The 56108-nt window shown below is 63.1% G+C and carries 53 protein-coding genes, 2 tRNA genes and 2 pseudogenes (1 of these 57 running past the window's edge); 19 read left to right on the forward strand and 38 right to left on the reverse strand.

The features are described from left to right. The 4 genes from ACIQ67_RS05180 to ACIQ67_RS05195 form a co-directional block, all read right to left on the reverse strand. Nucleotides 1-333 (reverse strand): ABC transporter substrate-binding protein (locus tag ACIQ67_RS05180; RefSeq protein ID WP_397533293.1); only part of this gene is annotated, 333 nt, incomplete at its 3' end. Nucleotides 334-513: 180 nt separating this feature from the next. Then, nucleotides 514-951 (reverse strand): hypothetical protein, encoded by a 438-nt coding sequence (locus ACIQ67_RS05185; RefSeq protein WP_397533294.1) that lies wholly within the window; start codon nt 949-951, stop codon nt 514-516. Further along, nucleotides 948-1376: a DNA polymerase III subunit chi gene (locus ACIQ67_RS05190; protein WP_397533295.1), complete on the reverse strand. Its 429-nt coding sequence runs from the start codon at nt 1374-1376 to the stop codon at nt 948-950. The genes ACIQ67_RS05185 and ACIQ67_RS05190 overlap by 4 nt, the downstream gene beginning before the upstream one ends. A gap of 46 nt (nt 1377-1422) precedes the next feature. Then, the gene (locus ACIQ67_RS05195; RefSeq protein WP_397533296.1) at nt 1423-2883 is read right to left on the reverse strand and encodes a leucyl aminopeptidase; all 1461 of its coding nucleotides are present in this window, start codon (nt 2881-2883) and stop codon (nt 1423-1425) included. 27 nt (nt 2884-2910) lie between these two features. On the opposite strand from ACIQ67_RS05195, the gene lptF reads away from it, so the two are divergent. Genes lptF through ACIQ67_RS05220 form a run of 5 tightly spaced genes read left to right on the forward strand, consistent with a single transcriptional unit; the run spans nt 2911 to nt 7629 of the window. Further along, nucleotides 2911-4020 (forward strand): LPS export ABC transporter permease LptF, encoded by a 1110-nt coding sequence (gene lptF, locus ACIQ67_RS05200; RefSeq protein ID WP_397533297.1) that lies wholly within the window; start codon nt 2911-2913, stop codon nt 4018-4020. Next, on the forward strand, nt 4017-5108 hold the full coding sequence (gene lptG / locus ACIQ67_RS05205; RefSeq protein ID WP_397533298.1) for an LPS export ABC transporter permease LptG: 1092 nt from the start codon (nt 4017-4019) through the stop codon (nt 5106-5108). The genes lptF and lptG overlap by 4 nt, the downstream gene beginning before the upstream one ends. A gap of 16 nt (nt 5109-5124) precedes the next feature. After that, nucleotides 5125-5514 carry a sirohydrochlorin chelatase gene (locus ACIQ67_RS05210; RefSeq protein WP_397533299.1) on the forward strand — a complete coding sequence of 130 codons (390 nt, stop codon included), beginning with the start codon at nt 5125-5127 and terminating at the stop codon, nt 5512-5514. Beyond that, nucleotides 5511-6455, forward strand: coding sequence for a CysB family HTH-type transcriptional regulator (locus tag ACIQ67_RS05215; RefSeq protein WP_397533300.1), 945 nt, complete (start codon nt 5511-5513; stop codon nt 6453-6455). Before ACIQ67_RS05210 ends, ACIQ67_RS05215 begins: the two co-directional genes overlap by 4 nt. A 7-nt stretch (nt 6456-6462) precedes the next feature. Then, a complete protein-coding gene (locus tag ACIQ67_RS05220) occupies nt 6463-7629 on the forward strand; it encodes a pyridoxal phosphate-dependent aminotransferase (RefSeq protein ID WP_397533301.1) in 1167 nt (388 codons plus the stop codon). Between the two features lie 142 nt (nt 7630-7771). On the opposite strand, the gene ACIQ67_RS05225 is transcribed toward ACIQ67_RS05220, so the two are convergent. After that, nucleotides 7772-8884, reverse strand: a complete 1113-nt coding sequence (locus ACIQ67_RS05225; protein ID WP_397533302.1) for a hypothetical protein — start codon at nt 8882-8884, stop codon at nt 7772-7774. A gap of 1245 nt (nt 8885-10129) precedes the next feature. On the opposite strand from ACIQ67_RS05225, the gene ACIQ67_RS05230 reads away from it, so the two are divergent. Together ACIQ67_RS05230 and ACIQ67_RS05235 are read left to right on the forward strand one after the other, a co-directional pair. Beyond that, nucleotides 10130-10834 carry a Crp/Fnr family transcriptional regulator gene (locus ACIQ67_RS05230; protein WP_397533303.1) on the forward strand — a complete coding sequence of 235 codons (705 nt, stop codon included), beginning with the start codon at nt 10130-10132 and terminating at the stop codon, nt 10832-10834. A 57-nt stretch (nt 10835-10891) separates the two neighbouring features. After that, nucleotides 10892-11968 (forward strand): phosphotransferase, encoded by a 1077-nt coding sequence (locus tag ACIQ67_RS05235; protein ID WP_397533304.1) that lies wholly within the window; start codon nt 10892-10894, stop codon nt 11966-11968. Between the two features lie 12 nt (nt 11969-11980). On the opposite strand, the gene ACIQ67_RS05240 is transcribed toward ACIQ67_RS05235, so the two are convergent. Beyond that, nucleotides 11981-12724, reverse strand: a complete 744-nt coding sequence (locus ACIQ67_RS05240; protein WP_397533305.1) for a hypothetical protein — start codon at nt 12722-12724, stop codon at nt 11981-11983. A gap of 73 nt (nt 12725-12797) precedes the next feature. On the opposite strand from ACIQ67_RS05240, the gene ACIQ67_RS05245 reads away from it, so the two are divergent. Beyond that, nucleotides 12798-13490, forward strand: a complete 693-nt coding sequence (locus tag ACIQ67_RS05245) for a glutathione S-transferase N-terminal domain-containing protein (protein WP_397533353.1) — start codon at nt 12798-12800, stop codon at nt 13488-13490. Between the two features lie 30 nt (nt 13491-13520). Here the strand turns inward: ACIQ67_RS05245 and ACIQ67_RS05250 are convergent. The 4 genes from ACIQ67_RS05250 to ACIQ67_RS05265 all read right to left on the reverse strand — a co-directional run bounded on the left by ACIQ67_RS05250 (nt 13521) and on the right by ACIQ67_RS05265 (nt 19830). Next, a tRNA-Arg gene (locus tag ACIQ67_RS05250) sits at nt 13521-13597 on the reverse strand. A 112-nt stretch (nt 13598-13709) separates the two neighbouring features. Continuing rightward, a tRNA-Pro gene (locus tag ACIQ67_RS05255) sits at nt 13710-13786 on the reverse strand. Between the two features lie 48 nt (nt 13787-13834). Beyond that, on the reverse strand, nt 13835-17170 hold the full coding sequence (locus tag ACIQ67_RS05260; protein ID WP_397533306.1) for a UvrD-helicase domain-containing protein: 3336 nt from the start codon (nt 17168-17170) through the stop codon (nt 13835-13837). A gap of 2 nt (nt 17171-17172) precedes the next feature. Continuing rightward, on the reverse strand, nt 17173-19830 hold the full coding sequence (locus tag ACIQ67_RS05265) for a PD-(D/E)XK nuclease family protein (RefSeq protein WP_397533307.1): 2658 nt from the start codon (nt 19828-19830) through the stop codon (nt 17173-17175). Between the two features lie 128 nt (nt 19831-19958). On the opposite strand from ACIQ67_RS05265, the gene trxA reads away from it, so the two are divergent. The 4 genes from trxA to ACIQ67_RS05285 all read left to right on the forward strand — a co-directional run bounded on the left by trxA (nt 19959) and on the right by ACIQ67_RS05285 (nt 23985). Further along, entirely contained in the window at nt 19959-20288 is a 330-nt protein-coding gene (gene trxA / locus ACIQ67_RS05270; RefSeq protein WP_397533308.1) for a thioredoxin TrxA, read from the forward strand. Between the two features lie 254 nt (nt 20289-20542). Beyond that, nucleotides 20543-21808 carry a transcription termination factor Rho gene (rho, locus tag ACIQ67_RS05275; protein WP_397533309.1) on the forward strand — a complete coding sequence of 422 codons (1266 nt, stop codon included), beginning with the start codon at nt 20543-20545 and terminating at the stop codon, nt 21806-21808. Between the two features lie 166 nt (nt 21809-21974). Further along, nucleotides 21975-22232, forward strand: a complete 258-nt coding sequence (locus ACIQ67_RS05280) for a type B 50S ribosomal protein L31 (protein WP_397533310.1) — start codon at nt 21975-21977, stop codon at nt 22230-22232. 97 nt (nt 22233-22329) lie between these two features. Then, nucleotides 22330-23985, forward strand: a complete 1656-nt coding sequence (locus ACIQ67_RS05285; RefSeq protein ID WP_397533311.1) for a hypothetical protein — start codon at nt 22330-22332, stop codon at nt 23983-23985. Between the two features lie 14 nt (nt 23986-23999). Here ACIQ67_RS05285 and phoR read toward each other — a convergent pair whose 3' ends face one another. The 11 genes from phoR to ACIQ67_RS05340 form a co-directional block, all read right to left on the reverse strand. After that, nucleotides 24000-25349, reverse strand: a complete 1350-nt coding sequence (gene phoR / locus ACIQ67_RS05290; RefSeq protein WP_397533312.1) for a phosphate regulon sensor histidine kinase PhoR — start codon at nt 25347-25349, stop codon at nt 24000-24002. Nucleotides 25350-25368: 19 nt separating this feature from the next. Further along, entirely contained in the window at nt 25369-26070 is a 702-nt protein-coding gene (gene phoB / locus ACIQ67_RS05295) for a phosphate regulon transcriptional regulator PhoB (RefSeq protein WP_397533313.1), read from the reverse strand. Between the two features lie 17 nt (nt 26071-26087). Then, nucleotides 26088-26795, reverse strand: coding sequence for a phosphate signaling complex protein PhoU (phoU, locus tag ACIQ67_RS05300; RefSeq protein ID WP_397533314.1), 708 nt, complete (start codon nt 26793-26795; stop codon nt 26088-26090). Nucleotides 26796-26880: 85 nt separating this feature from the next. Continuing rightward, the gene (pstB, locus tag ACIQ67_RS05305; RefSeq protein ID WP_397533315.1) at nt 26881-27666 is read right to left on the reverse strand and encodes a phosphate ABC transporter ATP-binding protein PstB; all 786 of its coding nucleotides are present in this window, start codon (nt 27664-27666) and stop codon (nt 26881-26883) included. Between the two features lie 20 nt (nt 27667-27686). Next, nucleotides 27687-28565, reverse strand: a complete 879-nt coding sequence (gene pstA, locus ACIQ67_RS05310) for a phosphate ABC transporter permease PstA (protein WP_397533316.1) — start codon at nt 28563-28565, stop codon at nt 27687-27689. Beyond that, nucleotides 28562-29491, reverse strand: coding sequence for a phosphate ABC transporter permease subunit PstC (gene pstC / locus ACIQ67_RS05315; protein WP_397533317.1), 930 nt, complete (start codon nt 29489-29491; stop codon nt 28562-28564). Before pstC ends, pstA begins: the two co-directional genes overlap by 4 nt. Nucleotides 29492-29688: 197 nt before the next feature. Continuing rightward, entirely contained in the window at nt 29689-30729 is a 1041-nt protein-coding gene (pstS, locus tag ACIQ67_RS05320; protein ID WP_397533318.1) for a phosphate ABC transporter substrate-binding protein PstS, read from the reverse strand. Between the two features lie 202 nt (nt 30730-30931). Beyond that, nucleotides 30932-32263 carry a phosphoglucosamine mutase gene (glmM, locus tag ACIQ67_RS05325; protein WP_397533319.1) on the reverse strand — a complete coding sequence of 444 codons (1332 nt, stop codon included), beginning with the start codon at nt 32261-32263 and terminating at the stop codon, nt 30932-30934. Next, entirely contained in the window at nt 32260-33141 is an 882-nt protein-coding gene (folP, locus tag ACIQ67_RS05330) for a dihydropteroate synthase (protein ID WP_397533320.1), read from the reverse strand. The genes glmM and folP overlap by 4 nt, the downstream gene beginning before the upstream one ends. A gap of 82 nt (nt 33142-33223) precedes the next feature. After that, complete coding sequence (gene ftsH / locus ACIQ67_RS05335; RefSeq protein ID WP_397533321.1) at nt 33224-35128, reverse strand: ATP-dependent zinc metalloprotease FtsH; 1905 nt, start codon at nt 35126-35128, stop codon at nt 33224-33226. 139 nt (nt 35129-35267) lie between these two features. Then, the gene (locus ACIQ67_RS05340) at nt 35268-35936 is read right to left on the reverse strand and encodes an RlmE family RNA methyltransferase (RefSeq protein ID WP_397533322.1); all 669 of its coding nucleotides are present in this window, start codon (nt 35934-35936) and stop codon (nt 35268-35270) included. 20 nt (nt 35937-35956) lie between these two features. On the opposite strand from ACIQ67_RS05340, the gene ACIQ67_RS05345 reads away from it, so the two are divergent. Then, nucleotides 35957-36430 carry a YhbY family RNA-binding protein gene (locus ACIQ67_RS05345; protein ID WP_397533323.1) on the forward strand — a complete coding sequence of 158 codons (474 nt, stop codon included), beginning with the start codon at nt 35957-35959 and terminating at the stop codon, nt 36428-36430. Nucleotides 36431-36439: 9 nt separating this feature from the next. On the opposite strand, the gene ACIQ67_RS05350 is transcribed toward ACIQ67_RS05345, so the two are convergent. The 5 genes from ACIQ67_RS05350 to ACIQ67_RS05370 all read right to left on the reverse strand — a co-directional run bounded on the left by ACIQ67_RS05350 (nt 36440) and on the right by ACIQ67_RS05370 (nt 42687). Then, nucleotides 36440-36886 (reverse strand): DUF4149 domain-containing protein, encoded by a 447-nt coding sequence (locus ACIQ67_RS05350; RefSeq protein WP_397533324.1) that lies wholly within the window; start codon nt 36884-36886, stop codon nt 36440-36442. Between the two features lie 6 nt (nt 36887-36892). Continuing rightward, nucleotides 36893-37369: a transcription elongation factor GreA gene (gene greA, locus ACIQ67_RS05355; protein WP_397533325.1), complete on the reverse strand. Its 477-nt coding sequence runs from the start codon at nt 37367-37369 to the stop codon at nt 36893-36895. A gap of 177 nt (nt 37370-37546) precedes the next feature. Further along, nucleotides 37547-40813, reverse strand: a complete 3267-nt coding sequence (carB, locus tag ACIQ67_RS05360) for a carbamoyl-phosphate synthase large subunit (protein WP_397533326.1) — start codon at nt 40811-40813, stop codon at nt 37547-37549. A 12-nt stretch (nt 40814-40825) separates the two neighbouring features. Beyond that, the gene (gene carA / locus ACIQ67_RS05365) at nt 40826-41986 is read right to left on the reverse strand and encodes a glutamine-hydrolyzing carbamoyl-phosphate synthase small subunit (protein ID WP_397533327.1); all 1161 of its coding nucleotides are present in this window, start codon (nt 41984-41986) and stop codon (nt 40826-40828) included. A 296-nt stretch (nt 41987-42282) separates the two neighbouring features. Beyond that, complete coding sequence (locus ACIQ67_RS05370) at nt 42283-42687, reverse strand: heme-binding protein (RefSeq protein WP_397533328.1); 405 nt, start codon at nt 42685-42687, stop codon at nt 42283-42285. 198 nt (nt 42688-42885) lie between these two features. Between ACIQ67_RS05370 and ACIQ67_RS05375 the strand changes: the two genes are divergently transcribed. Beyond that, nucleotides 42886-43581 (forward strand): Bax inhibitor-1/YccA family protein, encoded by a 696-nt coding sequence (locus ACIQ67_RS05375; RefSeq protein ID WP_397533329.1) that lies wholly within the window; start codon nt 42886-42888, stop codon nt 43579-43581. Between the two features lie 69 nt (nt 43582-43650). Here the strand turns inward: ACIQ67_RS05375 and rlmD are convergent, their stop codons facing one another. The 5 genes from rlmD to surE all read right to left on the reverse strand — a co-directional run bounded on the left by rlmD (nt 43651) and on the right by surE (nt 48656). Next, nucleotides 43651-45006, reverse strand: coding sequence for a 23S rRNA (uracil(1939)-C(5))-methyltransferase RlmD (gene rlmD / locus ACIQ67_RS05380; RefSeq protein ID WP_397533330.1), 1356 nt, complete (start codon nt 45004-45006; stop codon nt 43651-43653). A 75-nt stretch (nt 45007-45081) separates the two neighbouring features. Beyond that, nucleotides 45082-46104 (reverse strand): RNA polymerase sigma factor RpoS, encoded by a 1023-nt coding sequence (gene rpoS, locus ACIQ67_RS05385; protein ID WP_397533331.1) that lies wholly within the window; start codon nt 46102-46104, stop codon nt 45082-45084. Nucleotides 46105-46131: 27 nt separating this feature from the next. Continuing rightward, nucleotides 46132-47034: a peptidoglycan DD-metalloendopeptidase family protein gene (locus tag ACIQ67_RS05390; protein WP_397533332.1), complete on the reverse strand. Its 903-nt coding sequence runs from the start codon at nt 47032-47034 to the stop codon at nt 46132-46134. Between the two features lie 48 nt (nt 47035-47082). Next, nucleotides 47083-47910, reverse strand: coding sequence for a protein-L-isoaspartate(D-aspartate) O-methyltransferase (locus ACIQ67_RS05395; protein WP_397533333.1), 828 nt, complete (start codon nt 47908-47910; stop codon nt 47083-47085). After that, the gene (gene surE / locus ACIQ67_RS05400) at nt 47907-48656 is read right to left on the reverse strand and encodes a 5'/3'-nucleotidase SurE (protein ID WP_397533334.1); all 750 of its coding nucleotides are present in this window, start codon (nt 48654-48656) and stop codon (nt 47907-47909) included. The genes ACIQ67_RS05395 and surE overlap by 4 nt, the downstream gene beginning before the upstream one ends. Nucleotides 48657-48753: 97 nt before the next feature. Between surE and ACIQ67_RS05405 the strand changes: the two genes are divergently transcribed. Both ACIQ67_RS05405 and ACIQ67_RS05410 read left to right on the forward strand, forming a co-directional pair. Beyond that, nucleotides 48754-49728, forward strand: a complete 975-nt coding sequence (locus ACIQ67_RS05405) for an NADPH:quinone oxidoreductase family protein (RefSeq protein WP_397533335.1) — start codon at nt 48754-48756, stop codon at nt 49726-49728. 101 nt (nt 49729-49829) lie between these two features. Beyond that, nucleotides 49830-50585 carry a LuxR C-terminal-related transcriptional regulator gene (locus ACIQ67_RS05410; RefSeq protein ID WP_397533336.1) on the forward strand — a complete coding sequence of 252 codons (756 nt, stop codon included), beginning with the start codon at nt 49830-49832 and terminating at the stop codon, nt 50583-50585. A gap of 42 nt (nt 50586-50627) precedes the next feature. Here the strand turns inward: ACIQ67_RS05410 and ACIQ67_RS05415 are convergent, their stop codons facing one another. The 3 genes from ACIQ67_RS05415 to ACIQ67_RS05425 form a co-directional block, all read right to left on the reverse strand. Then, nucleotides 50628-50984, reverse strand: coding sequence for an ArsR/SmtB family transcription factor (locus ACIQ67_RS05415; RefSeq protein WP_397533337.1), 357 nt, complete (start codon nt 50982-50984; stop codon nt 50628-50630). A 69-nt stretch (nt 50985-51053) separates the two neighbouring features. After that, nucleotides 51054-51374, reverse strand: a complete 321-nt coding sequence (locus tag ACIQ67_RS05420; RefSeq protein WP_397533338.1) for a hypothetical protein — start codon at nt 51372-51374, stop codon at nt 51054-51056. 77 nt (nt 51375-51451) lie between these two features. Beyond that, nucleotides 51452-51751 carry a c-type cytochrome gene (locus tag ACIQ67_RS05425; RefSeq protein ID WP_397533354.1) on the reverse strand — a complete coding sequence of 100 codons (300 nt, stop codon included), beginning with the start codon at nt 51749-51751 and terminating at the stop codon, nt 51452-51454. A gap of 193 nt (nt 51752-51944) precedes the next feature. Here ACIQ67_RS05425 and ACIQ67_RS05430 point away from each other — a divergent pair. From ACIQ67_RS05430 to ACIQ67_RS05440, 3 genes and pseudogenes are all read left to right on the forward strand, one after another. Then, nucleotides 51945-52199: pseudogene (locus ACIQ67_RS05430) on the forward strand (LysR substrate-binding domain-containing protein); the annotation flags it as partial. 40 nt (nt 52200-52239) lie between these two features. Further along, entirely contained in the window at nt 52240-52500 is a 261-nt protein-coding gene (locus ACIQ67_RS05435) for a LysR substrate-binding domain-containing protein (protein ID WP_397533339.1), read from the forward strand. Nucleotides 52501-52677: 177 nt separating this feature from the next. Further along, nucleotides 52678-53493 carry an MBL fold metallo-hydrolase gene (locus tag ACIQ67_RS05440; RefSeq protein WP_397533340.1) on the forward strand — a complete coding sequence of 272 codons (816 nt, stop codon included), beginning with the start codon at nt 52678-52680 and terminating at the stop codon, nt 53491-53493. Nucleotides 53494-53542: 49 nt separating this feature from the next. Here ACIQ67_RS05440 and ACIQ67_RS05445 read toward each other — a convergent pair. The 4 genes and pseudogenes from ACIQ67_RS05445 to ACIQ67_RS05460 form a co-directional block, all read right to left on the reverse strand. Further along, a pseudogene (locus ACIQ67_RS05445) lies at nt 53543-54586 on the reverse strand (methyl-accepting chemotaxis protein); the annotation flags it as partial. 3 nt (nt 54587-54589) lie between these two features. Next, the gene (locus ACIQ67_RS05450; protein WP_397533341.1) at nt 54590-55105 is read right to left on the reverse strand and encodes a Tar ligand binding domain-containing protein; all 516 of its coding nucleotides are present in this window, start codon (nt 55103-55105) and stop codon (nt 54590-54592) included. Between the two features lie 106 nt (nt 55106-55211). Next, entirely contained in the window at nt 55212-55712 is a 501-nt protein-coding gene (locus ACIQ67_RS05455; RefSeq protein ID WP_397533342.1) for a TlpA disulfide reductase family protein, read from the reverse strand. After that, nucleotides 55709-56108 carry the end of an MBL fold metallo-hydrolase gene (locus ACIQ67_RS05460; protein WP_397533343.1) on the reverse strand. The gene runs 572 nt beyond the window's last position, so 400 of the gene's 972 nt are visible here — the last part of the coding sequence; its start codon lies beyond the right edge, outside the window — the gene reads right to left on this strand; its stop codon occupies nt 55709-55711. The genes ACIQ67_RS05455 and ACIQ67_RS05460 overlap by 4 nt, the downstream gene beginning before the upstream one ends.

Here is a 56108-nt window from a genome sequence, read left to right on the forward strand (position 1 = left end):
CGGGATCGAGGTGCCCGAGTTCAGGTGACCCACCACGCCGTTGACCTTGGAGTCCACCAGCTTCTGCGCCGCTGCCGTGCCTTGCTTCGGGTCACCCGCATCGTCTTCAGCCAGCAGCTCGAACCTGGCCTTCCTGCCGCCGATCGTCACGCCCTTGGCGTTCAGATCTTCAATCGCCAGGCGCGCGCCCAGCTCGTTGTCCTTGCCCAAGTGCGCAATCGCACCGCTCGTCGGCCCAACGTGGCCAATCTTCACCACCAGTTCCTGCGACATCGCCGCGCCACTCAAAACTGCGGCAGCAGCAGCAACGATCACGTTCAGTTTCACTTGCATGTAAGACCTCCAAAGGGGAAGAAGGAAAAGCGTTTGCTGTTGACTCATCAAACGCGAAGACAATACCCCAAAACACCCGGCTTCTCCATGGGGTAAGCATGGAACACAAAGCGTCAGCAGCGCAAAATCTGGAGGCGACAAACGCTCAAGACCAAGGGCTCAAGCAAGCAACAACGCCCTTCAGCGCGGTGACCCGCCTGGCGTCTCGTACGCATCGCTCCGATGCCCCAAATCTGAAGCCAGCTGCCGCCGCATGATCGGAACCAGAAGGTCGACCAGATCCGGAATCGCCTCGCTCAATGCTTTGGAAAGCGCCAGTCTCAAGACAGGCTCCAGCGTCGGGTCAAATGACTGGTGAACAGGCACATCAGGAGGCGACGCCTCGGGCCTCTCGAAGTCGGCAGCCAACAGCGTTTCGTCCTGCGAATCAGGCCCGAGAACGGCGAGATCACTGAGATCAATGACCGGCTCAACCAAGGAATGCAGATCGTTATCCGCAGCAGCAAGGAGCGGCTCAAGAGGCTCGGCAGCCAATGGAGCATTACCCGCTTGCCAGCGATGCTCGTCGAGCACCTCAGTCAACGTGGGCACGACGCGCTCTGAAGGTGGACGGTTCATGCTGTCACCTCGTGATGGATCACGGGATGCCCCAACGATTTGTATTGACGGAAACGCTCACGTCCCGCCTGCACTTGCTGGGCATCCTGCGAAACGACTTCGAGCACCCGCGCAAATCGCTCGAAACCCGGTACCAGTTCGGCACCCAGGTTCAACAGCACGCCATCGCTAGCCGACTGGCCCAGCGACTCGGTCAGAAGAATCGGGCTGCGGTCGACGGTCGAACCGTCGACCTCGCCACGCAGGCGCAGATGGGGCACGAACTCGGTGGCGTCAAACGTCCAAAGTGCTGCATCGAGTCGTTCCAGCGCCGCAGCTGGACCGACGACGGTGACGCGCGCGCCAGACTGTTGCGCCTTTCGCAGCAGCCGGCACACATAACCCAGACGTTCAGCAACCCCGGTGTAGAAGCTCACCTCAGACATACCGCACCCTCAGAAGGGCACGCGGCTGGCGCACCCCGCAGTCGCATCAACGCGCCTGCGACAACACAAAGTGCGTCAGCAGCCCCACGGGGCGTCCGGTCCCACCCTTGGCAGCGCCACCCTTCCAGGCCGTGCCGGCGATATCCAGGTGACCCCAGCGGTACTTGCCAGCAAAGCGCTGCAGGAACTTCGCTGCAGTGATCGATCCACCCGCACGCGATCCGACGTTCGCCACGTCGGCAAAGTTGCTCTTCAGCCCCTCGTCGTACTCTTCATCCAGCGGCATGCGCCAGCAGAGATCCAAGGCAGCCTCGCCAGCGCTGCTGAGCGCTGCGGCAAGTTCATCGTCGCTGGCGTACATGCCGCTGCGAACGCCACCCAGCGCGATCACACAGGCACCCGTCAGCGTGGCCACATCGACCACCGCTGCCGGCTTGAAGCGCTCGGCGTAGGTCAGCGCATCGCACAGGATCAGGCGACCCTCAGCGTCGGTGTTCAAGATTTCAATGGTTTGACCCGACATCGAGGTCACCACGTCTCCCGGCTTCAGAGCCCGGCCGCTGGGCATGTTCTCGCAGGCAGCGATGATGCAGACCAGATTCAGCTTGGGCTTCAGCTCCGCCACGGCACGCAGTGTGCCCAGGACGCTGGCCGCACCGCCCATGTCGAACTTCATTTCGTCCATCTCGGCACCGGGCTTCAACGAGATGCCGCCCGAGTCGAAGGTGATGCCCTTGCCCACCAACACCACCGGCGCCTGCGTCTTGGCTGCGCCCTCATAGCGCGCCACGATGAAGCGCAGCGGCTCGTCCGAACCCTGGGCCACGGCGAGGAAGGAGCCCATTCCGAGTTTCTCGACGGCCTTCTTGTCCAGCACCTCCACCTTGAGACCGTAGTCCCGGCCAAGCTGTTTGACCTGTTCGGCCAGGTACGTCGGCGTCGCGTAATTGCCAGGGCGATTGGCAGCCTCGCGCGCCAGTTCAATGCCTGCAGCGATCGCCTGGCCACGCACCAAACCGGCCTTGACGGCCTTGCCCTCGTCTTTGCCGGCCAGCAGGGTCAGCTTAGCGAGCTGAGGCGCAGGCGCCGCGCTAGGCTTGGTGTGGCGGTAGACGTAGATCGAATCCACAGCAGCGAGAACCGTGTGCTCGACCAACTGCTCGCCCAAGGCCTCGAAGCCTACAAAGACCAGGGCCGCATGCGCCGCGCCACGCGACTTCAACTGCGTCAGCGCGGTCTGCACTGCATTGCGGCCTGACTTCACCGTGGCAGCGCCAGCAGCGGCCAGCACCACACGCGGGGCCTTGACGCCGGCCACGCGCTGCAATGTCAGTGTCTTGCCAGCCTTGAGCTCGAAGTCGCCGAGCTTGATCGCGTCCTTGACGGCAGCAGCCAGCACGGGATCCAAACCTGGGGGGACACTGTCACCGGCCAGTACCAGCACCAGGGCATCGGCATTCACACCCGCCAAGGCATCCAGGGAAGCAGTCTGAGTACGGAAGTCCATAATGTGAGAAATAGATAAAGTGGCCGAATGTTATTCGATTCCTCTGTACGGGCTGAGCTGGCGCGCAGCTTCGGCGTGACCCTGGTGGTCATCCTCACCATCGTCGTGACGATGATGCTGATCCGCACCCTCGGCCAGGCTGCGGGAGGCAATATCGCGCCCCAGGATGTGGTTCTGCTGATGGGCTATCTGACCCTGGCGCAACTGCCGACCATGCTCGCGCTGTCGCTGTTCGTGGCCGTTGTGGCCAGCCTCAGCCGCATGTACCGCGAGTCCGAGATGCAGATCTGGTTTGCCAGCGGTATCGGTCTGTCTCGCTTCGTCCAACCAGTACTGCGCTTCGCGTGGCCGGTGCTGACCGTCATCGTTGCGTTGGTCCTGCTCGTCCAGCCCTGGGGCAATCGGAGCAGTGCGCAGCTCAAGGAACGCTATGAGAAGCGCTCCGACCTGTCGCGCGTCGCTCCAGGACAGTTCCAGAGTTCTCGCGACGGAAGCCGGGTTTTCTTCATCGATCGAGACAGCGAGGACAGTCGTACAGGCCGGAATGTCTTCATCCTCAGCCAGAACGGCAAGAGCGAGTCCGTCACCACCGCTAGCCAGGGCCAGATCGAGTGGATCGATGGCGACCGCTACCTGGTGCTTGAAGACGGACAACGCAACGAGGCCAGTGCGGGCAACGGCACGAAAACCATGGCACGCTTCGAGCGATATCAACTGCAGGTTGACGAGCAGTCGGTCCGTTCGGTCGACGCCCTGCCGCCGCGCGCGATGGACACACTCGAGCTGCTCACCAGCAAGCAGCCGCAACACCAGGGTCAGCTGGCTTGGCGTTTCGGGCTCGCGGTGGCTGCCATCAACATGGTGCTGTTGGGCATCGGCATGTCGGCCACCAATCCGCGTCGGGCCAACAACTGGAATCTGCTGTTCGCGCTGCTTGGCTTTGTCGTCTACTTCAACCTGATCAACCTCACGCAGGCCTGGGTCAGCAATGGCCGCACCAGCCTTCTCCAAGCCATGCTCTCGGTGCATGGCGGTGCGTTTCTGATGGCGCTGGGCCTGATTTGGATGCGCGATCAAGGCAATCGCTTGAGCTTGTCGAGCCTGCGCGCTGCCAGTCGCAAGGAGCAGCGCGCATGAAGACCGTGCGGCGACTGCTGTATCGCGACCTGACGGGTGCAGTCAGCTTCGTGGCCCTCGCATTCCTGTCCCTGTTCTATTTCATCGACTTCGTCGACGAGCTTGACAGCCTGGGCCGTCGCGGCGGCGGTGCAGCTGCAGCAGCCTGGCTGGCGCTGCTGGAACTGCCCGGTCATTTTTATGAGCTGTTTCCGATCGCCGTCCTGATCGGCAGCATCTTCTCGCTGGCCAGGCTGGCACAGTCCAGCGAGTTCACGATCCTGCGCACGGGTGGTTTGGGCCCAGGACGCGCTTTAGCCTTGCTCAGCTCACTGGCACTCGGCTTCGCCGCGCTCACCTTCGTCGTCGGCGATTATGTGGCGCCCTACTTCGAACGCAGTGCCGAAGCACAGCGGGCGGCCTACTCCGGCGGCTTGACCGCCGGGCAGGGAGCCTGGCTCAAGGACAAACAGCTGAGTCCTTCCGGCGAGCGCAATTTCTCGGTTCACATCGCTCGCGTAAAGGCCAGTGGCGAGTTGGAAGGTGTGCGCATCTTCGAGTTCGACCAACAGGGCGCCTTGCACTCACGCACCCAAGCCGCCGGCGCAAGCGTTGATGCGGATGGTCTGTGGAAGTTGCGCGATGTGCAGCGCACCGAGTGGCTCGCGGCGCGGATCAACGAGCAACATCTGCCCTTGCTGGATTGGAGCAGCGGACTGACTGCGGGTGTGATCAGCGCCGCACTGAGGCCGGCAAAGACCATGTCCACCGTCGAGCTCTATCGCTACACCGCGCATCTTTCGGCCCATGAGCAGTCCGCCCAACAGCACGACATCCAGTTCTGGCGCAAGGCCCTCTACCCCTTTGCATGCTTCGTCATGGTCGCGCTGGCCCTGCCCTTTGCCTACCTCCACGGCCGAGCCGGCGGCATCAGCCTGAAGGTGTTTGGCGGCATCATGCTGGGCATCAGCTTTGTGCTGATGAACAACTTGGCCGGCCACCTAGGGCTGCTCAAGGGCTGGACACCGTGGGCCGTCGCCGCCACCCCCAGCTTGATCTATCTCGCTCTGTCACTGGCTGCCTTTGGCTGGCTTGTGCGTTACCGCTGAAACAGGACCCACTCCGATGGACGGAATGCTCTTATTCGCCCATGGCGCCCGTGACCCCGCCTGGGCCAGCCCCTTCAAGGAGCTTGCAGCGCGCTTGGCGCTCAGCAGACCCGCGATGCCGATGGCGCTGGCCTTTCTCGAACTGATGGAGCCCGGCATCGAAACCGCAGCCGACAGCCTCGTTGCGCAGGGCTGCCGCCGCATCCATATCGTGCCGCTGTTTCTCGGCGCCAGCGGTCATGTACGACGCGACATTCCACCCTTGATCGAACGCCTGCGCGAGCGGCACGGCGATGGCATCGAGTGGCTGCTGCACCCCGCCATCGGAGAGCAGGATGGCGTCATCAACGCCATGGCAGCCGCCAGCCTGGCCATGGCGGAGGCCGCGGGAGCCAAGGCCCCATGAACCTGCATCAGTTTCGCTTCGTCCAGGAAGCTGCCCGGCGCAACCTGAACCTGACGGAAACCGCCAAGGCCCTGCACACCTCTCAGCCAGGCGTTTCCAAGGCCATTCTGGAGTTTGAGGAAGAGCTGGGCGTCGACATCTTCTCGCGGCATGGCAAGCGCCTTCGCCACATCACCGAGCCTGGCCACCAGGTACTCAAGGCGATCGAGATCATCATGCGCGAGGTCGGCAACCTGAAGCGCATCGGCGCAGAGTTCTCGCGCCAGGACAGCGGCACCTTGTCCATCGCCACCACACACACGCAGGCCCGCTATGTGCTGCCCAGCCCGGTGGCCAAGCTGCGTCGGCAATTCCCCCAGGTGAACGTGAGCCTGCATCAAGGCAACCCCGAGCAGGTCGCCAGCATGCTGCTGGACGAGAGCGCCGATGTCGGCCTGGCCACAGAGTCCCTGGCCGATCACGAAGGGCTGATCAGTCTCCCCTGCTATGAGTGGCAGCACGTCATGGTGGTGCCCGCAGAACACCCCTTGGCCCAGGTTGAGCGAGTCAGTCTGGAGCAGTTGGCGGCGTTTCCGCTGATCTCCTACCACCCCAGCTTCACCGGCCGCACCCGTATCGACCGCGCCTTCGCAATGCGCCGACTGACGCCTGACGTGGTGCTTGAAGCCATCGACTCCGACGTCATCAAGACCTATGTGAAGCTGGGCATGGGTGTGGGCATCGTGGCCGAGATGGCGGTGCAGGAAGAGACGCCAGGAGCCGACCTGGTCTGGCGACCGCTGGGCCACCTCTTCGGCCAGAACGTCGCCCGAATCGCGTTCAAGCGCGGCACCTATCTGCGCAACTATGTCTACACCTTTGCCGAGTTGCTTTCCAGCCGCCTGAATCGCCCTCTGTTGGAGCGGGCGCTCAGTGGCGAAGCCAGCGATTACGAACTCTGAACCCGTCATGCAAGAGACCCCCAGGCTGCAGAGCCGGCTGCCCCAAGTAGGCACCACCATCTTCTCCACCATGTCGGCGCTGGCTCAGCAGCACGGCGCTGTCAATCTGGGTCAGGGGTTTCCGGACTTCGACGCTGCCCCGCGTCTGGTCGACGCCGTGCATCTAGCGATGCGCGGCGCTCACAATCAGTACCCACCGATGCCCGGTGTGCCAGCGCTGCGTGAGGCCGTGGCCGCCAAGCTGTTCAAGCTGTATGGCGCCCGCTACGACGCCGGCAGCGAGATCACCATCACTGCCGGCGCCACACAGGCGATCTTCACTGCCCTGCTGTCCATCGTTCATCCAGGCGACGAGGTGATCGTGCTGGAGCCCTGCTACGACAGCTACGCGCCCAATATCGAACTGGCCGGAGGCTGCGTCGTTCGCGTGCCTCTGACGCCTGGTACCTACAGGCCGGACTTTGAGCTGATCGCCGCCGCGATCAGCCCTCGCACCCGAGCGCTGATCATCAACAGCCCTCACAACCCGAGCGCCACGGTCTGGTCGGAGCAAGAGATGCTGCGCCTGGTTGATCTGCTCAAGGGCACCGAGGTTCTGCTGATCAGCGACGAGGTCTATGAGCACATGGTGTTCGATGGCCAGCTTCATCAGAGCGTCGCGCGCTTCCCTGATCTGGCGTCGCGCAGCTTCATCATCTCCAGCTTCGGTAAAACCTATCACGTGACAGGCTGGAAGGTAGGCTATGTGGCGGCCCCGGCTCCATTGAGTGCCGAGTTTCGCAAAGTGCATCAGTTCAATGTGTTCACTGTGAACACACCGATGCAACATGGCCTGGCGGCTTACATGGCCGATCCCGCACCGTACCTAGAACTGCCGGCCTTCTACCAGCGCAAGCGCGATCTTTTCCAGGCCGGCCTGCAGAGTTCTCGCTTCACGCTACTGCCCTCGCAAGGCAGCTACTTTCAATGCGTGGACTACTCAGGGCTGGCTCCAGAACTCACCGAGATGAACGACGCGACGTTCTGTCAGTGGCTTACAAGCGAAGTCGGTGTAGCAGCCATTCCTCTGTCCGCCTTCTATGCGGCCGGCAGCCAGGCGCGGGTGATCCGATTCTGCTTCGCCAAGCAAGACAGCACACTCACCGCAGCGCTAGGGAAACTCGCCAGCCTCTAGGAGGCGGTGGCGCAGAGGAAGCGTCCGCTGCAAACTGACCGCAGCGGTCCATCCTCACCGGCTTCTTGCCCAAGAACGTCGTGCGAAAACTCTCCTCGCCTGAGACAGTTTTCGCCTTCAACGCCTTCTGCCGCGCAGACTCCTAGGCCCGAGTGTCAAAGGAGCTCGGCCTGGTCGGTACTTCGTCGGGCTCGTCGAGGGAAATATCGACTTCCAGCGCATTGGGTGCCGTCAAGGCACCTGCCGGTGCCTGCCAGATCATCGTTGCCATCAGTTCGGTCGAACCCAGCTTGCCCGGCACCTCAAGTGGGAGGAACAGGTCGATGCCCTCGCCTCGCACCTCATGCTCTGACTTGTCCCGCGCAACGCCATAAAGCATCAGCAGATCGGCCTGCGTCAGCAGATCCAGAGACTCCTGAGGCAAGGGTCCCGGCAGGGAACCATCCTCGGCGTGACCCACAAGCAGTGACTGAAGCAAAGCCATGCTTGCCGCACTGTCTGGCCAGCGTCGCTGCAACATCAGCAAGACCGCGGCATGGTCCTCCAGCCCCTCGCCCGCCATCATGTCCGCAGACCACTCCGGCGCTGGCAGATCGAACCGGTCCCGGTAGCGCTGCGACAAGGCCATGAAATCGTCTTCCCGGCGCGCACGCTGGAAGAGATGCAGCAACTTCAGATAGGGCAGCGCCACCTCGGCAGCCGCACCATCAAGCCGCGCTCTCAACAACTCGATCGCGGCATCGTCCTGACCGAGCACCAGGAAAAAATCTACCTGCTGTTCAAGGTCAATCAAGTCCTCGACGTTGACACGCACCGGTTCGGTGTCAGCTTTAAGTGTCGACGTCGCCGCTGAAGCTATGGGGGCTACTGGCTCGACCAGCTGAAAGGTAACCGGCTCATCCTCAGGTTCTGGCGGCGTCGGGGGCAACATGGCCAGCACAGCCCCAGACGGCGTCGCCGGTGCTGCGTCAACGCTGCTGTCTGCACTGATGCTGGTTGGGGCTACAGCCAAGTCTGCAGCCGTAGCCTGCGTAGCCCGCGTCGCAACTGCCCGCGGCGGCGCGACCTGATCTTCAGAAACAGTCTCAGATTTCACATCAGCCCACCAGGCCGATTCGCGCAGCTGCCGCTCCTGCTTGCGGCTGCGCCACAGTTGAAAGCTCACAGCGCTGAGGCCCAGAGTGAGGGCTGCCAACAGCACGGTCAGCGGATTGAGATAGCGCTCAGACTGCGCGCGCTCAAGCTCTGCGCGCAAGGCCTGCAGCTGCTGTTGCGACAGGCGCTGTTCCGCCTGCATGGCCAGCATGCCCTGCTCAAGCTTCGCCATGCGCTCGGCGGCGGCATCAGGCCCCGCCTGCACCCCGGCCGCCGATGAGGCAGTCTCACTCGCTGCCGGCATAGCCGCAGGCGCCGCAGACTGCATCGCTTCCGCGGGTTCAAGCTGCAAGCGCGCCGCGGGTCGGGTGGAAGGGACCTTCTTCGCCGGCTGCTCACCTTGCTGGGCAGCCGCAAGGCGCTGCGCCGGCTTGCCCTTGGGCGCTGGTTTGGCCTCAGCGGAAGCGCTGTCTGTGCGGCTTGTGGAACTGGGCGTCCCAGCGTCAACCGCGGCAGACGCCGGCTTGAGCTCAGCGCCCTTCCTTGTGACGACAGGCGCTACCGAGGAGGCCGCGGGTTCGGCAGGAACCAGGTTCGGCACCTCACCAGGCGACAAGGGCGCAGGCGCGAGCAGAGCAGACGGGCGCGCTTCGGCCGTATTCAACGCAGCCTGCATCTGCGGCGAATAGCTGCGAACCACGACCGCAGGCTGCGCCTGCGTCGTGAGGCTCGGGGTCGCCCCAGGCGGGTCGATGAAGGCGGTGTATTGACGCACCAGCCGTGCCGGGCACCCCAGCGACAAACTCACCGTCACCAAAGGCTCGTCGATCTGCGGCACCGAGCGAAGGCGCACTGCGCGCACCTTGAGCTCGCTCTCCCCCTCGAGCTGCACCACCACGCCTGTGGCTGGCACTCGCACATCGCCCGCCAGAACCTCAGCCGTGACGCAATCCGGGCTCAGACTTTCACCAACACCCAAGCTGACCGGAAAAACCAGATGCAGGGGCTGGCCGAGCGCAGACAAGGTCTGCGGGCGCCCAACGCCAATCGCAGTGGCTGCCGGATGCATGCCGATCACGGCCACGCCCAGCGCCAGGGCTCGAAGCGCAGCGCCAGGGACGGCGCGTGTGTTCAGGAACTTTCGGGGCGCGAAGGACGCTCTGGACATGCCGGGGGCCACTGTTGTTTGCCGGCGACTCTAGCATGAGGTAACAGCTGGATACAGCCGGCGGTGACCCGCATCCAAGCGCTTGCGCAACGTTGGGTCCATCGTGCAAGGCAGCGCTGTGCAGCTCGGCTGGCATCGAGGTGGAAGGACATGATCAGTGCACGCGATTGCCCGCACCGCGTCTCGTGGACAATGCATTCTCGCGGCAATCCTTTGCTGTCACATCAGCGACTCAGCATGAATAGCTCGGTTCTTACACTCCCCGAACGTAGCAACATCGACTCGGGCTCGTGGTTCTCCAAACTGTCTGCGCCGCTGCGCAGCGACATTCTTTCCCGTGCAACCGTGCGCCGCATTGGCGATGGCGCACTGCTGTCCTGCCGCGGCGAGCCTGCCGAGGATTGGATTGGCGTCGCCAAGGGTGCGGTGCGCGTGAGCACGGTGTCACTGGCCGGAAAGCAGGTGACCCTCACCTATGTGGAGCCCGGCACCTGGTTTGGCGACATCGCCCTGTTCGATGGCATGCCGCGGACGCACGACGCGTCAGCGCATGGCGAAACTACCCTGCTGTCAGTACGCAAGCCCGATTTCAAGGCCTTGCTGCAACAGCACTCCGAACTCTACGAAGCCTTGTTGCGCCTGAACTGCCGGCGTCTGCGCCTGATGTTCGACGCCGTCGAAGACCTGAACACGCGACCGCTGGCGGCGCGCCTGGCCAAGCAGATCCTGCTGTTGGCACGCGCCTATGGCATTCCGCAAGGCGAGGAAGTGCGCATCGGCCTGCAGCTCGCTCAGGAAGACCTGGCGCAATTGCTGGGCGCCTCCCGCCAGCGCGTAAATCAGGAGCTCAAGGGCTTCGAGCGCGAGGGTGCCGTGCGGGTCGAACCCACGCGCCTGGTCGTGCTCAGCAAGGACAAACTGCTGGCCATCGCCAGCCGATAGCCCGGACCGCCGGTGGCGGCGCCCGGGCCCTCTGAAGAACTCAAATCAAGGAGACCCATGGACGACGCTTTCACCGGCACCCGCGCGCCCAGCCAGGCGCTGGACAGCACTTCGCTTAGCCAATGGCTCGAACAGGCCATACCCGGTTTCGCCGGGCCGCTGAGCATCGAGCAGTTCAAGGGCGGCCAGTCCAACCCCACGTACAAGCTGGTGACGCCGCAGCGCAGTTATGTGATGCGGAGCAAGCCTGGTCCGGTGGCGAAGCTGCTGCCGTCGGCCCATGCCATTGAGCGAGAGTTCACAGTCATGCAAGCACTGGAAGGCTCCGCAGTTCCGGTGCCCAGAATGCTGGCCTTGTGCGAGGACGAGTCGGTCATCGGCCGTGCCTTCTACATCATGGAGTACATCGACGGTCGCGTGCTGTGGGACCAGTCCTTGCCCGGCATGAGCCAGGGCGAGCGCAGCGCGATCTACCAAGAGATGAACCGCGTCATCGCGGCATTGCACAGCGTCGACTTCAATTCGCTGGGCTTGGCCAACTATGGCAAGCCGGGCAACTACTTCGAGCGGCAGATTGGTCGCTGGAGCAAGCAATACCTAGCCTCCGTCACCCAGCCCATCGACGCGATGGAGCGCCTGATTGAGTGGCTGCCGCAGAACATCCCCGAGTCCGCCCGCGATGAGAGGGAAGCATCCATCGTGCACGGCGACTACCGGCTCGACAACCTGGTCTTCCATCCCAGCGAGCCCCGCGTGCTGGCCGTGCTGGACTGGGAACTGTCAACGCTTGGCCACCCCCTGGCCGACTTCAGCTACCACTGCATGTCCTGGCACATCGTCAGTTCAGGCGTGGCTCGCGGCATTGCAGGCAAGGACCTGGCCGCACTCGGAATCCCGGACGAACTGAGCTATGTAACGCTGTATTGCGAGCGAACGGGCCGCAAGGACGTGGCCGCCGTGATGCGTGACTGGAACTTCTATCTGGCCTACAACCTGTTCCGCATCGCCGCCATCCTGCAAGGTATCGCAAAGCGGGTGGAAACAGGTACGGCTTCGAGTGCGCAAGCCCGTGAGGCTGATGCGGGTGCGCGCCCGCTGGCGGACTTGGCCTGGCAATTCGCGCAGCGGGCCTGAGGCCCGAGCAACTTAGCGCCCCGGCCCCTGCTCTTCGGGAGTTGAGCTCTGCCAGGCCACCGAGGTGGTGGTCGGCCAGGGTCCGCCATCGCTCAGCCGGCCGTTGACACGCAGTGCCTCGCGGCACGCCGTTTCAAGCAACTTGACCAGGGCCTGGACGTCTTCAAGGCTGGGCTCTGCCATCGCAACACGCAGATAGACATTGCCCCGCATGCTCATCAGCACAAAGGCACGCTCCTCGGGCAACAGATCCTGACTGGCCAGTGCCAGCGTATCCGACATCGGCCCATCAAGCCAAGCGCCGATCAGATCACGGTTCACACCGAGAGCGCCAAAGCGCTCTCGCACCGGCTTCGAGTTGAAGTTCTTCAGCTTGGGAAACATCACCAGCCAGCGCATTTCTTCTGGCGTGTCGGTGTCCACCCGGGTCTTCAGGGTGTCGGTGTAAGCCTCAAAGACCGCCTTCTCAAGGCGCTCCATCAGCTGGCGCGCGATCACCATCATTTGAAGATCGCTGTGCAAGCCGAGTTCGACACGCATGCGCAATTCGGTGCCGTCGATGTAAGCCCGCTGCGATGGCCCCCACTCGATGCGCAGCGCGCCCGGCAAGGCCTTGGGCTGCTCGATCTGAAAACCGCGCCCATCACGCGCCTGGCGGAACACTGCATTGCGTGTTTCGGCCCAGTCCGACAGAGGACGCCAGCGCGCCGCATTGGCACGCACCACGAACCAGCGTTTAACTTGCTTAATTACCATGAGCGAAGAGAATGCCAGCGAACGTTGCTGCTGCGTCGCCTTTGTGGCGAGGGCTTGTATGGAGAGGCATTCAATGATTGAAGCATATTCATGGCCCACACCAAACGGCCACAAGATTCACATCATGTTGGAAGAATGTGGCCTGCCCTATCGGGTGATCCCCGTGGACATCGGAAGCGGTGCGCAATTCGAGCCCGATTTCCTGGCCATCAGTCCCAACAACAAGATTCCAGCGATCGTCGACCCAGATGGCCCTGAGGGCCAGCCGATCTCGCTGTTCGAGTCGGGTGCAATTCTGCTCTATCTGGCGGGCAAGACAGGCAAATTTCTGCCCAGCGGCGCCGCGGCCAAGTACGAGGTGCTGCAGTGGCTGATGTTCCAGGTCGGAGGCGTGGGGCCGATGCTGGGCCAGGCTCACCACTTCCGCATTTACGCGCCCGAGAAGATTCCCTACGCAATCGAGCGCTACACCCAAGAAGCCAAACGACTGTACGGCGTCGTCAACAAGCGACTGGCGGTCAGCAAGTACATCGGCGGACCCGAGTACTCGATCGCGGACATGGCCGTTTTCCCTTGGCTGCGCTCATGGAAAAACCAGGGTGTCGAGATGCATGACTATCCGCATCTGAGAGGCTGGTTTGACGAGATCGCTGCCCGACCGGCCGTGCAGCGCGGCGTCGAAGTCTTGGCCCCGTTGCGGCGCCCGCTCATAGACGACAAGGCACGCGAAGTGCTGTTCGGCAAAGAGCAGTACAAACACCGCTAGACCTCAAGCAAGCCGCACGAGGCCGAAGAATGGCCCGACCGGAGGGAATCGAACCCCCAACCGCCCGCTTAGAAGGCGGGTGCTCTATCCGGTTGAGCTACGGTCGGCTTGCAGGGGCGCCATTTTGCCACGCGCCTCAATGGCGCCGGCGCGCCAAAACGGATGCCAAGAAAGACAAAGCCGCCAGGGCTTTTGACCCAGGCGGCTCAGCAGATTGGATGGTCGGGGCGGCGGGATTCGAACTCGCGACCCTCTGCTCCCAAAGCAGATGCGCTACCAGGCTGCGCTACGCCCCGACTAAGCTGCGCATTGTAACCCGAGCTTCAGGGCATTCCGGGAAAGTCTCAGAAGAAGTTGCTTTGAACCTGTTCGGTGCAATCGATCAAGCGGCCTTGCCCTGTGATGAAAGCCGTTCGCACAGGCTCTCCTGGCTGCAGCTCGAGCACCGCCTGACGGTAGCGGCCCATCTGCTTAAGGTACTCGTCCTGACGATGCGGCGCTGCATTGAGCTTGTAGTCCAGCACCCACCAGACCGGCACATCGGCATCGGCGGATCCTGGCATGCAGACCAGCCGGTCGATGCGCATGTCCTGCCCGGCCAGGCTGATCGCCACCTCATTGCCAGCCCAGACGAAGCACTGAGGATCAAAAAACGCAGCGCACTCGGCACTGCCCAAGATGGCGGCTGCGCTCCGCTCGAGCCGGTCGGCTCGGGCCGCATCGAGCCCGTACATCTGCTTTGCCGATGCCAGCAACTGAGGCAAGTCCTGCCCCCGCGGCCCGCTGGCCCATTCCAGTACGCGATGCAGAGCCTCTCCCAGCGCCGCACTGTCATCGACGGGCTCGGGCGCGCTGCCGATCTCTGCAGCCGAGACTTCCGCCCGAGGCGCGAGTGGCAGGCTGTACAAAGCAAAGGGTTCGTCGGCCACCAACGCCGCCCCGGCCGGCGGCACCGCCAACGGCTGCCCCAAAGGCTGTAAGCGCGCCCACCAACTGGGCACCGTCGACTTGCTGCGCGCCGGCGTTCGGCTGAACACCAGGCGCGAGCGGGCACGCGTCATCGCCACGTAAAGCGCATTGAGCTCTTCCCTTTGGCGCTGCTCGCGCTCTTCGTCGAGCAAGGCTTGCAAAGAAGGCGGCGGCTGGCTCTCGGAGGCCAGAAATGCCACCGTGCCTGGTGTGGCGTCCTGCACGGCCCAGGCCACAGCCAGGCTGTTGCTTTCGGCGCGAGCCGGCCCGGCCTCGCAATCCATCAGGAACACCACCCGGGCCTCGAGCCCCTTGGCTCCGTGCACGGTCAGCAACTGCACGGCCTCGCCCTGGCTCGGCCATGCCAGCTTCAGTGCCCGGGTCTTCAGCGCGCGCACAAAGCTGTAGACACCGGCATGGCGGCCACCATCCAGGTCGAGCGAGAGGGCCAGCAAGGCCTCGACCGCGTGCAGGCGCGAGCGCCGCTCGCTGGGCGGCACGGCCGCCGCCAGGCGCTGCAGCAACTCTCCTTCGAAGACGATCGCATCCAGCAGGTCATGCGGACTGCGCAGGCGCGCCAGGTCTTGCCAGCGCGCCAGCAGGCCGCGCGCACGTTGCAAGGCCGGGCTCAGCTGCGCAGCGTCCACCAGCATCAAGGCAGCCCACCAGCTCTGGCTGCTCTCGGCCTGCAGCCGCCCCAGCCACTGCACTGACGCTGCGTGTTCAGCCAGCAGCAGCAGATCGTCCTCGCCCGCGCCAAACAGCGGGGTCCGCAAGGCATGGGCCAGCGACAAGTTGTGGCCCGGCGAGGCCAGCACATCGAGCAACGCCAGCAAGTCACGCACGTCCGGTGAGTCAAGCAAAGGGGTATCCTCGGGCGCCGCATGCGCAATGCCCAGGCTCTTAAGCGTCTGCGCCAGTACGCGCAGTCCGTCTCGCTTGCGTGCCAGCACGAAGATCTCGCCCGGCAAGGCCTGACCCTCACGAACCAGGGCGGCAATGCAGGCGGCGATCCGCGCCGCCTCCGCGGCACGGCGTTGCAGCTCAGGCTCGTGCCGCGCCTGTGTCAGGCTCGGCCGCCAGGCCTGTGCCGCGTCGTCAGCGTCCTCAGCAGTCGCATTGGGCTCGACACCGGCATCCTCCAGCCAGAACACGCCGGCCAGCGGGTCGCCTGCGGACGCGGCACTCGCCTCGGTGGTGTGGGGGCGAAAGCCGCTGTATTCGCCCGCTCGACTCGCGCTGTCAAAGGCTGCATTCACGGCGGCCAGCACCGGCGGCGCATTGCGGCGCGTGTGATCGCAGGCCAGCAAGGTGCCACCCAGGCCTTCGCGGACGAAATCACTGGCTGCGGCGAAGACACGCGGCTCAGCACGTCGAAAGCGATAGATGCTCTGCTTGGGGTCGCCCACGATGAAGACCGAGGGCGCTCGCTGCCCACCGCCACCCGCGCCACCGTAGCTCGCCAGCCAGGCATAAAGCGCATGCCATTGCAGCGGACTGGTGTCCTGGAATTCATCGATGAGCAGATGGCGCACCTGCGCGTCTAGCCGCTGCTGCACCCAGCCCGACAAGCCCGGATCGCCCAGCAGGGCCAGGGCACCGCGCTCCAGGTCGTTCATGTCGACCAGGCCACGGCTGCGCTTGAGCTGCTCGTATTGCTCGATCAGGCACACGGCCAGCCGGCACATCAGGCGATGAGAGCGGCAGGCCTGATGCTGAGCCAGTGCGCGCGACAGCAGCTCCAGCTCGACCAGCGCTTCTTCGAGATCAGCGCCCTCGCCCAGGTTCTTGCGAGGCGTCCCGGTCGCGGTGAAGAGCGCCACAAAGACGCCCCGAAAGGCCGCCTCGGCATCGACGTTCCCCAGTGCTGCCTCGATGGCTGTGGCGGCCTTGCGCGGCGTGACGCCTTTGGCCACGCCCAGGGCGCCGGCCAGCGCCCACAGCGCCGGCCGCAGCGCATCGAAAGCCTCCACGGGATGCGCGAGCCCTGCGAAACGCGGCGACACGCTAACCGCGTCGGGGACGCTGTCCAGCAAATGGCCCGTCTGCTGCGCCAGGCGCAGCTCGACTCGCTTGTCGAACGCCGCCTCCAGCCAGCTCTGCAATCGCCGCCTCCCGTAGCTTGAAGTCAGTTCGCGATAGGCCGCGAGCAGCTCTGGTTCGGCCAGCACGGCCGCGTGGAAGCGCGGCCAGAGTTCCGGCGCCAGTTCGGTGTCGTCCTCCAACAACTGAAGTTCGGGCGACAAGCCCTGTGTCTCAAGCAACTCAAATGGTGCGGCACGCAGCAGCTGGGAGAACCAGGCATGGAAGGTCCTGATCTCCACGCCCCGCCCGACCTGCAGCAGGCGCTGGCGCAGCACCGCCAGCGTCGGCGCCAGTGACTGCGCCTGCGCGGCAGACATGCCGCGCTGCAGCAGCGCGTCGACACGCGCCTCATAGCTGGCCTGGGAGAATTCCTCCAGCCATTGCCCCAGCCGCTCACGCATCTCGCCAGCGGCCTTGCGGGTGAATGTGATCGCCACGATTTCCTGCGGTTCAGCGCCTTCAAGCAGCGCGCGAAGGATGCGCGACACCAGCATCCAGGTCTTGCCTGCGCCCGCACAGGCCTCGACCACCACACTGCGCTGGGGATCGCAGGCGACGGCATAGAAGCGCTCGCGCGCCACGGTCTGGCCATCGGCGGTATAGGCGGCCACACCAGTCTCGGTCATGATCACAGCAGGCTTCCTGTCCAGTCATCGCGCCGGCACAGCCCACGCATTTCGCAATAGTCGCAGGCCGCGCCCTCGCCCAGCGCCGGCAGCGGCTGCCCGGCATGCATCGCCAGCAGATCGTCGGCCAGACCGTCAACGAGCAGCGCCGCACTGTCCCCAACGTCGGGATGGATGACGGCATCCACGCCCTTGCTCTCGTCCAGTGCCAGATAGAGCGCCTGTTGCTCGCCGCCCTCGGCCTCAGCCCCCATCAGCAGCGCATAGACCGCCAACTGCGTATCCTCGCTCGGAGTGGCCACCTTGTCCTTCAGCCCGGCGACGCTGCCGGTCTTGTAGTCGATCAGCAGCTGGGCGCCCCCGGCCGTGTCAACCCGATCAATGCGCCCGCCCAGAAGCAGTTCCTGCAAAGGCTGGCCCAGCGGCGCGAAGGGCTTGATCTCGCGCGCCAGCTCGCCCGCCTGGTAATTTGCCCCTCCCGCCTCATGCGCGGACAACCACTTCAGATAGCTTGGGATGAAACGCTCGAAACTCGCCAGGTACGGCAGGAACTCAGCCTCAGACAAGCCCAGCTCCTGCATCTGCTGCTGCGCTGCGGCCTGCAGGCACTCAATGTCGCTTTCAGCACCCGTATCCTTGGCCCGCAGCTCGTGGAACTGATGCAGCACGGCATGCAGCCAGGTGCCGTAATCACGCTTGTCGAGCGGCGCCTCCAGTTCGTCCTGCTCGCGCAGGCCCAGCATCACACGGGCAAAGAACTGATACGGGCACTGACGCAGCGATTCGAGCGCGCTGGCGCTGAGCCGTGCCGGCAACAGGCCCGACGTCACCGCTTGCGCGCGCTGGACCACATGCGTCTGCACCGGCTCATGCCCGCGGGCATCCTGCCATTGCCGTGCCGGCGGCAGGCCGGCGACCTGCAGCGCCTGTTCCAGCCGCTCCAGCAAGGGGCTGGGTGCCAAAGGCCCTTGACCACGGCTGTGACAGCGCAACAGCGTCAGTGCCGGCACACGCAGGAGCTGGGCAAAGGTCAGCACCTGGCCCTCGCGCTTGGCAGCCAGGGTGGGCATACCCAACTGGGCGGCCAAGCCGTCATTCAACAAGGCCGGCCCGGCTGGCACAGGCCCGAGCGTCACAGCATCAGCGCCCGGCAGGACCACCGCCGCGAAAGGCCGGAGCATGGCGCGCGCCAGCGGCGTGATCAGCACGGCGACCGACCCGGTGGCTGCGGGCACGAACTGCGCCGCTTCCAGAGTGGCCTCCACCCAGGCGACAAACTCGCCGTAAGCCAGGCGCGCCTGCTGCAACACGGCTTCATGTGCACTGCCGGGCCAAGGCGAACGGCGCAGCCACAGCGCATCCAGCAGCTGAGCTCCGGCCGGGTCAGATTCAAGCCACGCGGTCGCCCCCAGGCGCTGCAGCGTCTCGGCCAGGGCGCTCAACCAATCGGCCAGCGGCCGAACTGACGCGCCGTCACTGAGTGGCTCGAGCGCCGCATTCACCGCCGACCAGAGCCGGGCACTTCCCGGCGAAAGCTGCGCCAGTTGCAAGGCCGCCGGACTGCTCCAGCCCCGCTTGCGGCATTGCAGCTCAAGCGCCGACAAGGCCGCCGCGCCATAACGCTCGCTCAAATCAGCCGCCAACTCGCTCTTCATGCAACCCAGCCAGTCGTCCAGCGAAGCCTGCGGACGCGCCGCACGCAGTAGGGCCGTCAGCTGCGTGGCTTGCGGCAAAGTCGCCAGCATCCAGCCTGTCTCATCGCCGATCGCAACCGATTGGCGCTCAAGCAGGGTTCGAACGCGACGGATCAGCACCCGATCCTGCGCAATCAGCGCAACGGGCTGCCGCCCCAGCTGAAGGTGCTGCAGCACGGCCGCAGCGCTGCACTGCGCCAGCGACTCGAAGTCATCGCAGACCGCCTGCTCGATCAGCCCTGGCGGCGGCGATGTCGCGAAGGCCTCTTCCAGTGACAGGTCAGCGCTGAGGCGCAGCACCGGCAATCCATGCAGTTCAGCGCAATCCAGCACCGCGTTGGCCAGCGGCTCCGGACCACCACACTGCAGCAGCACCCAGGCGCTGGGTTGCAGTTCAAACAACGCATCCGTGGCCGGCGCCCGACCATCCGACGCTGCCCACTCCAGCGCGACCATCGCGAGCGCACGTTCCAGCGCGCCTGGGCCGGACTGAGTCAGGGCCTCACGGGCTTGCGACCAGAACGCCTCACGCACGCCCGGTGCGCGTTGCGACGCTGCGCGGGCCCAGGCATGCGCAGCCTCCACAAGGCGCAGCACAGCCAGATCAAAGGCTCGGCTATCGCGTCGCCTGAGCGCCTGGGCCCAGCTCTGCCCTTGCAACAGGCTGCGCGCGCTGAGCGCGTCGATGGCCGCATCAAAGCTGATCTGGAGCGGCTGCGGCAGCAGCTTGGGGCCTAGCGCGGCGGCAAGACTGTGTGTGGTTTCGATGCGAGGCTGCCAACGCCCCAACTGCATCCACGCCCGCCGGGCCGGGGCCAGATGCTGCGCAAACGGAAGCAACAGCACTGCATCACGTGTGGACAGCCCTTGCGAATCCAGCCACTGCAGCACACGCTTGGAGAACTGCGGCCAGAAACCGGCCGCCATATGCTGCTGATCCAGCGGAAACAATGGGGATTCGTTCAAGGGCACAGAGGATTCAGGCAGGGCCAAAGGGGGAGTCACGCCGGCGTCATCGGGCCGGCAAGCTTTGTGTCAGAATCATTGTGCCTTGATGCCGCGCCTGTATGCCGGCCCCTCCTAGGATCCAATCCATGAGCAGCGAACTGATCAAACACATTTCCGACGCGTCTTTTGAAGCCGACGTGATCCAAGCCGACAAGCCCGTGTTGGTGGATTACTGGGCTGAGTGGTGCGGCCCTTGCAAGATGATTGCACCCATCCTGGATGACGTCTCCAAGGACTACCAGGGCCGCGTTCAGATCGCCAAGATGAACGTTGACGAGAACCGTGAAGTGCCTGCCAAGTTTGGTATCCGCGGCATCCCGACGCTGATGCTGTTCAAGGGCGGCCAGCTCTCTGCCACCAAGGTGGGCGCCCTGTCCAAGGCCCAGTTGACGGCCTTCCTGGACGCTAACCTATAATCTCCAACATCTGCTGATGCGGGCCGCCTGATAAGCACAGCCTAACCCGCGACCCGCACCAGCAAGATTGCCAACACGCCCGGCCTCCGACGAGGTGACGGCGCGTGGACTCGGCGCCCAAGCTCCCGCGTTTTTTTGATTGTTTCGTTCGCGCCGCAGCTGACAGCTGCATGTGCTTGGACGTAGTGCTTGCCGCCGAAGTTTCTGTCCGTGGCCCTTGGCAGGGCCTGGGACCATTCTCAGGGTACTCACCCATGCATCTTTCCGAACTGAAAGCGCTTCACGTCTCGGCCCTGATCCAGATGGGCGAAGAGCTGGAGATCGACAACGTCGCTCGTCTGCGCAAGCAGGAGCTGATGTTCGCGATCATGAAGAAGCGCGCCAAGGCCGGCGAACAGGTCTTCGGCGACGGCGTGCTGGAAGTGCTGCCCGATGGCTTCGGCTTCCTGCGCTCGATCGAAGCCAGCTACATGGCGTCGACCGACGACATCTACCTCAGCCCCAGCCAGATCCGCCGCTTCAATCTGCACACCGGCGACATGGTGGAAGGCGAAGTGCGCGTTCCCAAGGACGGCGAGCGCTACTTCGCGCTGGTCAAGGTCGACCGGGTCAACGGCCTGACGCCCGAGGAGAGCAAGCACAAGATCATGTTCGAGAACTTGACGCCCCTGTTCCCCAGGGAGCCGTTCAAGCTCGAGCGCGACAACTTCAAGGGCGAAGAGAACATCACCGGTCGCATCATCGACCTGATCGCCCCGATCGGCAAAGGCCAGCGCGCCTTGATCGTCGCGCAGCCCAAGACCGGCAAGACCGAGATGATGAAGAGCATCGCTCACGCGCTGGTTGCCAATCATCCTGAGTCGCACCTGATCGTGCTGCTGGTCGATGAGCGCCCTGAGGAAGTGACCGAGATGGTCCGCACGGTGCGCGGCGAGGTGATCAGCTCGACCTTTGACGAACCAGCAGCACGCCACGTGCAAGTGGCCGAGATGGTGATCGAGCGCGCCAAGCGCCTGGTCGAGCTGAAGAAGGACGTGATCATCCTGCTGGATTCGATCACCCGCCTGGCCCGCGCCTACAACAACGTGCTGCCCTCCTCAGGCAAGGTGCTGACTGGCGGCGTCGACGCCAACGCCTTGCAGCGCCCCAAGCGCTTCTTCGGTGCAGCCCGCAATATCGAAGAAGGCGGCTCGCTGACCATCATCGGCACCGCGCTGATCGACACCGGCAGCCGCATGGACGAGGTGATCTACGAGGAGTTCAAGGGCACCGGCAACTGCGAAATCCACCTGGATCGCCGCATGGCCGAGAAGCGCGTCTACCCGTCGATCCTGATCAACAAGTCCGGCACCCGCCGCGAAGAGCTGCTGCTCAAGCCCGAGATCCTGCAAAAGAGCTGGATCCTGCGCAAGCTGCTCTACAACATGGACGAGATCGAGGCGATGGAGTTCGTGCTCGACAAGATGAAGTCCACCAAGAACAACCTCGACTTCTTCGACATGATGCGTCGCGGCGGTTGATCCTGGCAGGACTTCCCGGCGCCTCCTGCGGAGGTGCCAACGGCGCCGCCCCTGTGGCGGCGCTCACATTTCAGCTACAATCAGCGTTTTTCCGCTGTCGGAAAGTGCGCCACATGGTGTGGCAGTGGCTCCCGGCACGTCAGCGCGAATCGGCGAGAGGTTTCCCATGAAAGAAGGCATTCACCCCAACTACCGCGACGTTGTGTTCGTGGACCAGTCCAACGGCTTCCAGTTCGTGACGCGCTCGACCGTCCAGACCAAGGAAACCATCACCATCGACGGCAAGGCTATGCCGCTGGTGAAGCTGGAAACCACCAGCGAATCGCACCCCTTCTACACCGGCACCCAGAAGAGCATCGACAACCTGGGCGGTCGTGTCGAAAAGTTCCGCAACAAGTTCGCTCGCGTCGGCCTCAAGAAGTAAGACCTGCGCAACGCACAGAAAGGCAGCTTCGGCTGCCTTTTTTTCATGGCCGCGATTGTTGCGGCATGATCGCCCCTATCTGAACGGCCGACAGCGCGTGAACCTGCCCAATCCTGCCATCGTGACCGAGCGCAACGCGCAGCGACTGCCGCGCTTGGCGCTGCTGATTTTCTGTGCAGCCTATGTGCTTCCCGGCTTGTTCGGCCGAGATCCCTGGCGCAACGCCGATCTCACGGCCTTTGGCTTCATGGCCAGCATCGCGCAAGGGCATGCCACGTGGCTGCAGCCAGCGATCGCTGGCATTCCTGCAGAGGGCGGCCTGCTGTCGTACTGGATCGGTGCACTCGCCATCAAGGCCTTACCATTTCTTGATCCGGCGCTCGCAGCGCGGATGCCCTTTGCGTTGGCGCTAACGGGCGTGCTGATCCTGGTCTGGTACAGCAGCTTTCACCTCGCTCGAACTGACGCTGCGCAACCGGTTGCCTTCGCCTTCGGTGGCGAAGCCCAGGGTGTTGACTACGCTCGGGCTATCGCCGACGGCGCCCTGCTCGCCTTGATCGCCAGCCTTGGCCTGCTGCAACTGGGGCATGAGACCACGCCGGAGCTGATGCAATTGCTGGCCTGTGCAGTCTTCGTCTATGGCCTCGCTGCAGCGCCCTTCCGCCCTGCCAAAGCCCGAGTGGCCGTTCTGCTCGCATTGCCAATGCTTGCGGCCAGTGGCGCGCCCGCGGTGGCACTCGCATTCGTCGCGGGCGGCATCGTGCTGTGCACGCGCTCCAGCTACGTTGCAGTGAGAGGTCTCGTTCCTTGGCTGCTGGCCGCTGGCGCCCTGAGCCTCGCGGCTGCCTGGGGGCTGCATGTGTGGGAATGGCGCGTCAACGTTGCGTCACACTTTGACGACCCGCTGCGCTTCCTCGGCCTTCTCGCCTGGTTCAGCTGGCCCGCTTGGCCCCTGGCGCTCTGGACTCTCTGGCGCTGGCGCCTGCACTGGCAGCATCGGCACGTCAGTGTGCCCCTGCTGTGCCTGTCCGTGCCCTTGCTGACCAGTGCCTTGATGAATGGCTCTGATCGGGCCCTGCTGCTGAGCCTGCCAGCCTTGGCAGTGCTGGCCAGCTTCGCGTTGCCAACGCTCAAGCGCAGCGTAGCGGCTGCGATGGATTGGTTCGCGGTGTTCTTCTTCTCGAGTCTGGCGCTGTTCGTCTGGGTCTACTACGCGTCGATGCAAGTCGGCTGGCCATCCCAGCCTCTGGCCAACGTACGCAAGCTGGCGCAAGGCTATGAACCGAGCTTCCATCCGCTGGCCTTTGGTCTGGCCCTGGTGGCCAGTCTTGCGTGGCTCGCACTGGTGCGTTGGCGGACGGCGAAGCACCAGCACGCGCTGTGGAAGAGCCTTGTGCTGCCGGCTGGCGGTGTTGCCCTTCTCTGGCTGCTGATCATGAGCCTTTGGTTGCCCTTGCTGGACTACGCTCGCAGCAACCGGCCGCTCGTTGATCGACTGCAAGCTCATCTGCCACAGCAGATCGACTGCCTCGCAGCGCCGACCCAAGCTTTGCCGCTGTTGGCTACGCTGGAGTTCCAGGGGGGGTGGCGCGTCGACGCACAGCGGACGCTACAGCAGACCTCTTGCACTTACGCTATCCAGTTGACCGATCAAGGCGTTGCACCTGCCGTGCCGGAAGGCTGGCGTGTCGTGGCGTCAGTGCGCCGTCCGACGGATCGGCAACAGCATTACGTCCTGCTGAGCCGCCATTGACTGCTTCGCCACACTCAGCGTGAGGCAGCAGCAGACGTTTCGGTTTCAGCAATCGCTATGGCGCGCACGCGTACCGCCGGCAAGAGCAAGGCGAAGTCGCTGCCCCTGCCGAGTTCGCTTTCGATCTGCAGTGAGCCGCCATGACGCTGCATCACATGCTTGACGATGGACAGGCCCAGCCCTGTACCACCGGTCTCACGAGAGCGACTGCCGTCGACGCGGTAGAAGCGCTCCGCCAGCCGCGGCAGGTGTTCCTTCGCAATACCTGGGCCAGTGTCATGCACCCAGAGCTGCAAACATCCGTCGGCCTGAAGACGCCAGCCGATATCGATCGCACCACCGTCTGGCGTGTAGCGAACCGCATTAGTAGCCAGATTGCCGATTGCGCTCAGCAACTCCGATTCGTTGCCTGCAATCTCAAGTTGACTCTTTGCTTCACAACTGATCCGATGCCGTCCCGCTGACAGCGCGACCGCATCCGCAGAAACTCGAGCCAGCAGCCCATCAACGGTGATCCACCGATCTCCGCCTGGGCGGGGACTGCCCTCCAGCTGAGCGAGCGTCAACAAATCACTGACCAGAGTCAGCATGCGCTGCGTCTGCTGCTCCATCAGCACGATGACGCGCTTTCGCTCGGCCTCGGTCAGGGGCAACGAGCCCATGGTCTCGATGAAGCCGGTCAAGACTGTCAACGGGGTGCGAATCTCATGCGAGACATTGGCAACGAAGTCACGCCGCATGGCCTCAGCACGTTCGCGCTCGGTCACATCCTGGGAGAGCACCAGGCGCAAGCCGTCGGCGTAGCAACGCACAATGACGCTCAGCGAACCAGGCCCCCGCGGGTTCGGCAACATCAGGGGCTCGGTATAAAGGCCTTGATGCAGGTAGTCGACAAAGGTAGGCGAGCGCACCAGATTTGTCACACGCTGCAGCAGGTCGCGCTGTGGATCGAGTGAGAAGTGGTCGGCGGCCACGCGGTTGCACCACTGGATCTGGTCCTGTGTGTCAAGCATGAGCACGCCGTTCGGCGAAGCTTCAATCGCGGACAGGAACTGCTGCAACTGAAGGCGCTCGCGTGCCAGCGCTTGCTCACGCAGGCGCAATGCACGCTCGACACGGTAACCCAGCTCGCCCCACAAGCCGGTATCTCGCGGAGCAGATGATTCTTGATTGCCGCGAAGCCAGCTCAAGAGGCGGTGACCGCGCACGCCATCCAGCACCAGCAGACCCAGCGATGCGCTGGCCACGCCGATCAGGTTGGCCACCACCGGCATCTTCAGCCAGTCCTGAAGCAGAAGGCTGATCAGCGCACCGAGGCCGATGGCCACAAGTGCCAGAAAGATACGAAAACCGATCCAACTCACCTGAGCGCCGATCCTGTCTTCAAGCCGACATGACGCTGGCCTGCTGAGCCATGCGATAGCCAGCACCGCGAACGGTTTCGATCAGCCGTGCACATTGAACCTTGTCCAATGCCTCACGCAGGCGCTTGACATGAACGTCCACCGTGCGCTCCTCGATGAACACATGATCACCCCAGACGCGATCAAGCAGTTGCGAGCGGCTGTGAACCCGCTCCGGGTGCGTCATGAAGAAGTGGAGCAAGCGGAATTCGGTCGGTCCGAGCTTGATCTCAACGCCTTCGCGGCTGACTCGCCGAGTGCTCGGGTCAAGACTGAGTCCGCCGACCTCAACCACCGAGTCCAGTGCTTCCGGTGCTTTGCGGCGCAGCACTGCGCGGATGCGCGCCAGCAACTCATTAGTCGAGAACGGTTTGGTCAGGTAGTCATCCGCGCCAGCGTCAAGCCCAGAAATCTTGTCTGTTTCTTCGGCGCGTGCGGTAAGCATGATGATCGGCAGTTCCTTGGTACGCGACTGACCGCGCCACAAACGAGCCAAAGCCAGCCCGGATTGACCGGGCAACATCCAGTCCAGCACGACCAGATCGGGCAGCACGCGATCGACCTCGTACTGAGCCTGGTCGGCACTGCCAGCGATAGTCACCTCGAATCCAGCGTGACGCAGGTTGATGGAGATCAGCTCAGCAATCGCCGACTCATCCTCAACCACCAGAACTCGACTCATGTTGATGCTCCCCCGCCTCAGCGAACCATCGTCTCAACTGCCTCGGGCGTGTTGTGACGCACGTCCTGGCCCTTGACGACGTAGATGATCACTTCCGCCAGGTTCTTGGCATGGTCGCCCACGCGCTCGATGGCCTTGGCAACGAACACCAGATCAATAGCTGAAGAAATGGTCCGCGGATCTTCCATCATGTAGGTGATCAGCTTGCGCATCAGACCGTCGAATTCCTTGTCGATCTGATCGTCTTGCTTGAGCACGGCCAGAGCGCTTTCGACGTCCAAGCGCGCGAACGCATCGAGCGCCTTGCGCAGCTGGGCTACGGCGAGATCGGTTTCAAACGCAAGATCAGCCATCGGTAGACGCAGGCGGCTCGACACGCCTTCGTTCATCAGACGCTGCACGGTACGCGCAACCCGCGCCGCCTCATCGCCGACACGCTCCAGATTGGCAATGGCCTTGGAAATGGCAATCAGCAGACGCAGATCGCGCGCTGTGGGTTGCCGGCGGGCAATGATGCTGTGCAACTCGCGATCAATCTCGATTTCCATCGCATTGACGCGCTCTTCGTTGCGCAGCACTTCACTGGCCTGCTCCCCACTGAAGCCCAGCAAGGCCTTGACAGCCTGGGCCACCTGAACTTCAACCAAGCCGCCCATTTCCAGCACACGGGTGGAGATCACATTCAGCTCGGTATCGAACTGGCTCGAAAGATGTTTGTCGCTCATTCCATTCTCCTGATCAGGCTGCGCCACCTGTGGCGCCGGGCGCTTCGCCTAGTATGTCGCGCGAATCCGGTCGTCTACGATTCCGTCAACCGAAGCGGCCGGTGATGTAGTCCTCGGTGTCCTTGCGCTTGGGCTGCATGAACAGCTCGGCTGTCGGGCCGAACTCGATCAGGTCGCCCAAGTACATATAGGCCGTGTAATCCGAGCTACGTGCGGCCTGCTGCATGTTGTGCGTCACGATGGCCACGGTGTAGTCGCTCTTGAGCTCATCGATCAGCTCTTCAATCTTGCCGGTAGAGATCGGGTCCAGCGCTGAGCAGGGCTCGTCAAGCAGCAAGACTTCCGGCTTGATCGCAATGCCACGCGCAATACACAGACGCTGCTGCTGACCACCAGACAAGCCTGAACCGCTCTGGTTGAGCTTGTCCTTGACCTCGGTCCAAAGCGCCGCCTTCTTCAAGGCCCACTCGACGCGTTCATCCATTTCCACGCGCGGCAGCTTCTCGAACAGGCGAACACCGAAAGCGATGTTGTCGTAGATCGACATCGGGAACGGTGTCGGCTTCTGGAACACCATGCCAACCTTTGCACGGATCAGCGAGACGTCCTCGCGGCTGCTCAGAATGTCTTCACCGTCCAGCAAGATCTGGCCTTCAGCACGCTGCTCCGGGTACAGCTCAAACATACGGTTGAGCGTACGCAGCAGCGTGGACTTGCCGCAGCCGGAAGGGCCGATGAAGGCCGTAACCTTCTTCTCGGGAATGTCCAGGTTGATGTTCTTCAACGCCAGGAAATTGCCGTAGTAGAAGTTCAGGTTGCGGATCGAGAGCTTGGTCTTCTCGGTCACAGGAGTGTCGACTTTGGCGTCCATGATGTTTTGACCCCGATTGCTTAATGCTTGTTCTTGAAGAGCACGCGCGCCAGGATGTTTAGCAGCAGCACGCCGATGGTGATGATGAATACGCCCGCCCAAGCCAGCTTCTGCCAGTTCTCGTAGGGGCTCATCGCAAACTTGAAGATCGTGACCGGCAGGCTGGCCATCGGCTCACTCAGATCTGCGGTCCAGAACTGGTTCGACAAAGCCGTGAACAGCAATGGTGCCGTCTCGCCGGAGACGCGGGCCAGCGCGAGCAAAATGCCCGTCATGACGCCGGCTCGCGCTGCCTTCAGGGTGACCGAGCTGATCACCTTCCACTTGGGCGTGCCCAGGGCATAGGCAGCCTCCCGAAGTGCATTGGGAATCAGTGTCAGCATGTTTTCCGTGGTGCGAATCACCACCGGAATGACGATCAGCGCAAGCGCAAGGACGCCAGCAAATCCGGAAAATCCCTTCACGCGGGCAACGAAAACCGCGTAGATGAACAGGCCGATCACGATGGATGGCGCTGACAGAAGGATGTCGTTGATGAAACGCACCACGCTGCCAAGCCAGGTCTTCTGGCCATACTCCGCCAGATAGATACCAGCCAGCACGCCCACCGGCGTACCGATCAAGGTGGCCAGACCGACCATCACCAAGGAGCCGAAGATGGCATTCGCCAACCCCCCGGTTTCCGCCATCGGTGGTGGGGTCATTTCAGTAAACGTGGAAATCGCGAGCCCACCCACCCCCAGACGGATCGTCTCGAACAGAATCCAGGTCAGCCAGAACAGCCCGAAGGCCATTGCTGCAAGCGACAGTGTCAGGGCGACCTGGTTGACCACCTTGCGCTTGCGATGCATAGCCATGCGGCCAGCATCGAGTGCCGTTGAACGACCGGTACTGCTCATGACCGTGCCCCTTCATTCTTCTTGAGTTGCGACAGCAGGATCTTCGAGAAGCTCAAGACCACGAAAGTGATGAAGAACAAGACCAGGCCCAGATAGATCAACGAAGCCTGATGCAAGCCTTCGCTGGCTTCAGCGAACTCGTTGGCCAGTGCCGAGGTGATGCTGTTGGCGGCCTCGAACAACGACAGCGAGTCAAGTTGGTTCATATTGCCGATCACAAACGTGACCGCCATGGTTTCACCCAGCGCACGACCCAGCCCCAGCATGATGGCGCCCACAACACCGGTCTTGGTGTACGGCAGCACCACGCGCCAGACGACCTCCCAGGTTGTCGAGCCCAGAGCGAAGGCCGATTCCTTCAGCATCGGCGGAGTGACCTCAAACACATCACGCATCACCGACGCAATGAAGGGGATGATCATGATGGCCAGGATGATGCCGGCCGAAAGAATGCCAATGCCGACCGGAGGGCCGGAGACCAAGGCGCCCAAAAAAGGAACGCCGTTGAACATGCCCTGCAGCGGCTGCTGCACATAGGTCGCCAGCAGAGGGCCGAACACCAGCAAGCCCCACATGCCGTAGACGATCGACGGCACTGCGGCAAGCAGCTCGATCGCAGTACCCAAGGGACGGCGCAGCCAGCTCGGGGACAGTTCGGTCAGGAAGATGGCGATGCCGAAGCTGACTGGCACAGCAATCAGCAGCGCGATGAACGAGGTCATCAGCGTGCCATAGATCATCACGAGGCCGCCGAACTTCTCCTGAACGGGGTCCCACTCGGTTGATATCAGAAAACCGAGACCGAAATGCTGAATTGCCGGTGCTGCGCCGACCAGCAGCGACAGAATGATGCCGACCAGCAGCAACAGCGTCAGCCAAGCCGCGCCGTGTGCCAGGAGTGAGAAGGCCGTGTCAGCCCAAGGCACGAGGCGTCTGCGCTTAGGCGGGCTGCCCTCGGGGCGGGTCGACTCAGCGTCGCTGAGCGTGGGACTGGAGCTGGCTGGGAGTATTGCGGCCACTGGACCTCCGCATGATGGACAAAAAGGAAGAGAGTGCGCCTGATTCGACAACAGCCCGGGGCCTCAAAACAAGGCTGCCGGGCTGTCAGATCATCAGTGCTCGTTTACTTGAAGCTGATAGCCTTGCCCGAAGCGTCCTTGACCTGCTCGGTCCAAACCTTGCGGACCAAGTTCTTGACGCTGTCCGGCAGCGCCACGTAATCCAGCTCGGCAGCCATCTTGTCGCCGTTGGCGTAGGCCCAGTCAAAGAACTTCATCGAATTGCTGGCGTTGGCCGGCTTGTCCTGCACCTTGTGCATCAAGATGAAGGTTGCACCAGTGATCGGCCAGCTGTCCTTGCCAGGTTGCTCGGTCAGCACCTGGAAGAAGCTCTTGTTCCAATCAGCACCGGCAGCTGCTGCCTTGAAGGTCAGATCGTCAGGCTGAACATAGACGCCATCCTTGTTGCGCAGTTGCACATGGGACATCTTGTTCTGCTTGGCGTAGGCGTACTCGACATAGCCAATCGAATTGGGCAGACGCGTCACGAAGGCCGACACGCCTTCATTGCCCTTGCCGCCTGCGCCGGTAGGCCAATTGACGGCCGTACCTTCGCCGACCTTTTCCTTCCACTCAGCGTTCAGCTTGGAGAGGTAGTTCGTGAAGAGGAACGAGGTGCCGGAACCATCGGCGCGACGAACCACAGCAATCTGTGCGTCAGGCAACGGCACGCCAGGATTCAGCGCCACGATCGCGCCGTCATTCCACTTGGCAACCTTGCCCAGGTAGATGTCACCCAGCACTGCGCCCGTCAGCTTCAGCTGGCCAGGCTTGATACCCGCAATGTTGACCACCGGCACCACACCACCGATCACGGTGGGGAACTGGATCATGCCGTCCTTGGCCAGTTCGTCGTCCTTCAGCGGCGCATCAGTTGCGCCGAAGTCGACCGTCTTGGCCTTGATTTGCCGAATGCCTGCGCCCGATCCGACGGATTGGTAGTTGATGCGAGCACCGGTCGCCTTGTTGTAAGCGTCAGCCCATTTGGCGTAAACCGGTGCCGGGAAAGAAGCACCTGCTCCGGTGACATCTTGCGCAAGAGAAACAGCTGTGAAGCCGAAACCGGCCGCCAGAACCAAACCCTTGCTGAGTTGAGAGAAGTTCATAAGGTCCCTATCCGAGTCCGTGGTTGACAATGATAGGGATGCTATGACTCTTGTGTGACAAGCGAATGACACAAATCCGGGGACGCCGAGGCGCGCAAGCAGGCTTGTCTGGTCTCAGACGCTTACAAAACCGTCACAAACTGTTCCCGGAACTGTCACAAACACCTGAATTCGGCGGGAATCCAAGCCATGAAGGCATGTTTCAGGCTTGGACCGCCTCAACCAGTCGTTGCGCACAGAGCTTCGCCACGGCGGCATCGCTGGCCTCAACCATCACGCGCAGCAAGGGCTCGGTCCCTGAGGCTCGGATCAGGACACGGCCGCTCTTGCCCAGGTCGGCCGTCACATCGGCCTGCGCCTGAGCCAAGCGTGCATTACTCTTCCAATCCTGGCCTGGCTGGAGTCTGACGTTGATCAGCGTCTGCGGGAAGAGATCAACCCCATCCATCAATTCAGCCAAGCTGCGCCCGGTGCGCACAACAGCTTGAAGCACCAGCAAGGCGCTGACAATGCCATCACCTGTCGTGTGCTTGTCCAACGCCAGCAGGTGGCCAGAGCCCTCCCCGCCCAGTTGCCAGCCTCGCGCAGCCAACTCCTCCAGCACGTATCGATCTCCAACCTTGGCACGGACGAAGTCCACATCGCGCGCGCGCAGAGCGAGCTCCACCGCCATATTGGTCATCAAGGTGCCAACGGCTCCTGCCACAGCCTGGCCTTGCGCCAGCCGGTCCGCTACCATCACATAGAGCAGCTCGTCCCCGTTGTAGAGACGGCCTTGCGCGTCGACCAACTGCAGCCGATCAGCATCGCCATCCAGCGCAACCCCGTAATGCGCGCCATGCTCCTTGACCGCCTTGACCAAAGCTGCAGGCGCCGTTGCGCCACAGCCTTCGTTGATATTGAAGCCATCGGGACTGCAGGCCACTGGAATGACCTCGGCACCGAGTTCGTGAAACACGTCGGGCGCCACATGGTAGGCCGCGCCATTCGCCGCATCGACCACGATCTTCAGGCCGCGCAGTGTCAGGTCCGAGCCAAAACTGTTCTTGCAGAATTCGATGTATCGGCCGCGGGCATCCTGAAGACGACGAGCGCGCCCCAGGTTCGCAGAATCGACCCAGGCTGGCGCTTCCTGCAGAGCCTGCTCGACCGCCAGTTCCCACGCATCAGGCAATTTCTCGCCCCGCGCAGAGAAAAACTTGATGCCGTTGTCAGCAAACGGGTTATGCGACGCACTAATCACCACACCGAGTTGCTGACGCAGCGCTCGAGTCAGGTAGGCCACACCCGGCGTCGGCAGCGGACCTGTCAGCCACACATCGACGCCAGCCGAGGCAAAGCCAGCCTCAAGCGACGACTCCAGCATGTAGCCCGAGATTCGCGTGTCCTTGCCAATCAGAACGCTGGGGCGCGTCATTTCTTTGCGCAGCACCCGGCCTACCGCATGCCCAAGCCTGAGCATGAAGTCCGGCGTGATGGGCGCTTGCCCCACGGTGCCACGGATGCCATCGGTTCCAAAGTACATGCGGCTCATCTTGAGCATCCTCCTGATTCGTTTGTCGCATTGTCGACGATAGCCGCCCCGACACCACCCGCGGCAGACCACACCTTCAACGCGTCGACAGTCGGCGCGACATCGTGCACACGCACGATGCGGGCGCCCTGCGATACGGCGGCCAGCGCGGCTGCGAGGCTTGCCGGAAGTCGCTCGCCGACCGGGCGGCCGGTCAACGCACCCAGCGAGGATTTTCGAGACCAACCAACCAGCAAGGGATACCCAAGCGTCAGAAGGACGGCCTGGCGCCGGAGCAACTCAAAATTCTGTTCAGGCGTCTTGGCAAAACCGTAACCAGGATCCAGCACGATCCGCTCTGGGGCTACACCGGCGGCGCGAAGAGCGCCCGCTCGCTCAGCAAGGAAATCACCGACTTCACTGGCGATGTCCCGGTACTCAACCAATCCCTGCATCGTCGCCGGCTCGCCGCGCATATGCATCAGGCACACACCCGCCTGTCCATGACGGGCAAGCAGGTCAATGGCTCCGGGGCGCCGCAGGGACTGGATATCGTTGACGATGTCCACCCCCATGTCGAGCGCACGGCGCATCACCTCCGGCTTGGAGCTGTCGACAGAGACCGGCACGCCCATCTGAAGGGCGGCCGCCAGCACATCCGCAATCCGGTGCCACTCCTCATCCGCCGTCAGCAGCGGCGCACCCGGGCGGCTGGACTCGCCACCGATGTCGAGGATGTCGGCCCCTTCGCGCGACAACAGTTCGCAGTGCGCGATGGCCGCTCGCCGCTCGCCATGCAGACCGCCATCCGAGAAGGAATCAGGCGTCACATTGACAATGCCCATCACCAAGGGGCGCGCCGTCAAGTCGAGTAAAAAACGCGTCGTTTGCCAGTGCATCGATTGAGTGCCGCGAGTGAATCGTGGAGCCAAAGCAAAACGGGGCAATGAGCCCCGTTCTGTCTAGTGGCAAGTGCCGCGGTCAGGCTGCGGCGTGTGCCTCACCCGTCCCGACTGCCGGCGGGCTTCCATCCGACCGGCCGCCCGTGGAAGGCGTCCAATCCTTCGGTGGTCGCGGCGGACGACCTTCCATGATGTCGTTGATCTGGTCGCTGTCGATGGTCTCCCATTCCAGCAGCGCCTTGGCCATCGCATGCATCTTGTCCTGGTTGTCTTCGATGTGCTTGCGCGCGATCACGTACTGTTCATCGATGATGCGACGGATCACCTCATCGACCTTGCGCATCGTCTCTTCCGACATGCTGGTGGTCTTGGTCACAGAACGGCCGAGGAAGACCTCGCCTTCATTCTCGGCATAGACCATCGGACCCAGTTCGTCCGTCATGCCGTAGCGCGTGACCATGTCGCGGGCGATGGCGGTCGCGCGTTCGAAGTCATTCGACGCACCCGTGGTCATCTGATTCATGAAAACTTCTTCAGCAATCCGGCCGCCAAACAGCACCGAGATGGTCGAGAGCATGCGCTCCTTGTCCATGCTGTAGCGGTCGCCTTCGGGCAGCTGCATTGTCACGCCCAAGGCTCGGCCGCGTGGGATAACCGTAACCTTGTGAACCGGATCGGTCTTCGGCATCAGACGCGCCACCAATGCATGACCTGCCTCGTGATAGGCCGTGTTCTTGCGCTCTTCCTCGGGCATGACCATGGACTTGCGCTCGGGGCCCATCATGATCTTGTCCTTGGCCTTCTCGAAGTCGATCATCTCGACCACGCGACCATTGCGCCGCGCTGCGAACAGCGCAGCCTCATTGACCAGATTGGCAAGGTCAGCACCAGAGAAGCCGGGCGTGCCGCGAGCGAGGATGTCGGCGCGGATGTCCTGGCCAACCGGCACCTTGCGCATGTGCACGTTCAGGATCTGCTCGCGGCCGCGCACATCCGGCAGGGTCACGTAGACCTGACGGTCAAAACGACCGGGGCGCAGCAGGGCCGGATCCAGAATGTCGGGACGGTTCGTCGCGGCCATCACGATGACGCCGAGATTCGTCTCGAAACCGTCCATCTCGACCAGCATCTGATTCAGCGTTTGCTCACGCTCATCGTTGCCGCCGCCCAAGCCGGCACCACGGTGGCGTCCAACGGCATCGATTTCGTCGACGAAGATGATGCAAGGCGCGCTTTTCTTCGCTTGCTCGAACATGTCGCGCACACGAGCTGCACCGACACCGACGAACATCTCGACGAAGTCGGAACCCGAAATCGAGAAGAACGGAACCTTGGCTTCACCGGCAATGGCCTTGGCGAGCAAAGTCTTGCCTGTACCAGGAGGGCCTACCAACAGAACGCCACGCGGGATGCGGCCACCCAGCTTCTGGAACTTCTGCGGATCCTTCAGGAAGTCCACCAGCTCCTTGACCTCTTCCTTGGCTTCATCGCAACCAGCGACGTCCGCGAATGTGGTGGCATTGTTGGCCTCGTCCAGCATGCGAGCCTTGCTCTTGCCGAAGCTGAACGCACCGCCCTTGCCGCCGCCCTGCATCTGCCGCATGAAATAGACCCAGACACCGATCAGCAGCAGCATTGGCCCCCAGCTGACGAGAATGCTCATCAGCAGAGAGGGTTCTTCACGCGGCTTGACATCGAACTTGACGCCATTGGCAATCAGGTCGCCAACCAAGCCTCGGTCCAAGTACGTGGCCGTGCTGCGCAGGCGCCGGTCGTCATTCGTGACCGCGATGATCTCGGTGCCACCGTTGCCTTCTTGCAGCGTAACCTGCTTGATCCGGTTAGCACGCACCTCTTCCAGGAAGTCGGAATAGCCGATCTGATTGCCCTGGACCGAGCCGCGATCAAACTGCTTGAAGACGGTGAACAGCACCAGCGCTATCACCATCCAAACAGCTACCTTAGAGAACCACTGATTGTTCACCGCGACTCCTTAATTCATTCACACACCCGCAATTCGCTGCGGGAGATGCACGGCATATGGGGTTGATTCTATTGCAGTCAAGCCCTCAGGCTTGATTGGGAATTTCATGCGCGACGATAGGTATTGCCGCGCTCTTGCTTTACTTCAGTCCGATGCCGACCAGGAAGGTCTCGGACGAGCGATCACGCGATGCCTTGGGCTTGATCGCCTTGACCTTCTTGAAGCTCTGGCGGAACAACTCAACCAGTTCGCTGTAGCCGCTGCCGTGGAAGACCTTGGCCACCAAGGCGCCCTCGGGCCGAAGGTGCTGGCGCGAAAAGTCTATGGCCAGCTCGATCAGATGCTCGATACGCGCTGCATCCGTTGATGCGATGCCTGACAGGTTCGGCGCCATATCCGAAACGACCACATCGACCACGCGCCCAGCCAGCGCTTCTTCCAACTGTTTGAGCACCGCGTCCTCGCGGAAGTCACCCTGGATGAACTGCACGCCTTCAATGGGCTCGAGCTCCAGCAGGTCCAGCGCAATGATGGTGCCATTGAGCTCACCCACCGCTGCACCACCCGTGCCGGCTTCCTTGGGGGCAAAGCGGCGGCGCAAGTACTGGCTCCAAGCGCCGGGCGCGGCCCCCAGATCAACCACAACCTGTCCGGGCTTGATGAGCTTAAGCTCCTCATCAATTTCCTTCAGCTTGTAGGCGGCGCGGGCCCGAAAACCTTCTTTCTGGGCCAGCTTCACATAGGGGTCGGTGACGTGGTCATGCATCCACGCCTTGTTGACTTTCTTGCTCTTTGTCTGAATCTTCATGTTGAACGGATAATACGGCTATGCCTGCGATTCAATTGACTCCTGCCCAGCGCAAGGAAAAACGCGCCGACGCCCATCATCTTGACCCTGTGGTCATGATCGGAGCTGACGGTCTCTCATCCGCGGTCGTCAAGGAAACTGACGCCGCCCTCAACGCCCATGGCCTGATCAAGGTCCGGGTGATGTCTGACGACCGCACCAACCGCGAGTCCATCTTTGCCGAACTCGCCGACAAGCTCAGTGCGGCACCGATTCAGCACATCGGCAAGCTTCTGGTGTTGTGGCGCCCGATGCCTGAGAAGGTCAAAGCTGAACGCGAAGACGCCAAACCTGGCCCCAAGGTGGTCAAGATCGTCAAGTTCTCCAAGAGTGGCAACCACCGCCCGCAGATCAAGAAGGTGCAGGTCCTTGGCAATCAACGCGTAGCCCAGGGTGGCGAGATCAAGCGAGCCAAACGCCGCATCACCAGCGTCAAGAAGAAGGCGGCTGACTGACGCCTGCGGTCAGCTGGCAGCGCCTCGGGACGAGGCGCGCCATGCCAATGCCAGCACGGCCAGCAGCTTGATGACAAAGAACAGCATGGATGCTCCATGCAGCGCCCCGAAGCCGATGTCCCCCTGTCCAGCACGGGCAGCGGCCATCAAGGGCTGCAGCCCGTAATAGCCGGCCACCACACAGAGTAGAGCCATCAGCGGGAGCAAGAGCTCAGCACTGAACACCCGGGCGCCCTCAGCAGCATCACGCTGCAGGCGCCGCTCCATCATCACGAGCAGCAGGCCACAAGCCAAGCCGACTTGCGCGTCAATCTCGAAAAGGCGTCCTACCAGGACAGCCGCCTGCGGACGATCCAGCACCGCGAAGGCGCTCGGCGCCGCGATCGCAGCAATGCAGAGCAACTCGCCAGCCCACAAGGCAGCCAACAAAGCACGAGCACGCGACAGCACGCCCATCTCTCGTCAGACGTAGCGGACTTCGACGATCTCGTAGCGCTTGATGCCGCCTGGCGCCTGGACCTCAGCCACATCGCCGGCTTCCTTGCCGATCAGGGCACGCGCGATCGGCGAGCTGATCGAGATCAGACCCAACTTCAGGTCGGCTTCGTCGTCACCGACGATCTGGTACGTCACCTCAGCACCGCTGGCTTCTTCTTCAAGATCAACCGTGGTGCCGAACACCACCTTGCCGCCGGCGTCGACGGAAGCCGGATCGATGACCTGCGCCGCCGCCAGCTTGCCTTCAATCTCGAGGATGCGACCTTCGATGAAGCCCTGTTTGTCCTTGGCAGCCTCGTACTCGGCGTTCTCGGACAAGTCACCCTGAGCACGGGCTTCGGCGATGGCCTGGATCACGGCATGGCGCTCAACCGACTTCAGTTGATGCAATTCAGCCTTGAGCTTTTCGGCGCCGCGTACGGTCAATGGAATCGTGGCCATGAGTAAACCTTGAGAATCTTTCGGAACTTTGATCGCGCACTTGGAAGCGCGGCGCAGGACACCAGCCACCGCAGTCTTCGCGGGCGGTGATGACGCGAAGTGCCACACAAAATGATTCCGCCGCTGCCGCCCGGGAATGACCCCGGGCCGCTGCGGCGGAATCGAGCGGAGCGCAGTTTAGACGAGTTCGGCGTGCAACTCCTGCAGGGATTGCACCAGCAAGCCCTCCTGGTGCTTCATGCCTTCAACGGCCGCCTCACAGCCTGCCATCGTCGTGTAATAGGTGACGCGGGCGGCCAAGGCCGCTTGCCGGATGTAGCGGCTGTCAGCTATCGCGGTACGGGTTTCATCCACGGTGGTGAATACCAGCTGGATCTCGCCACCCTTGATCATGTCGACGATGTGGGGCCGGCCGTCCTTGACCTTGTTGACCACGCGCACCGGCACGCCAGCCTCGGAGATAGCAGCCGCCGTGCCCTTGGTGGCCACAACCCCAAAGCCCAGCGCATGCAGATCCTTGGCCACGGCAACAGCGCGGGCCTTGTCGGCATTCTTTACCGTGATCAGCACATTGCCCTGGCGCGGCAGGCGCGAACCAGCGCCGAGCTGGCTCTTCAGCATCGCCTCGCCGAAAGTGCGGCCGGCACCCATCACCTCGCCGGTCGAGCGCATCTCAGGCGACAGAATGGGATCTACGCCCGGGAACTTGTTGAAGGGGAACACCGCTTCCTTGACGCTGTAATACGGCGGCACAACTTCGTGCGGCACGCGGCCATTCCGGTCGCGCTGATCCTTGAGCTTGACGCCTGCCATGCAACGCGCGGCGACCTTGGCCAGCTGCTGGCCCGTGGCCTTGCTGACGTAAGGAACGGTGCGCGACGCACGCGGATTGACTTCCAGCACGTAGACCGTGCAGGCGGACAGTCCCTGAACCACATCGCCCTGGATTGCGAACTGCACGTTCATCAAGCCCACGACCTTCAGAGCGCGCGCCATCGCCGCCGTCTGGCGGCGCAGCTCGTCCTGCAGATCGACGGCCAGCGTGTACGGGGGCAGCGAGCAGGCCGAGTCGCCGGAGTGGATGCCGGCCGCCTCGATGTGCTCCATGATGCCGCCGATCATCACGTCGGTGCCGTCGGAGATGCAGTCCACGTCCACCTCGACCGCGTCCTCCAGGAAGCGGTCCAGCAGCACCGGCGACTTGTCGGAGACGCGCACCGCTTCGCGCATGTAGCGCTCCAGGTCCTTGTCGCCGTGCACGATCTCCATCGCACGACCGCCCAGCACATAGCTCGGGCGCACGACCAGCGGATAGCCGATCTCATTGGCCAACTGGACAGCAGCCTCTTCGGTGCGCGCGGTGCGGTTGGGCGGCTGACGCAGGCCCAGCTCGTGCAGCAGCTTCTGGAAGCGCTCGCGATCCTCGGCAATGTCGATGCTGTCCGGCGAGGTGCCGATGATGGGCACGCCATTGGCTTCCAGGTCGAGCGCCAGCTTCAGCGGTGTCTGGCCGCCGTACTGCACGATCACGCCGACCGGCTTTTCCTTGTCGACGATCTCCAGCACGTCTTCCAGCGTCACCGGCTCGAAGTAGAGGCGGTCGCTGGTGTCGTAGTCGGTCGAGACGGTCTCGGGGTTGCAGTTGACCATGATGGTCTCGTAGCCGTCTTCGCGCATTGCCAGTGCCGCATGCACGCAGCAGTAGTCGAACTCGATGCCTTGGCCGATCCGGTTCGGGCCACCGCCCAGCACCATGATCTTCTTCTTGTCGGTGGGCTCGGCCTCGCATTCCTCGTCGTAGGTCGAGTACATGTACGCGGTTTGCGTCGCGAACTCGGCCGCGCAGGTGTCCACGCGCTTGTAGACCGGGCGCACGCCCTGGGCGTGGCGGGCGCGGCGCACCTCGTGCTGGTTGGTGCCAAGCAGCTTGGCCAAGCGCTTATCCGAGAAGCCCTTTTTCTTCAGCAGACGCAGCTCGTCGGTCGACAGGCCAGCCAGCGCGCGGCCCTTCAGGCTCTGCTCGATCTTGATGATCTGCTCGATCTGCGCCAGGAACCAGGGGTCCACCGCCGTTTCGTCGAACACTTCCTGCAGGCTCATGCCGATGCGGAAGGCGTCGGCCAGGAACAGGATGCGCTCCGGGCCGGGCTCGCCGATTTCCTGGATGATTTCCTCGCGGTCGGTCGAGCGCTCGGTGAGTCCGTCGATGCCGGTCTCCAGGCCGCGCAGCGCCTTCTGGAACGATTCCTGGAAGGTGCGGCCCATGGCCATCACCTCGCCCACCGACTTCATCTGCGTAGTCAGACGCGAATCAGCCATCGGGAACTTCTCGAAGGCGAAGCGCGGGATCTTGGTGACCACATAGTCGATCGAGGGCTCGAAGGACGCCGGCGTCACGCCGCCGGTGATGTCGTTCTTCAGCTCATCCAACGTGTAGCCCACGGCCAGCTTGGCGGCGATCTTGGCGATCGGGAAGCCGGTGGCCTTGGAGGCCAGTGCCGAGGAACGCGAGACGCGCGGGTTCATCTCGATCACCACCATGCGGCCATCGCGCGGGTTGATCGAGAACTGCACATTCGAGCCGCCTGTGTCCACGCCGATCTCGCGCAGGATCGCGATCGAGGCGTTGCGCAGCAGCTGGTATTCCTTGTCGCTCAGGGTCTGCGCCGGGGCCACGGTGATGGAGTCGCCGGTGTGGATACCCATCGGATCCAGGTTCTCGATCGAGCAGACGATGATGCAGTTATCGGCGCGGTCGCGCACGACTTCCATTTCGTACTCTTTCCAGCCGATCAGCGACTCTTCGATCAGCAGCTCATTGGTCGGCGACAGGTCCAGACCCCTCTTGCAGATCTCTTCGAACTCTTCAGGGTTGTAGGCAATGCCGCCGCCAGTGCCACCCAGTGTGAAACTGGGGCGGATCACCATCGGGAAGCCGGCGCCGCCGATGTCAGCGTGGATGCGCTTTTGCACGCCCCAGGCCTCTTCCAGCGTGTGCGCGATGCCCGACCGCGCCGAGCCCAGACCGATCTTGGTCATCGCGTCCTTGAACTTCAGGCGGTCTTCGGCCTTCTCGATCGCATGCTCGTTGGCACCGATCATCTCGACCTTGTACTTGGCCAGCACGCCATGCTTGTGCAGGTCCAGCGCGCAGTTCAGCGCGGTCTGGCCGCCCATGGTGGGCAGCACTGCATCGGGGCGTTCCTTGGCGATGATCTTCTCGACCACTTGCCAGGTGATGGGCTCGATGTAGGTGACGTCCGCGGTATCCGGGTCCGTCATGATGGTCGCCGGATTGCTGTTGACCAGGATGACCTTGTAACCCTCTTCGCGCAGTGCCTTGCAGGCCTGGGCGCCGGAGTAGTCGAACTCGCACGCCTGGCCGATGATGATCGGGCCAGCGCCGATGATCAGGATGCTTTTGATATCAGAACGTTTCGGCATTGCGTGTCTCCATCAGGCCTTGGACATGAGACCGATGAAGCGGTCGAACAGATAGGAAATATCGTGCGGGCCGGGACTGGCTTCCGGGTGGCCCTGGAAGCAGAAGGCCGGCTTGTCGGTGCGAGCCAGGCCCTGCAGCGTGCCGTCGAACAGGCTGATGTGCGTGGGGCGCAGGTTCGCGGGCAGCGAGTCGGCATCGACCGCGAAGCCGTGGTTCTGGCTAGTGATGGAGACGCGGCCGTTGTCCAGGTCCTTGACCGGATGGTTGGCGCCGTGGTGGCCGAACTTCATCTTGAAGGTCTTCGCACCCGAGGCCAGCGCCATGATCTGGTGACCCAGACAGATGCCGAAGGTCGGGATACCGGCCTCGATCAGCTCAGCTGCGGCCTTGATGGCGTAATCACAGGGCTCCGGGTCACCAGGGCCGTTGGACAGGAAGACGCCGTCGGGCTGCAGCTTGAACACCTCGGCTGCAGGCGTCTGCGCCGGCACCACGGTGATCTTGCAGCCGCGCGAGGCCAGCATGCGCAGGATGTTGTGCTTGACGCCGAAGTCGTAGGCGACCACATGGAACTTCGGCGACTTCAGTTCGCCGTAGCCCGCGCCCAGCGTCCATTCGGTCTGGGTCCACATCTCGCTCTGCGTACGGCTCACCACCTTGGCCAGATCCTGGCCGGCCATGCTGGGCGCCGCCTTGGCCTTGGCGACTGCGTCGGCAATGTGGGCGTCAGTGATCTTTTCGCCAGCGGCCAGCGCCAGGATGCAGCCGTTCTGTGCACCAGTGGTGCGCAGCACGCGCGTCAGCCGACGCGTATCAAGATCGGAGATCGCGACCGTGCCTTCATCCTTCAGATATTGGCTGAGGCTGCGGGTCTTGCGGAAATTGGAATCAAGGATCGGCAGGTCCTTGATGATCAGGCCAGCGGCATGGATCTTCGAAGCCTCGACATCCTCATCATTGACGCCGTAGTTGCCGATATGCGGATACGTGAGAGTCACGATCTGCCGGCAGTAGCTCGGGTCGGTGAGAATTTCCTGGTAACCGGTCAGCGAAGTGTTGAAGACCACTTCACCAACGGTATGACCGGCTGCGCCGATCGAGGTGGCTTTGAAGACCGTGCCGTCTGCCAGGGCGAGGATCGCTTGGGGGGATGAGAGCAGATCGGGCAGCACGGGTAACTCCGTTATTGTGCGCGCGCCCAGCTCTGCTCCTTGGGAACCTGGCGCGCGCGTTTGGCGCGGCCAGGTCGAGCCTGAGTCCGGTGAAGGAAACGGAAGAGGTTTCGCTGGGGGGGGCGGTGGGTTGCGGGTAAACCTGTGGAGTATAACCCAGCAGGGTAATCACCAAGGCACTTCGGCGGGCTCTTGGACGCGAGACATGCTCGCTCACAAGACTGTGCGCCCCATCAGTCCAGCAGCCACGCCACCGACTCACGCGGCCAAGCTCGCGTGGGCCAGTACGGCGTCACTCACCCCAATGCGGCAATGCCTGCGCGCGCGATCTGCGCATCTTCGGTCGACTTCACCCCGCTGACTCCGACCGCACCGATGCAGTGCCCATCCACCATCACAGGCACACCACCTTCGAGCAAGCCGCTCAGGCCCGGCGCGCTCAGAAACGAGACCCGCCCCTGATTGATCACGTCTTCATAGACCTTGGATTCGCGGCGACCCAGTGCAGCCGTATTGGCCTTGGCCGGCGCAATCTGTGCCGAGATGGCCGGGGCGCCGTCTAGGCGCTGCAGCCACAGCAAATGGCCGCCGTCATCGACGATGGCGATGCTGACCGCCCACTGGTTCGCACTCGCCTCAGCCTCCGCGGCGGCTGCAATCTTCTTCACCTCTTCCGAGCTCAGGTAGGGCTTTTGCTTCATGGGCTTGATCCTGTTGGAAAAGGCCTCACTTTATCGGTTGACCTGAGCCGCATTCAGCCGCTCAGGACAAAACACCCTGCTAGGGGAATTGCCTAGCGCGCTCGGGAGCAAGCGCGCGCGATGAGCTCTAGAATTCGCTTGGCAACGGCATGCACGCCGCAACGGCCAAGCGTCTGACGCAACTTGAATGGAGGATCTATGAACGAAAGCCTGCAAACACAATACGGTAGCGCCTATGGCACCGGCTTGGCGGCCGACCGCCAGCGCGTGTTGCGCAACACCTACTGGCTGCTGGCCCTGTCCATGGTGCCCACCGTGCTGGGAGCCTGGGTCGGCGTCTCGACCGGCATCATGGCGAAGATGGGCTTCGGCATGAGCACCATCCTGTTCTTCGCCGGCGCTTTTGGCCTGATGTTCCTAGTCGAGAAGACCAAGAACTCCAGCATGGGCGTCTATGCCCTGCTCGGCTTCACCTTCTTCATGGGCTTGATGCTGTCGCGCCTGCTGGCGCAAATCCTGGGCTTCAGGAACGGCAGCAGTCTGATCATGACGGCCTTCGGCGGCACAGCAGCCATCTTTTTCGCGATGGCAACGCTGGCCACGGTGATCAAGCGCGACCTGTCCGGCATGGGCAAGTTCCTGTTCGTCGGCGCCATCATCTTGCTGGTGGCTGGCCTGGTGAACATCTTCCTGCAGTCGTCCGCGCTGATGCTGACTTTGATGGTGCTGGCGATGGCGGTGTTCTCGGCCTTCATGCTGTACGACATCAAGCGTGTCATCGATGGCGGCGAGACCAACTACATCTCCGCCACACTGGCAATCTACCTGGACGTTTACAACGTGTTCCAGAGCCTCCTCTCGCTGCTGGGCATCTTCGGCGGCGAACGCGACTGACCACCGAGCACATCGGAAGAACCAAGGGGCCCGCAAGGGCCCCTTCTTTCTTGTGGCGCGGCGCGTGGATCAGCGTTCGAACACCGCGATCGATTCCACATGGGCCGTGTGCGGAAACATGTTCACCGCGCTCGCCGCGGTGCAGCGATAGCCCGCCAGATTCACCAGCAGGCCCGCATCTCGCGCCAAGGTCGCTGGGTTGCACGAAACATAGACGATGCGTTTGGGCGGCAACCAGCCGGGCGCAAGGCTCGGGTCCTGAACGATGTCGGCAATCGCCTTGGCCAGCGCGAACGCACCCTCGCGCGGCGGGTCGACCAGCCACTTGTCGGCATTGCCATCGGCGGCCAACAAGGCCGGCGTCATCTCGAACAGATTGCGCGCCACGAAAGCGGTGTTCTGGTCCAGCCCATTGCGCTTGGCGTTCTCGCGTGAGCGCTGCACCAGGGCTTCGCTGCCTTCGATACCCAGCACTTCGCGCGCCTGTGTCGCCAACGGCAATGTGAAATTACCCAGTCCGCAGAACCAATCGATCACGCGCTCGTCGCGCTGCACCTGCAGGAGACGCAGCGCCCGCCCCACGAGAACGCCGTTGATGTGTGGATTGACCTGCGTGAAATCCGTAGGCTTGAATGGCATCACCACGCCGAACTCAGGCAAGGCATAAGCCAGCTCCGGACCGCCCTCATCAAGCAGTTGAACGGTATCCGGCCCCTTGGGCTGCAGCCACCACTGAACGCCAGGATGAGCGGCCGCAAACGCCCGCAGCTTGGCGCGGTCGCCCTCGCCCAGCGGATTGAGATGGCGCAGCACCAGCGCAATCACCTGATCGCCCATGGCCAACTCGATTTGCGGCAAGCGGTCACGTTCTTCCATGCTGGCAATCAGTTCGCGCAGCGGCAGCAGCATGTCGCTGACCTGCGGCGGCACGACCTTGCAGACCAGCATGTCAGCCACGTAGCGGCTCTTGCGCTCGTGGAAGCCGATCAGGACCTGGCCCTTCTTGGCCACGTAGCGAACCGAGAAGCGCGCCCGATAGCGATAACCCCAGGCCGGCCCCTCGATGGGGCGCAACAAAGTCTCGGGCTTGACCTTGCCAAGATGCCAAAGATTGTCTTCAACCACACGCTGCTTGACGGCAACCTGGGCCGCCGGGTGCAGGTGCTGCATCTTGCAGCCACCACAGGCGCCTGCGTGCAGGCCGAAATTGGGACAGCCAGGCGTAACGCGCTGCGAGCTCTCGCGCCGCATCGCCACCATCGTGCCCTGTTCCCAGTTGTTCTTCTTGCGGCCGACCGTCACCTGCACCTCTTCGCCCGGCAGCGCACCCTCGATGAAGACGACCTTGCCTTCGGTGTTGTGCGCGACGCCCTGGGCCTCGAGATCCAGCGACTCGACCTTGAGCCATTCGGATACTTGAGTCATGGCCCGATTATCCCTGCCCGCAACAGCCTGCCCGGCATGGCATGCCGCCGGCGCGCGTGCACCTGCAGCGCTGCGTCAGAAAATGGAGTCGCGGCTGACGCCCCGGCGCATCATGTTGCGCTTAAGCTTGTTCAGCGCCTCGATCTGAATCTGGCGAATACGCTCGCGCGTAAGTCCAAGTCGGATGGCCAGCACGTCCAAGGTCTCGGGCTCACGGTCACTCAGCCCATAGCGCCCGGCCAGCACTTCGCGCTCGCGCTCGTTCAAACTGGCCAGCCCATGCTCAAGCAGGGCTTCGATCTCATGACTAAGGCGCATGCCCATCGGATCGACGGCATGCTCATCGGCCACCATGTCGACCATGGACTCACCCGCCTCGGCATTGCGATCGACCGGCGCATCCAGCGAACTGGGCAGTTCGGCGTAGGCCAGCAGCTCGGCCACATGCGCCAACGGCTGCCCGAGCAGGGTCGCAATGTCCTCCGCCTTGACGCTGGATTCAGCGCCATTCTGAGCACGCAGCGCTTCCAGCGCACGGCGAGCCTTGAGCACATGATTCAGCTCGCGCACCACATGCACGGGCAATCGCACCAGGCGCGCCTGATGCATCAAGGCACGCTCAACGCCTTGTCGAATCCACCAGCTCGCATACGTCGAGAAGCGAAAGCCGCGCTCGGGCTCGAACTTTCCGATCGCGTGCATCAGACCCAGGTTGCCCTCTTCGATGAGATCACTTAATGGCAAGCCGCGACCGAGATAGTTCTTCGCGATGCTGACCACGAGACGCAGGTTGTGCTCGATCATGGCCTGGCGCGCCTTGAAATCCCCCGCGCGGGCGCGTACCGCGGTCTGATACTCCTGCTCGGCCGTCAAGAGCGGCGTACGGCGGATGTCGCGCAGATAGGCCTGCAGGGCGTTGCCGGGATCGAAGTCAGCTGCTGGCGTCAGGCCGCGCCGCACAAGCTCGGCCTCGCCATCGTCAATGCCCGAATCAGCGACAGGCGCGTGATCCTCGGTCGATTCACCAGCGTCGCTGGACGCCAGAAGAGCTGGTGGGATGGAAGGCGCTGATCGAGACTGAGGTGCTGCGCGTTTCATCGTCAAACACCTCGCTCATGAGTGAACTCAACGCGACGGCAGCAGCTTGGCAGGGTCAATCGGCTTGCCCTGCTTGCGCACTTCAAAGTGCAGCTTGACTTGGTCTGCGTCGCTGGAACCCATTTCAGCAATCTTCTGGCCTTTGCGCACCGCTTGGTCTTCCTTGACGAGCAGCGACTGGTTATGCGCATAGGCCGTCAAGTAAGTGGCGTTGTGCTTGATGATGACGAGATTGCCGTATCCGCGCAAGCCTGAACCGGCATAAACCACGCGACCATCGGCGGCGGCAAGCACCGGATCACCGGCGCGCCCACCGAAGGCCAGCCCCTTGTTTTTCTGCTCGTCAAAACCGCTGGTCACGCTACCGGCAGCCGGCCAGCCCCAAGTCAGGTCATCGTCAGCGCCTGCTGCTGCTGCGGCCGCAGGCGCGGCGGACACTGGCGTCGGAGCCGGAGCCGGCGCCGGAGTCGCGGCCGACGCTGCAGCAGGAGTGGGTCGGCTGTCCAACGGACGACTCTCAACTCTGGGGGACGCCACCGCTTTGGTACTCACCGCACCGGCATCGACACTCGGGGGCAACACGCGCAAGACCTGACCCACTTCGATGCGGTTCGGGTTCTCGACGGAGTTCCAGCGCGAGATATCGCGCCAATTCTGTCCATTCTCGAGCGCGATCCGGATCAGCGTGTCGCCGGGCTTGACCGTGTAGTAGCCGGGCTTGCCCTCGTTCTCGGCGCCGGGCGCAGGCTTGGCCTCGACGACCGGCGCAGCGGCCGCCGGCGCCACGGCTGGCGTCGTCCGGGCCTGAGCACCTACAGGGCGATCCTCAACCGGCGCACGGTGCTTGGGCGAAGCGCAACCCGCGAGCACGGCGCTCAGCGCAATCATCAACAACAGGGATGCCGGGGTTTTCGTGAGGTTCGCTTGCATGCGTTCTGAGCCTGGAGGAAGAGAGGCTGCGGCGAAGCGCCGCAGTCCTTACATGACGCCAGATTTTAGGGGCACGAACAGGACGGGCTCATGCAGCGTGCGGACGATACGGCTGGCACCCGCCTCCACCACATGATCGACCACAACCAGAACCTGGCCGCGGCCGGAAGGATCAAGCATGGGCGCCACCAGACGCCCGCCCGGTGCCAACTGTTCCAGCCAGGCCCGGGGAAGGTCTTCGCCGCCTGCGGCAGCAATGATGCATTCGTAGGGGCCGCCAGGCTTGTGCCCCAGCCGGCCATCACCGTAGATCAGGCGCACATGGTTCAGCCGCTGCGCCGTCAAGTGATGGCGCGCCTTGTCATGCAAGGGCTTGAGCCGCTCAATGCTGGTGACATGCCGGGCCAGACGGGCCAGCACCGCAGCCTGGTAGCCGCAACCGGTACCGATTTCCAGCACCCGCCCGAGATTCCCGTCCCTTGCGGCGACAGCGGCCATCAGCAACTCGATCATGCGACCGACGACCGAGGGCTTGGAGATGGTCTGCCCATGTCCGATCGGCAGGCTTGTGTCCTCGTAGGCCTGAATCGCCAGCGCGGTGTCCACGAATTCATGTCGCGGTACATCCGCCATCGCTTGCAGCACGCGCTCATCCCGCAGGCCTTCGCGTTGCAGGCGCTGCACCATGCGCAGTCGCACGCCGGCCGAGTCGAGCCCCAGGCCACTGGGGGCAACCTGGCGTGCAGCATCGGCCGCAGCTTCGCGCAGATGGCGTTGCGGCATCAGTAGATCACGCGCTGAAGCCGGGGCCGGAGCACGTGCGCCCACCTTGTCCAGCGCCAGCGGGAACCGCCGCTTGGGCGCTTGGGAGTTCATTCGGCTGCGCCCAGGCGGCCATGCCAGCCAGACAGTCCGGCGTGGTCGGTCAGATCGACTTGCAAAGGCGTGATCGACACCATGCCACTGGCCGTGGCGTGGAAGTCGGTGCCGTCGCCGGCCTCACGTGCATCGCCGGCCGGGCCGATCCAGTAGATGGGCTCGCCGCGCGGATTGGTCTGGCGGATCACCGGCTCGCTGGCATGGCGGCGCCCCAGCCGCGTGATTCGGCGCGGCAGGCTGCGCACATCGGCGCGGTTAGGCATGTTTACATTAAGCAGAAAGGCCTTGTCCAGCCCGCCCTGTATAACTTGCTCGACGATGGCACGCGCAGCCGCAGCGGCGGCGTCCAGCTCACCCCAACCCTTCTCGACCTGCGAGAAAGCAATCGACGGGATGCCAAAGAGAAATCCTTCGGTGGCCGCCGCGACAGTACCGGAGTACAGCGTGTCGTCGCCCATATTGGCGCCGTTGTTGATGCCGGACAGCACCAGATCGGGCCGGTAGTCCAGCAAGCCGGTCAGCGCCACATGGACGCAGTCCGACGGCGTGCCGTTGATGTAGCGAAAGCCGTTGGCCGCAGTGAAGACCGAGAGCGGCCGGCTCAGTGTCAGCGCATTGGAGGTGCCGCTGGCGTTTTGCTCGGGCGCGATCACATCGATCTGGCCCAGGCCTTGGCAGGCCTTCACCAGCGCATGAAGCCCGGGGGCCAGATAGCCGTCGTCGTTTGCAATCAGGATTCGCATGGTGCCATTGTAGGCAGCGCGTCACCTCGGTGACCTCACAAGAACCCTCGCTTGCCTATGATCATTCGGCACATTCGAAAACACTGGAGCGATGACCATGCAAGCCTGGCTGTGTGAAAACCCGATCGGCGTCGAAGCCCTGATCTTCAAGGACATGCCTACCCCCGCGCCCGCTCCGGGCCAGATCTGCGTGGCGATCAAGGCGGCCAGCCTCAACTTCCCCGACTTGTTGATCGTCCAGGGCAAGTACCAGATGAAGCCGCCGACGCCGTTCGTGCCGGGCACCGAATTCGCCGGCGTGGTGGAGTCCGTCGGTGACGGCGTCAAGGGCTTCAAACCGGGCGACCGGGTCGCGGCATTCGCCGGCACTGGCGGCTTCTCCACTCATGCCTGCATCCCCGCAGTGCTGGCCATGCCGCTGCCGGCTGACTTCGCCTTCGAAGACGCGGCGGCCTTCATCTGCACCTATGCCACCAGCCACCATGCGTTGATCGATCGCGCTGCTCTGCAGCCCGGCGAGACCGTGCTGGTGCTCGGTGCTGCCGGCGGCGTCGGCACCGCCTCGATTCAAGTGGCCAAGGCCGCGGGCGCCAAGGTAATCGCCGCTGTGTCGTCGGACGACAAAGCCAAGCGCTGCCTAGAACTCGGTGCTGACGCAGTCATCAACTACAGCAAGGGTCAGTTGCGCGAAGAGTTGAAAGCCCTCACCGAGGGGCGTGGCCCGGATGTGGTCGTCGACCCGGTGGGCGGCGACCTGGCCGAACCGGTGTTCCGTTCGATCGCATGGCGCGGGCGTTATCTCGTCATCGGCTTCGCCCAGGGCACCATCCCAGCGCTGCCGCTGAACCTGGCCTTGCTGAAGGGTGCGTCGCTGGTCGGCGTGTTCTGGGGCGAGTTCGCCAAGCGTGAGCCGCAACATAACGCTGCCATGCTCGGTGAGTTGGCAGCCTGGTACGCACAGGGCCGCATCAAGCCGGTGCTGGATTGCGTGCTTCCACTGGCCGAACTGCCCAAAGCCTTTGAGCGCATGAGCAGCCGCCAGGTGGTCGGCAAGGTGGTATTGAGCTGCTGAGTGCCGCCGCAGCACAACACTTGCTGTCGCTGCCCTGCTTATGCGGGGCATGGGCGCATGGACTTGTGCGCTAGGATGCCGGCCATGTGGAGCCGCTCAATATGGCAGTCAAAGTCCTGATCATCGAAGACAACCCCGTCGCGCGGAGTTTTCTCTGCCGCGTCGTGCGTGAGAGCTTCAGTGACGAGATGGAGATTGTGGAAGCCGGAGATCTCGAAGGCGCACGCAGGCACGTGGCGCGATTGGCCCAGACCAGCGCAGAAGGTGGCTTCAAGCTGGTGCTAGTCGATCTTGAGTTGCCAGACGGCAACGGCATGGAGTTTCTGGCCGAGCTTGGCGGCACGCCTTCGGTCAAGGTCGTGACCACCCTGTACTCGGATGACGACCACCTTTTCCCGGCACTGCAATGCGGAGCCGATGGCTACCTGCTCAAGGAAGACCGCTTCGAAGTCCTGGTCGAAGAATTGCAACGCATCGTCCGCGGCCAACCGCCGCTGTCGCCGGCCATCGCACGACGACTGCTCTCGCACTTCCGCCCTGGGGCCACAGGCGACAGTGGGCCGATGAGCCTCAATGCCGCACTCAACTCAGGCTTCGGCCCGCTGTCGTCGAGTGCCGCACCCAGTACCGGCCGCAGCGTGGCACTCGACCCGCCGCCCGAGTGGGAGCGCCTGACCCCGCGTGAGAACGAGGTGCTGACCTATCTGAGCAAGGGTTTCACGATCAAGGAGATCGCAAACCTGATGGGCATCAAGTGGTTCACCGTCAACGATCACATCAAGTCGATCTACAAAAAGCTCAATGTGTCGAGCCGCGCCGAAGCGGCGGTTCTGGCGAGCAAGCAAGGCCTGGTGTAGGGGCCACCGCTGAAGCGCTGCAGGTGTATCGCCAGCACTGACTCAGCGCAACGAAACTGGCATCAGCCTTTCCTTGGCTTCGACCTTGCTCTCGGGGTCCATCTCGATGGCCACCTGGGTACAGACCGCCCGGCACAGCGCGGCGACGCGCTCACTCTGCAGACGGTAGTAGATCTGCGTGCCTTCACGGCGCTTGTGCAGCACACCGCTTCGATACAGGGTTGCCAGATGCTGCGACATATTGGGCTGCGTCGTGTCAATCTCACCCAGAAGTTCGGACACGTTCTTTTCGCGCTGGCACACCGCGCTGATGATCTTCAGGCGGATCGGCGTGGACAGCAGCGAAAACAGTTCAGCAACCGAGTCGAAAACCCGGTCTTCGGTGCTACGGTCTTCCATGGTCACGGTAGCCAAGTGAGCGGTTCACGATTGTATTCGCAATTAACGATATACAAGATCTGCGCCAGTTCACTTGAAACGGTAGTGATCCCGGTTGAGGACAGCAGCCACCGCTGTCACCTCTTCAGGAAACAGGCCGAGGCTCAACTCGGTGTTGCACTGTTCGACCATGCCCCTGAGCAAGCCCGCCGTGTTGACACGGCCCATGGGTTTGTAGAGCGCAGAGCCGTCGCCACCAACCTTGCGGACATGGCACTCGGCACAGCGGTGCTCCTTGATCAGGCGCTGACCCAAGGCAAGGTCAGCATCGCGAAAGATCTCAGCACCCGCTTGCGCCTGGCTCCATGAGCAGGCCAAGGATGCCGCAAGAACGATGATCAGGCTGCGCATAGTAATCAACTCCCAAGGGCCGAGCATCGTCCCCAGGAGTTGATGTTAGAGCAGCTGGATCGCGGCGCTCTGGCGTTTTACTTGGCGCCGGCCAGCACCCAGGCGGCCAGGGTCTTGGCGTCGGCTTCGCTCAGCGCTGGCTGAGCCGGCATCGGCACCGGGCCCCACTTTCCGGAACCGCCCTTGCGGATACTGTCGGCCAGCTTAGCCGGGGCATCTGCCTGACCCGCGTACTTCTTGGCAATCTCCTGGTAGGCCGGGCCGACCAGCTTCTTGTCAACCGCATGGCAGGCCATGCAGGCGTTCTTCTGCGCGAGCGCCAGATTCGCATGGGCCGGCAGCGCGGCGAACAGGCCGAACACGGCGGCCATCGACATCGAAAGGATCTGCTTCAAGATTTGTCTCCAGCTTGCTTGGATTGGGTCAATCCGTTTATGCGTAGTCGATGATATTCGAAGTCGCAAAGTCACATCTCAGGGCTAGTACGTAAGCTCCCACAGATCGCTCAACGACAGCGCTGCGCCGCCAAATGCTTCGTACCGCAGTTGCCCCCGTACTCTCACGACGAACATCCGGGCATCGAGGTCAAACACTCGGTCTGCCAAAGCCTGGTGCAGCTGGTGGCGCTGCGGCAGATCGCGAGGTGGATCTGGCGGCGATGGGTCACCTGCCCAAGGAGCGGCAACCTCGGCCGAGCCCATTGCAGCACATCCGCAGTTTTTTGTCGCAGCGCCTGAGCACCCCTTGGGCGCGCGTGACCATGTGCCGCTTGAGGCGCTGGTGAATCAGCGCTTCATCGCCCGCGAGGCCGGCTCCGGCAACCGCAATGTGATGGCCCCCTCTTCCGCGACCACAATCTGTCGCCGTGCATCGCGATGGAGATGCCCAGCAACGAGAGATCATCAAGCACGCCGCCAACGCCGGCATGGGCGTGGCTCTCCTGTCCTTGCACAAGCTGGGCCAGGAACTGTGCGCCGGGGCGCTGAAGCTGTTGGCCGTCAAGCACACGCCGGCGATGCGCATCTGGAACCTGGTGCGCATGCAGAGCAAGCTGTTGTCACCAGCCGCGGAAGATTTTCGGCACTTCGTGCCGGAGCATGCCGAGGCGCCTCATGCAGCAGTATGACCAGCACCTGCTGGCGCACGAGACCATCAATCCGCCAGTCCCTCGATCGGACGCGTCGCCGCCTGCCTGACCCCCACCTCAACGGAGTTCACGATATTCAAGACGACCGCCAGCGCTCTCGTCCTAAGCCTGACACTCGCTGCACCGGCTCTCGCTGTCGATGTAGAGTTCAAGCCTGTGGCCGCTGGCGTCCGCACCTTCGTCGGCGAGATAGGCGCACGAACGTGCGAGAACGAGGGGCTGAATGCCAATCTCGGCCTGGTGCTCACGCCCGAGGGCACGCTGCTCATCGACAGCGGCGCGACCTGGCAGTCGGCGCAGGCCTTCGCCACGGCGGCGGCCAAGGTTGGCGCTACGCGTATCAAGTCGGTCGTCAACACCGGCGGGCAGGATCATCGTTGGCTCGACAACGGCTTGTTCAAGGCCCAGGGCGCCGAGCTGGTAGCTCATGCCAATGGGCAGGCTGATATGCAAAGCCGCGGCAGCGAGTATCTGCAAGGGCTGCGCGTGGTGCTCGCTGCCAAGGCCGACGGCACGCTGCCAACGCGCTGGATTAGTGGCGAGAACGAGAGCCTGGAGCTCGGGGGCCTGCGCATTGAGCTCAAGCACCGCGGCAGCGCGCTCACCCCCGGCGACAGGAGGGTCTGGCCGCAACAGCAGTGCGTGCTCTTCAGCGGCGACGTGGTCTACACGCAGCGCATGTCGCGCGTGCTGCCGGTCGGCAACACCAAGCACTGGCTGCAGACCTCCGCCATAATCGAAGCGCTAAAGCCAAGGGTGCTTGTGCCCGGCCATGGCGCGCCCACCGACGTCGCTACCGCCAAGGCCGGCACCCAGGCCTATCTGTTCGCGCTGCGCGAGCACATGAAGCAGGCCGTCGATGAGGGCCAGGACGTCAGCCCGGCAGTGCGGAGCTTCGACGCTAGGCTCTTCATGCGACTGCTCAATGCGGCAGAGCTGATGCCTGGCAATACCAGCCGCACCTATCTGTAGCTGGAGCGAGAGTGAGGCTGTCGCCGCGGCAGAATAGCGCCGCTCAGGGCAGTTTGAAGCCTGACACCGCAGCCACCAGCTGATTAGCCTGCTCGCGCAGGCTGGCTGCGGCGGCGGCGCTCTGCTCGACCAGCGCGGCGTTCTGCTGCGTGCTCTGGTCCATTTGCGTGATCGCATTGCCGACCAGGCTGACACCTTCGCTCTGCTCGCGGCTGGCGACGCTGATCTCGGCCACGATGTCGCTGACGCGGCGAATCGCATCCACCACCTCCTGCATGGTGCTGCCGGCGCGATCCACCAGCACCGTACCCTGCTCGACATGCTCGACGCTGGTCGAGATCAGCGTCTTGATTTCGCGCGCCGCAGCTGCGCTGCGCTGCGCGAGACTGCGCACCTCGGAGGCCACCACGGCGAAGCCGCGGCCCTGCTCGCCGGCCCGCGCAGCCTCGACGGCTGCATTCAGCGCAAGGATGTTGGTCTGGAAGGCAATGCCATCGATGACGCCAATGATGTCGGCAATCTTGCGGCTGCTGTCATTGATGCCGCGCATCGTCGCCACCACTTCGCCGACCACCGCACCGCCGCGCCCGGCCACCTCGCTGGCGCCCTGCGCCAGCTGATTGGCCTGACCCGCGTTATCGGCGTTCTGCCGCACCGTGGTGCTGAGTTCGTCCGTCGTGCTGGCCGTCTGCTGCAGCTGGCTGGCGGTCTGCTCGGTGCGGCCGGAGAGGTCCATATTGCCCGAGGCCACTTCGTCGGCTGCTGTTTGCACGCCATCGGCGGCGCTGCGCACCTCGCGGATCAGGCTCAGCAGCCGCTCGCGCATCAGTCCCATCTGGCCCAACAGATGACCGATCTCGTCGCGGCCATCGGCCTGCACCGCCTGGCTCAGGTCCCCGGCGGCAATCGAGGTGGACAGCGCGTCAGCCTTGGCAAAGCCAGAGCGGATGCGTGCCAGCAGCCCGAAGAACATCCAGGTCGCAGGCAGGCCAACCAACAAGGCCAGCGCCACGAAGACAGCGAGCAAAGCCTGAGCGCGCTGCTTGGCCTGCTCGGCAGCAGCCACTGCGCGCTCCTGCTGAAACTTGCTCAGCCCCTACAGCGCATCAAACAAGGCCATGCCTTCTCGGCGCCCAGCCTGCAAAAAAGAGGCCATGACGGTGTCCGAAAAATCGCCGGCCTTCATCGCCGCCAGGGTCGCATCGACCCGGGCCGTCCAAGCCTTACGTTTAGCATCGGCATCCTCAAACAGGGCTTTTTCTTCTGGACTGATGAAGCCAGCACCCAGCCTCGGCCAAGCTTCATCGTTCTCGGCGCGGCGCTTCACGATCAAATCCAGGTGCAGGCTGACGGGATGCTCGTGAATCGCTGCCAACGGACTCGTCGGGGCGTGCTGGAAGGCCAGTAGTACTTCGGTGCGGTTGGCCTGGTTGTTCTTGAGTACCGCATGCAATTGAGCTACGGTCGAAAGACGCTGCTTTGCGACATAGTCAAGCCTGTCGGCACCAACGAACAAGCCCCAGAGGGCCAAGCTCGCCAGCACACCAAAGCTCAGCCAGAACATGGCCATGATGGTGACGAAACGTTGCGAGATCCGGAAGTTGTTCAGCATGCTCTATCCAAGGTCAACGGCGCAAGAATTGATGCAACCAATGATAGTTTTGATCAATTTGCCGAATCAATAAAACAAGCACCACTTTGGGGCGCAAAAACGTCCTTCAGCCGCGCTCGGCGAGTTGCATGAAGCCGAGCACATCCGCCTCAAACATCTCGCCCGGGATCACCTCGCTGAGGCGCCCCTTTCGATCGACCGTGACGGTCAGCGGCACGCTGCGCCGCGCGCCCAGCGCAGCAGCCAGCGGCTCGCGGCCCAAGGTCACGGGGAATGTCCAGCCGCGCTGTGCCATGCGCCGCCGCACGGCGTCAGCGTCAAACTCGGCCACGACGGTCAGCACGCTGAGGCGCTTGCCAGCCGCCGCCCGGTGCAGTTTTTCGACATGCACGTTGTGGCGCTCGCAAAAGCCGCAGTGCAAGGACCAGAACACGATCACAGCCGCGCAATCACGCCACTGCTCGGTCGTCCAGGCGCGACCATCCAGCAGGCTGAGCTGCTGCGGCCAATTCACCGCCTCGCCACGTGCGGGCGGCGCGGCCTGCACGCCAAGCGCCCAAGGTGCCAGCGCCATCGCCGGCAGCAGATCTCTTCGACGCAGCGTCATTTGGCTGATTGCTCCATCAGCAAATAGGTGTTGTAGGCATTGATGCGGTTGGCCACGCCAAACAACGGCAGCTTGGCAAAGCGCGACCAGTCGGTCTTGGCGTAGGCCTCCTCGAACGGCTCAAGATCGCGTGCGGCATCGCCCATGGTCTGGCGCAGATAGGCTAGATAGTCGCGCGTCAGCTGCAGGTCATCGCGGGCCGTCATCGACACCGGGCCATGGCCGGGTACGACCACTGCCGTGTCGAAGGCCAGCAGGCGATCCAGCGCCGCGATCCAGCTGCCACTGTCCGCCTGTCCGACAAAGGGCACGCGACCACGGAACACCAGGTCGCCCGCCACCAGCAGCTTGAGCTGCGGCACATAGACCACCAGATCCTCCGGCGTATGCGCAGGC

Origin of the sequence: Roseateles sp., assembly GCF_044373315.1 — a bacterium.
GTDB lineage: Bacteria > Pseudomonadota > Gammaproteobacteria > Burkholderiales > Burkholderiaceae_C > JACDQM01.

Bases quoted from the DNA above. Each gene is read 5' to 3' on its own strand.
- ACIQ67_RS05185 (WP_397533294.1), bottom strand. From the start codon at position 951: ATGAACCGTCCACCTTCAGAGCGCGTCGTGCCCACGTTGACTGAGGTG.
- ACIQ67_RS05190 (WP_397533295.1), bottom strand. From the start codon at position 1,376: ATGTCTGAGGTGAGCTTCTACACCGGGGTTGCTGAACGTCTGGGTTAT.
- ACIQ67_RS05195 (WP_397533296.1), bottom strand. From the start codon at position 2,883: ATGGACTTCCGTACTCAGACTGCTTCCCTGGATGCCTTGGCGGGTGTG.
- lptF (WP_397533297.1), top strand. From the start codon at position 2,911: ATGTTATTCGATTCCTCTGTACGGGCTGAGCTGGCGCGCAGCTTCGGC.
- lptG (WP_397533298.1), top strand. From the start codon at position 4,017: ATGAAGACCGTGCGGCGACTGCTGTATCGCGACCTGACGGGTGCAGTC.
- ACIQ67_RS05210 (WP_397533299.1), top strand. From the start codon at position 5,125: ATGGACGGAATGCTCTTATTCGCCCATGGCGCCCGTGACCCCGCCTGG.
- ACIQ67_RS05215 (WP_397533300.1), top strand. From the start codon at position 5,511: ATGAACCTGCATCAGTTTCGCTTCGTCCAGGAAGCTGCCCGGCGCAAC.
- ACIQ67_RS05220 (WP_397533301.1), top strand. From the start codon at position 6,463: ATGCAAGAGACCCCCAGGCTGCAGAGCCGGCTGCCCCAAGTAGGCACC.
- ACIQ67_RS05230 (WP_397533303.1), top strand. From the start codon at position 10,130: ATGAATAGCTCGGTTCTTACACTCCCCGAACGTAGCAACATCGACTCG.
- ACIQ67_RS05235 (WP_397533304.1), top strand. From the start codon at position 10,892: ATGGACGACGCTTTCACCGGCACCCGCGCGCCCAGCCAGGCGCTGGAC.
- ACIQ67_RS05240 (WP_397533305.1), bottom strand. From the start codon at position 12,724: ATGGTAATTAAGCAAGTTAAACGCTGGTTCGTGGTGCGTGCCAATGCG.
- ACIQ67_RS05245 (WP_397533353.1), top strand. From the start codon at position 12,798: ATGATTGAAGCATATTCATGGCCCACACCAAACGGCCACAAGATTCAC.
- ACIQ67_RS05260 (WP_397533306.1), bottom strand. From the start codon at position 17,170: ATGACCGAGACTGGTGTGGCCGCCTATACCGCCGATGGCCAGACCGTG.
- trxA (WP_397533308.1), top strand. From the start codon at position 19,959: ATGAGCAGCGAACTGATCAAACACATTTCCGACGCGTCTTTTGAAGCC.
- rho (WP_397533309.1), top strand. From the start codon at position 20,543: ATGCATCTTTCCGAACTGAAAGCGCTTCACGTCTCGGCCCTGATCCAG.
- ACIQ67_RS05280 (WP_397533310.1), top strand. From the start codon at position 21,975: ATGAAAGAAGGCATTCACCCCAACTACCGCGACGTTGTGTTCGTGGAC.
- phoB (WP_397533313.1), bottom strand. From the start codon at position 26,070: ATGAGTCGAGTTCTGGTGGTTGAGGATGAGTCGGCGATTGCTGAGCTG.
- phoU (WP_397533314.1), bottom strand. From the start codon at position 26,795: ATGAGCGACAAACATCTTTCGAGCCAGTTCGATACCGAGCTGAATGTG.
- pstB (WP_397533315.1), bottom strand. From the start codon at position 27,666: ATGGACGCCAAAGTCGACACTCCTGTGACCGAGAAGACCAAGCTCTCG.
- pstA (WP_397533316.1), bottom strand. From the start codon at position 28,565: ATGAGCAGTACCGGTCGTTCAACGGCACTCGATGCTGGCCGCATGGCT.
- pstS (WP_397533318.1), bottom strand. From the start codon at position 30,729: ATGAACTTCTCTCAACTCAGCAAGGGTTTGGTTCTGGCGGCCGGTTTC.
- glmM (WP_397533319.1), bottom strand. From the start codon at position 32,263: ATGAGCCGCATGTACTTTGGAACCGATGGCATCCGTGGCACCGTGGGG.
- folP (WP_397533320.1), bottom strand. From the start codon at position 33,141: ATGCACTGGCAAACGACGCGTTTTTTACTCGACTTGACGGCGCGCCCC.
- ACIQ67_RS05340 (WP_397533322.1), bottom strand. From the start codon at position 35,936: ATGAAGATTCAGACAAAGAGCAAGAAAGTCAACAAGGCGTGGATGCAT.
- ACIQ67_RS05345 (WP_397533323.1), top strand. From the start codon at position 35,957: ATGCCTGCGATTCAATTGACTCCTGCCCAGCGCAAGGAAAAACGCGCC.
- ACIQ67_RS05350 (WP_397533324.1), bottom strand. From the start codon at position 36,886: ATGGGCGTGCTGTCGCGTGCTCGTGCTTTGTTGGCTGCCTTGTGGGCT.
- greA (WP_397533325.1), bottom strand. From the start codon at position 37,369: ATGGCCACGATTCCATTGACCGTACGCGGCGCCGAAAAGCTCAAGGCT.
- carB (WP_397533326.1), bottom strand. From the start codon at position 40,813: ATGCCGAAACGTTCTGATATCAAAAGCATCCTGATCATCGGCGCTGGC.
- ACIQ67_RS05370 (WP_397533328.1), bottom strand. From the start codon at position 42,687: ATGAAGCAAAAGCCCTACCTGAGCTCGGAAGAGGTGAAGAAGATTGCA.
- ACIQ67_RS05375 (WP_397533329.1), top strand. From the start codon at position 42,886: ATGAACGAAAGCCTGCAAACACAATACGGTAGCGCCTATGGCACCGGC.
- rlmD (WP_397533330.1), bottom strand. From the start codon at position 45,006: ATGACTCAAGTATCCGAATGGCTCAAGGTCGAGTCGCTGGATCTCGAG.
- rpoS (WP_397533331.1), bottom strand. From the start codon at position 46,104: ATGAAACGCGCAGCACCTCAGTCTCGATCAGCGCCTTCCATCCCACCA.
- ACIQ67_RS05390 (WP_397533332.1), bottom strand. From the start codon at position 47,034: ATGCAAGCGAACCTCACGAAAACCCCGGCATCCCTGTTGTTGATGATT.
- ACIQ67_RS05395 (WP_397533333.1), bottom strand. From the start codon at position 47,910: ATGAACTCCCAAGCGCCCAAGCGGCGGTTCCCGCTGGCGCTGGACAAG.
- surE (WP_397533334.1), bottom strand. From the start codon at position 48,656: ATGCGAATCCTGATTGCAAACGACGACGGCTATCTGGCCCCCGGGCTT.
- ACIQ67_RS05405 (WP_397533335.1), top strand. From the start codon at position 48,754: ATGCAAGCCTGGCTGTGTGAAAACCCGATCGGCGTCGAAGCCCTGATC.
- ACIQ67_RS05410 (WP_397533336.1), top strand. From the start codon at position 49,830: ATGGCAGTCAAAGTCCTGATCATCGAAGACAACCCCGTCGCGCGGAGT.
- ACIQ67_RS05415 (WP_397533337.1), bottom strand. From the start codon at position 50,984: ATGGAAGACCGTAGCACCGAAGACCGGGTTTTCGACTCGGTTGCTGAA.
- ACIQ67_RS05420 (WP_397533338.1), bottom strand. From the start codon at position 51,374: ATGCGCAGCCTGATCATCGTTCTTGCGGCATCCTTGGCCTGCTCATGG.
- ACIQ67_RS05425 (WP_397533354.1), bottom strand. From the start codon at position 51,751: ATGTCGATGGCCGCCGTGTTCGGCCTGTTCGCCGCGCTGCCGGCCCAT.
- ACIQ67_RS05450 (WP_397533341.1), bottom strand. From the start codon at position 55,105: ATGCTGAACAACTTCCGGATCTCGCAACGTTTCGTCACCATCATGGCC.
- ACIQ67_RS05455 (WP_397533342.1), bottom strand. From the start codon at position 55,712: ATGACGCTGCGTCGAAGAGATCTGCTGCCGGCGATGGCGCTGGCACCT.